Here is a 57,671-nt window from a genome sequence, read left to right on the forward strand (position 1 = left end):
GTGCGGCGCTGACGCGCCGCACCACTCACCAGCCCTGACGGGCTGGTAATAGTTGCCCTAGGCATGTGGTTACTGTTTGTGGTGAGCGTGCCCGGCGCTGACGCGCCGACACGCCCACCACGAGCCTGACGGCTCCGCGTTCACGATGCTGACGCATCGCAAACTCAATCCCCCAACACCCTTATATACAAGCGGACACCATTGCTTATAGCAACAAAGACAGCCAGCAACGGCGAGGGTCAGAGGCTGCGGCCCAGCACCCCAACCACACCCACCACCACTACCCCCAGTCACCAACACCCCAACCCGCCGGCCACACCCACCGCCAAAGAAAAGTGCCCCTCCCCTCCCCCGCAGCAAACACCACACCGCAAAGAAGGGGCCCCAAGCAAACACAACGCCAACCAACTACGCGCAGACCAAACCCCCAATCCCACGCGCAGAGCTGCCCCTGCTCAACAACGACCGACGGTGAATCCCGCGTCTTCGAGCGCCTCCTTGGCCGCGTTGATCTCCCACTGCTTGGCGAGGCGATCGCGGGGAGTACCCGAGGTTGGCAAACAACGCTAGCCCCAACCACCGACAGTCCAAGCCCAAAGAGCCGCCTGGACAGCCCGCACGGGGTCCCTTCTGAGACACGCCAGAAGGGCTCGGTCCGACACGTTCGGACCGAGCCCTTGTGTCCCGCAGCTCTCGCTACAGCCGCTGACCGTGCACCGCGTCGACCACGAACCCCAGCGGCACGTCGGCACCCGCCCTACGTGCTTCCTTTCCGTCGAACAACGAGCGCTCTACCGCACCGATTGTGTGGACCGCGAACTCCCGCCACCAATGCGTCCCCACCGTCAGCGCCGGAATCTCGCTCGCCTGGATCGTCGCCGTGCTGAACGAGACCGTACGCGGCAAGCCAGCGCACAACTGGTCCCGCAACTCCCCCACACTGTGGGCGAAGGCAGCGCTGTCGTTGGTGGCGGCAACGACCACGATCTCGTCGCCACCGAATGTCGCCAGGCACGCGAGCGGCAGGTCAGCAGCCGACAGCCAGCCCCGCGAGATCGTCCCCAGACGCCCCATGAACGCGTTGCCCGCCAGGTGCCCAAAGGACTGGGCATCGACCGCTCTACGGCCCTCTACGTACGACTTGAGGTTGTCCACGTCACCGATCGCCAGGCCGACCCCGACACCGCCCCTGAGCGTCAGGTGAAGGATCGATGGAAGGCAGGCGAAGAAGTCCGGCCACGCGACAAGGCCGGTCGTCGGGTCGTCGCGGGCCTCGCTGCACCAGCCGCCCCGCGTAGCGCCCGGGAACCGGTCGTACCGAACGCAACGGGGCTGGTCGCCGGGCGCACGACCCCGACCCGGGAAGCGACGTGGAAGGTCACGAAATACGGTCAGAGCTCTACCCTGCATGAGGATGTCCTCCGCGCTTTGTGGGGTGGCTAGCCCCGGTGGTTGGTCACTCCCAACCTAGCGCCGAACACCCCCCAAAACAGCCCGAAATCCTCGCCGGGACACCCCGCATGGGGTGCCCCGGCGAGGATCGATCTGCAGCCAGTTGCCGCCAGCAACACAAGCCCTCAGACCAGAGAACAGCAGGGCCTGGCGACCTTCAGCCGGGGCCGGCGTATTTCAGACCGCCGGCCCCGACTCGCGATCGTTTAGCTCAGGAGCCAACGGCCAGCTGGTCCGACCTGGCTGCAGTCAGTGCCGCCATCACCGGCTCAGCGCTGGTCAGAGGCGCAGCCGGGAACGTCCTCGACCACAGCCACCGATGCACGCCGCCCGCGCCTCGCGAGGGCGGTGCCAGCACGGGAGCATCCGGTGTCACCAGCTCGACATCGGGCGCCGGTGTGAACCCAGGCCCGACCGGCGTCGTGCAGAACACCCAGCCTCCGCCTGGGGTCCGCATGACCGGCGGCCAGACCGATGGGCGCTGCTGCTCGAGGCGGCGCATGCCGTACGCCCCGAGTGTCTGGGGAACCCGCCAGACCGCGACAACGGCGCCCGAGGCGATCAGCACATTCGGCGGTACAGGTACGCGCCAGAGTGCCTCGACCTCGCTGGGAGTGTCGATCGGCGCAGGCGTCAGCGGGTGCATGCCCGGCGACGCGCACCAGCGGTCCCCGCAGCTGCAGCGCCACGAGGTACGCCAGCTGGTCGTCTCGGGGTCAGGCACCATCGGCGAGCCGGGCATCACAGCGATCCCGTGGTCGACGTAGGCCTGCGCAGCCGCCAGCAGTCGTGAGCTTCTCTTGAACACGCGAACCAACCTCCTGCCACTCATCATGACGTATACGGCGAGTTCGAACAGCGCCCGTTTCCCGATCCCGGACTGCTCAAGCCGGGATCTGGCTCTCTTCGATCGTCAACTCCAGACCTCCAAGGGGGGTTCAGGTCACCGGGAAGGCACCCGGTGACCTTGCCCCTGCCCCGCCTACCCACCAAACTACCGACCTTCGGCACTTACGGACTCTCGCAATCTCTGGGTCCAGCTTCCAGCCGAGCCACAACCCTCGTCGAGTTCCTTGCGGCGGGCAACAAGGAGAATCCCATCGTCCTGATGCTCACATTCGTGGGTCGACCGTCGCTCTGCTGACACCGGTCGATGGCGATCGCAAGCCGACCGCATCCGTTCCCGACGCAGTCGGGGCGCTTGTCTTGTTCGCGGCACTGCAGGCGGTCTTGTCCGACATCCACCCAATATCCGACCAGCTCGCTCGGCGCGAGGACGATCCCGTCGCGAGGCTTATCCGGGCAAGCCGACCGAAAGGCCGCCGCGCGTCACGTTTCACTCGCTGATGATGGTGGCGAGACGAGAATTGTTGTGTCCAATGTCGGGCCTGCGCGATCTCCGAGTGCCGTTCGGGTCTCGGCGACCGGACGCCTAGAGCCGAGCCCCGGTAACGACGGTGCTTGACAGTGACAGCCCGCCAGCGGGCCGCTGCTCAGCGGGTGTAAGCCGGCTTCATCGCCCTAGCCAAAGCGAGGGCGATGAAGCCGAGGCCCCGCAAATGCGACCACGCTGACGGGGCCCTCGTTCTCGATCCGCTAGGGAGTCCCGATGAACTGCTGGCCAGGTTGCTGGGCCTTGCGATCCTGATCGCAGCGTCAGCCCGCTGTCCGCCGATGCTCGGACCGCTTCGGGCGGGAGCGAAGTTCAGACAGGCCTGGTCGTGGTGGCCTACGGTGTCACCATGCACCGGACGGGAGCGGCCACCCCTGGATTGACCACCGCTGTGCTCGACGGCATCCTGCGGAGCCAGCGCGAGATCGGTGGACCCACTCCGTACTCCTGCACCAACCTTGACGTCGAGCTGCTCACCGCTGCTGACGCCGCACTGGCGACCCGCACTCCGCTCGCGGTTGTGTACTCCCTCGCCACCCCTGCCACCCCGGTCATCCTGGCCGCGGCCGCCATCGTCGCCGCCGTCAGCACCGCCCGCAGCGCACGAGTCCAAGTAGCCGTGGCCGCAACCAAGCTCGGCGCTGCCACCGTCTACAGCGACCTGCGTCTGCGCGACGTCCCGCTCGCCCAGCTCGTCGCGCGCACTCGCGTCACCGCTGACGGCACACCCGGCCTCCCCTCCGCCCGGCTCCGGGCCGCGCCCGGACGCCTGCACCTCACCGGATCGCTGGACCGGCTCGGTGCTCTCCTTGCAGACCTCGACGCCCTCGTCATCGACTCTTCCGCCACCACCCCCGCGGCTCTGAGTTCCTTTCTCACCCGCGCCGTCGACGGCGACCGGCCGCGGCCCGGAGTGCTGTACGTGACCACCAGCCCGATGGACCCGGCCCTCGACGTCGTCCGCGGTGTTGGAGGCCTGGTGTGGGCCTGGGATCCCCCCGCCGCCGCCGCCCTCGCCGACCGCTATCCGGGATCGGCGCCCGCGGCTGCGCCGGGCGTTCCACTTACCACCCCCACGGACCTGCTCGCCTCCGCCGCGGCCGCTCATATCCAAATCAGGGTTCCACCCGCAAACAGTCTCGATGCAGCCCTCTCCCGCCTTTGGCGGGCCCTGGGAGCCCTTGTCGACAGCTATTCTGCGACCAGCCAGGCCGCACGCACGTCGGTCGCCGCGGCGACCCGCTGGGCTTGGCATCTATACCACGTCGGCGCTCTCCTTCCGGTCGCCCCGGACGTCTATGACCGTCACGCCCCAGCCGTGTCCTGGCTGGCAGTCTCGCGCTTGGCCGAGGCACCGGCAACCGCCCGGGCGTTCGCCCGCACCCAGACCGGCATGCCCGCACAGGCTTGGTATCGGGTGGCCGAGGCGTTTATCGACCTCCTCGACGCCGGCCAGGGTCAGGACAAGCTCGGCATGCTCATCGAGTGGGTCACCGGCTGCGTTGCCAGTCAGCAGCCCGCGGCGCTGCTCCTGGGCAACCAGACCGCGATCGCCGCCGTGGCCGCTGCACTCGATGAATCTCCGCTCGTGCCGGACCAGTGGCACCACATTGTCATCTTGGCCCAGCCTCGCGACGCCACACGGATCGCTCTCGCCAAACCGTTGGCCCGGGTCTGCGTACCCGGCACCCTGCCCGCCCGCAGCTCAGGCCTGTGGAATCTTCCACCGGCACCGGAGGTCAGCATCCTGGCGGCCGGCCCCGATCAGGCCGCTCGTGCGGTCGCCGCCATCCGCACCACCCGCACGCGCGCTGGCGAGCTGCGGTGGGAGACCACCTCGCTGACCAGCGAACTCCTCGGCATCACCCCACGCACCGACACCACGGCCCAGGACGCTCTCACCGGGGTCAGCATGAATCAAGATGGCACCTTACGGCCGGTCCCAGACGTCGCCGAGCTTGAGGCATGGAACCCGTTTGACGTCGACATCGTTGCCGAGCTCGCGGACATCGTGACTACATCAGGCGACCTGGAACCGCCTCCACCGGTCCGACGGGACGGCGAGGACACTGTCACCCAGGTTGCCGCCGTCGTCGTCCACGTCCGAGACCTCCACTCACCTCACGGCAGCGCCGCCGGCCGAATGCTGCTGCTGGACCCGGCCGACGTGGTGACCCGGCGCCGCGGCCACCGGGCCGAACGCGTCGCAGCCAAGTCGCTGACCGCAGGAGACGTGCTCGCGCTGGTGGATCGGTCCGCCCGCGCTGACCTGCTAACCTCGGTGATCGCGAAGCTCGCCGAGTCCCCCGCATATGCCACCTTGTCTCTGCTGGTTCAGTTCTGGCACCTCCGGGCCGCCCGGGTCCGGCATCTCGACTTGACCTACAGCGCCATCCTTCGCCGGATGCACGGCACAGCCATCACCTCCCCCGGCACCATCGGCACGTGGGTACGCGGCGAGGTGGACGGACCGCTCGACAAGACCGACGTCGCCCGGTTCGCCGCCGCCGTCGACGATCAGGACCTGGCCGCCCAGGCGAATCAAGTTGGCTGGGCGATGGACACACTGCATAGGGTGCACCGTAAGGTCGGCGCCTGGTTGAGCGCACGGTTGGACGGCGCCGCCCTGGCCCCAGGGGACGCGACGGTCGATGCCGCATTGGACATCGGCATCGCGGACCTCCTCGACGCCGTCTCTTTGCATGAGGTCACGGCCGTTGACGTTGAGCGAACGGTGGTGCCTGTGTCGCTGCTGGGAGTCCTCCTTACCCAGGAGCAGTTGACCGGCGCAGTCTGATCGTGGCCGCCCAGGAGTTAACACTGCCAGGCAACGCATGGACGCTCGGTCACCGTCGCGGTGCGCGCTCCGGGGAGACAACCGCGGTCAAGTGCATGAGCGGGCAGGCTGCGGCCCCGGCGCCGAAGCAACTCCTTGTCTGGGCGTCAACAGGAGGCGGGACCGTGATCCCTCATCGGCAGCTTGCCGGGTGGTGACCGGTGCACTCTGGGGCGGCCAGCAAGAGTGTCGAACGTGGCCGGGCGACGATCAGTTGCCGCTGGCGGTGCAGCGCCACGGTCTGGGTTGTCCCGTAGAGCCGCACAAGCAATCGACTCATTCGGGAGAGGCAACCGACACCGCGCACCGACCTCACGTGCGCCGAGCCTCATTGGGCCTCCACGTTCAGCACCCAGACCCATCAGTACTCGGCCGACCGGCCCGACTGCCAAACCCGAACGGAGGACGCCAACTGGCGCCCTTGGCCGATCATCCGGGCACCGAGTCGCTGCTGAGCGGCCTGCTCCCCGTGCACCAACATCACGCATTGCGGAGTGGCCTCAACCGTCAGGTTCATCAACTCATCGGCGTTCGCATGCGCCCCGAGGTGGTACTGCGCCACCTGGGCGAGCACCTCCACCTCTTCGGGGACGCCGTGGCGGTTCGGCAGCCGGAATCTCCCGCCGCCCTGCTCCCCCAACCGCAGCAACGCCTTGCCGGGCGACTCGCTGTCCTGATAGCCGACCAACATCAACGAGGAGTCCCGGTCCGGCAGTACGCGGCCAGCCCACTCCACCACCGGGCCTTGGGTCATCATCCCCGACGTTGCGATCACCACGCCGCTGCGCAGCCGCAGCCTCTCATCGGTGGTCCGGCCGGGCTGGACCCGCCGCAGGTTCTGCTCGAAGATCCGAATCGGTTTTCCGGTCGGGCCTCGGTGCTTCTCGTAAATGTCGCTGACCGTGCGGGCAAGCCCATCGACGAGGACCTCAACCTCGGGGAGGTGCTCTGCGCAAATCAACGCCACTTCCTGCGCCCTGCCCAACGCGAACGCCGGCACCAGTGCCACCCCGCCACGGTCGACGGTCAATTGCACCTGCCGCACGAAGTCGCCCACGACCCGCGACCGCGGATTGATGGGCTTGCGGTCATCACCGTAGGTCGACTCCAGTAGCAGCAGGTCCGCTCCACGCGCGCTTTCGGGAATGTCGTAGCCGCCGACGGTGAGCTGGCCGGGTCGCGACACGTCCCCGGTGACCACGACCCGCTGCTCGCCGGCGGTCACCACTACTCCGGCGGCCCCGACGATGTGGCCGGCCCGGAACAACTCGAGCGTGAGCGCCCCTACGCGGAACTCGCGGTTGAATGGCACGTCCCGCAACCGGTCCACGGCGTCGTTGACGTCGTTCTGCGAGTACGGCGGCAGCGGGCCGCCGCGCCACCCGTCAGCGTGAGTTTTGCGCTCAAGCACTTTTGCCGAGTCATTCCACATGGTGGCGAGCAGATCGCACGTCGGCAAAGTAGCGAACACCGGCACATGCGGCTGCTTGGCGACCACGACGGGCACCCAACCGCCGTGGTCGTTGTGAGCGTGGGTGACCACGACGGCATCGATGCGCCCCGCGAGGGCTCGTGCGATGCCAGGCGGCGCCATCGACCGCTCGTCGTCGCCAGACGGCCGAGTACCGCAATCGATAAGGATGCGGGTGCCGCCGGCGCTGATGAGGACGCATGATCCACCGACCTCGTCGCCGCCGCCGACAACATCGACGGTGAGGGCAAGCTCGGCGAACGACTCAAGCTGCATTGGCCGCGCGATCGCGTCCAGCAGCGCCGGGAGCCACTCACCCACGCCAGCAATCGCCTCGGCGGGCATCATCCGCCCTAATCTCGCCTGGGCCGCATGCCGCAGGATCAGCTGCTCGACAGGTTCGTGTGCCAGTTCGGAGACCGTGTCGCGAGGCGGCCGCACTACGCCAGCGCCCTCACCAGGGTCGGGGTCACGCACGAGGGCGTCGCGAAGACGCTCCGCCGCTCGGGGCAGGTCAGTGAGCGATAGCCGTAAGGCGTTCAGCTGATGGGTGGTCGTCTCCAGCTGGGCACGTGTCTCCTGAAGGCTGGTGTCCAGGGCGATGTTGCGGTTCAGGGCCTCCTCAAGCTGCCGTTCGGTCTCGGCGCGTTGGTTGCGGGCCCGGTCGCGTTCGCGGCGGGCGTCTTCCAGCAAGCTGCGATCACGTCCGGCGCGCTTAGCGTCCGCGCTGGGGCCGGCCGAGCGGCGTTCAGACCGACGGCGGCGCTTCCGCTCGGTACGCGCCTCTTCCAGCAGCCGCGTGACTCCTTCTGCGGCCTGATCGGCCACCGCCTGGTCGGCGGCGACCAGGCTGACGGCCAAGTGGGCAGCCGCCGCATCGACCGCACCGCTGTCGTCAGTCTCCGGACTGAGCAGCGGGGTCAGGTCGCGGCGCAGCAGTGCGCGCAGTGGTGGCAGTTTGGCCAAACCGGCCAGGGCAACGCGGACGTTGTTGATGCATAGCACCTCTGCGGACGCCGCACCGGCGCGTCTTGAGAGTCTGGTGAACGCCGCGTCCAGGACCGCCGTCAAGGGCGGGCTGAGCACCTCGGCTACCGGGGTCTCTTCCCACGGCCGCTCGCCCACCTCGCTTGTCGAGCCGGCCGAGTCAGGCTCGTGTCCGGCCTTGGCGTGACCGGGGTCGGAGGTGCGAGCGGTGTGGACGCTGCTGGTCACGAGACGGCTCCGGTGCTGTGGACGGCGCGGGTGAGGACGGGTTCGGTGACCATGAAACGGGTTCCCGGCGGGGTGACGAGCATCCCGGCCAACCGGAGAGTGCGTAGAACATCGCCCACGCTCAAGAAGCCGGCGGCCATTACGCGCTGCGTTAACGCGACGTCCTCGGCGACCAGATCGGTCACGACGTCCAGCGTGTCGCCGCCGGCGCTCGTCCACTCGGCCGCGGCGGTGAAAGTCGCCGCGAGCACGCCGGGCACGTCCGCGGCAGCCGGGTCACCCAGGCCACAGGCGGTGGTGAAGGACCGGGCGCCGCTGGGGCTGGCAAGCCACTCGGTGAGGTCGGTTAGACACCGGTCGGCCGAGGTGGGGCCTTTGACGTCGAGAGCGCGTTCGATCAGGATCGGCCAGCCGCCTGTGGCGGCGCCCAGGTCCCGCAGCTCCTCGGGGGTGTGGAAGGGCGCGTCTATCTCCACTGCCCACAGTCGCAAACCGGCGTCGTCGACGCGGGTGAGCTCGACGAGCTGGTCATCGAGCCCGACCCAGGTTGGAGCGGTGTCGGTGGAGACGACCAGCACCAGGGTCATCGGGGCCGTGGCCTGCGCATGCACCCGGCCCTGGGCATCCAGTAGTGCCTGGACCTGCGCTCCGGAGGCGCTACGCAGGTCCATCACCAGCATGCTGGGCTGGGTCAGGCGGCTGGCAGCACCCCGTAGTCCTTCGGGGGTGAGGTTCTGCAACCGCCGCACGTCCAGTCCTTGGGCCCGTCCCTCGGCGGCGACCTGTTCCAGCACGGGTGCGGCTCGCTGCACCGCGAGCGCCTCGGTGCCCAGCACAACTTGGCTGCGGCCGGTCCCGGCTAGCAGCCGGCCGATCTGTCGAGCGGTCAGCGGGGAGCGATGGTTGCTGTGCGGCAGCTTCGCTCGATATGACCCGGCGTCAAGCGACGTGGGCAGAGTGAGCCGATCCTCTGCGTTGAACAGCACCTCGGCCACTTCGTCGGCGGTACCGAGCAGCCGCAGCACATACGGAGTGCGCATGCGGTAGGCACCATTGTCGAGAGTCAGCAGCCCGAGGTCGCAGCATTCAGTGACCAGGCCGCGCAGGTAGTCGATGGGCAGGTCGGCGAACCCGGCCGGCCAGTACTGGCGGCACAGGTCGGCCAGCTCGCTGAGCCGCAGCCCTAGGTCGACGCCGTTCTCATAGGCCGCCAATGCCACAGCGTGCACGATCACTTGGTAGCGATGGTCCAGGTTGAGGGTGAGGATGTACTTCTCCCGGAAATCGTGCGCCAGTTGCTGGTCGTCAAGCACGGTGGCGATGTCGTCGTCGGTGATCTGTTGCGGGGGACCGTCCCCGACCTCCCGGCTGGTCAGGTGCTCGGTCAAGGCGCGGCCGAACAGCTGTAGCAGCGACGGCACCGAGTTCGTCGCCGCCAGGATGCGGGCGATCTGCGAGGTCGGGTCGGCAAAAGTGAAGCCCATGACCGACATCGGCCGGGTGATCAGATCTTGCGCTGCCTGCGGACGCAGCGGACCCACCACGATCGGCTTGCCCATGTGAGCCAGCGGCTGGTTGGACAGCGACTCGAACCGGCTGGTGCGGTGTAGCCCCGCGAATACGAACTTCACCCGCCTCCCCTCGGACTCCATCAGTCGTTTGCAGGCACCGACGTTGGCGAACTTGCCGCCCTTGGCGTCGGCGGTCAGGAAGTTGTCGGCTTCGTCGACGAGAACCAGCAGCGACCGGTGGGTGTCTGCTGCCAGCCAGGCCCGGATCTCCTCGCTAACTGCATCTGCGTCGGGGACCCGGTCGGCGGTGGCGTTAATGACGCCGGCGCGGCGCAGCTCGGAGTCCAGCATTGGCCACAGTGCCTCGGGTCTGTCGTCCGCGCCGACCTGGCGCACGTCGAGCAGCACTGCCCGCTGGGAGGAAACCTTGTTGAACTCACGTTCAGCCGACCGCAGGAGCGCAGACTTGCCCAGTTGCCGGCCGCCGGACATGAAGGAGGGGCCGTTCATGTCGATGACCTGCTGGCGTTCCCCAACGCGGCCGTAGAACATCTCTACCGGCGTGTTCCCGGGCCGGTCCGCGTACGGGCTGTCGGCGGCGAACGGCAAGGTGCAGAACGCGAGTGTGGTGCGCGACGGTTCGGCCTGACAGGCCAGGTAGGCCATCAGCGCGGCGTCGACGACGATCGCGACCGGACGCTTGTGGCCGCGGGCCGCCGCGGCTAAGGCACGCCGCTGGTCGGGGTCGAGAGCGCCTGCCAGGTACAGCACCAGCACGGTGCGGCCCGGGGGCTCTTCCCGAAGCCAGTCGACGAGAGTTGTGGGGCTGGTGTCCTTCCATATCAGCAGCACACGCAGCGAGTTGCCGCCCGGCCCCATGTCGGACCCCAGTGCGGGCGACATGGCCTTCGCGGCACCGTGAACGCCGCGCAGGGACGCGAATTGGCGGCCCGCGAGGCGGTGTTTGTCGAGCTCGAAACCCCCGGAAAGCTCCAAGCCCATCGCCGCGAGGATCGGCTTGAGCATGGTGCCAAGGTCGATGTGAGGCTTCCGATTGGCCAGGTGCAGCCACGCTCCTACTGCCGACCGACCGACCGACAGACTCGCCGCAACGGGACCGGAGGACTCCAGGTGGGCGGCCTGGAATAGCTCGGCCACCGGGGACGTGGGATCCTTGCCGCCGAGGGCAGCGTGCAGGTCGACCAGCAGGGTGGGGTTCGCGGCGGCGATGCGTGGGACGACAGGGAAGAACCGGGCCAGGTGCACGTCATCGGCTCGGGTCTCCGGCAGAGGTGTCCCGGAGGTGAGCAGTTCGAGGAACTCGTCAGCGCCGGAAACGTCGCCACGGTCGTTGACAATCGCAAGGAGGGTTTCGCGGTGCTGCTCGACAAGCGGGTTCTCAGCGGCCTTCTTCTCGATGCGCGCACGGGCTTGCTCGACCAAAGCGAGCTTGTACTCCTCCACGACGTCCCGGATCCGGTCCAGGGCGGCACGGATGGTGCCGAAGTCGCGACGGTGGGAGTCGCGCATCCCTTCAAGCTCGGCCAGCAGGGAGGACCACACCGGTTCGGGCAGGGTCTCGTCGCGGCGCCGGCTGTTCACCTGAACGGTCACGGCGTCGATCTCTCGGGCTACTTGCCCAAGAAGAACCGCCACGTCGGCGTCGCGGCGCGACCGAAGCAGCGGTCCCGTCCGGTCGGGATCCACTTGGATGAGGGCGGCCACGATGACCTCGGTCAGGTCGTGCTCGCCGCGGTCGGCTCGGCGTCCGTACAGGGTCTCGGTGTTCTCTGCTGGCTCCGTTGCCAGGGCAAACGCGGCCTCGCGCAGTTCCTCGCTGTTGGGGTCCGAGCCCGGCGGTAGCAATGTGCCGGGCTCCAAGGTGAGGTCGGTTCCCAGTAGCTCGCCGCGGACCACCCACTCTGGGGTCGGCTCTGGCCCGGTCGGCGGGTGTCCGGTGCAGGTGGCGAAGGTGGCGATGATCATGCTCGTGACGGCTTCTACAGTGGCCGCTTCCAATGCCCCATGGCGCGAGGTGGTGTCGCAGTTGGCGCGCAGGTTGGTCAGCTCCTCGAGGGCGGGTTCGCGAAGCCCGTCGAGAGTGGAACGCAGCTTGTCCAGGGGGCGGGCCGCGCTGGCGGCGCCGTGGATGCGAGCCGATAGCTCGGTGGCGTTGGTTGCCGCGTCGGCCCAGGCACCGGCAACGTCGAGAACCTCCTCCAGGCGGTGCACGATTCGCTGGCGGGCGCCGTAGTCGATACGCCGGTACTTCGCCGTGCGGCCGCGCACCTCCTCGAAGGTGTCATCAACGATGCGGTCCCCCGCGCGGCGAATCTCGAGGATCCGTTGACGCACGTCACCGGCGCGCACATAGTCGTTGGTCACCACCTCGTCCAGCAGGGATCCGAGTACCCCCTCGGGGGTCATCCATTGCTGGTAGACCATGTTGGCGGGGGCGTACTTCACTGCGCGCTGCGACGCCGTTTCGAGCAGTTCGCGGGCCTTCACGGCCAGCCCCTGGGCGGCCTGACCGGCCTCGTGGGCGGCGGAGACGTCGCCCGCGTGCTCCGGCAACGCAATTGCGCCCCCGAGGGAGGCGGTGGCCAGTGCGTACCCGACCTTGGCCAGGTTCGGGGAGCCCTCGACGCATGGGGAGAGCTCAGTCAGAACCGCGGCGGCCCCCGAGATCGGGGCTAGCACAGCAACACGGGCGGCCGACGCCCAGGCAAGTAGCTGACCAACACGGTCCTCGGCTAGAGACTCACGGCTGATCAGGTTTTGGTCTGCCAAGAACGCCGCGGCGAGAGCACCGGTGGCAGATGTGAGCCGAGCCTGGTAAGCCGCCAGTCGACGAGCGGCCGCTCGCGACGGGTGAGTGTGCAGCATACTGGCCAACCCGTACCGCGCCTGGGTGATCAACTGCGCCTCGACCGCTTCCTGGTCGGGGATGAGATCGGCCGTTTCGCCGGCGCCGGCACCGTCGGCCGGTGCCTCAGTTACGGCCGTGTCCCGGACGTGCGAGGCGTTCTGGTCGGTGTCGTTCACCGTAGGGGTACCGGTGTCGCGGATCCGCAGCGAGCCGGCGTCGGCGGAACGAAGGAAGTCGTCGAGTGCGCTGAGATCAAGTGCATCCTCAACGGGGCCAACCGGCGCCGCGCTGGTGGCGTTGGGCATGCTCTCGGGGTCGTCGCTGTCGGGGGCTGCTTCTGCGCAGAGGGTGTCGCCGGCCGATCCGCCAGCATCGCTGACCTCGAGGGCCTCCCCTGGCTCGTCCGAGCCGAGCGCCTCGCTGCCGGTGACGGGCTCGGCCCGAGCGGTCTCCTTGGCGCCGCTGGTCGGTTCGGCGGGTGTACCGGCATACTCGGCGTCGTCGTCAGCAAGGTTGCCGCCGACTGCGGCGGGCGTGTTGCCGGCAGCGGCCGCCGCAGGCTGTGGCGGCGGCTCGGTTCCGAGAGGGTCCGCCGAGTTGTGCAGATCGAGGGTGCCCATGAGTGCGGCCGTGACGACCGGCAGGGCCTGCGAAGGCAACCCGGCCCGTGCGTCAGCGTCGTGCTGGGCGATCTCGGCATACCCCAAGCCGTCCCCGGAGCGGGCGGATTCGGCGGCCCGGGCGAGGAGGGCGAGCGCCGTCAGCGCCTCGGTCGTCTCCTCGTCCAAAGTGCCGGCCAGCGCTTGGCGGGACAGGGCACGGACCGCTGCGATGGCCTCGTGTAGCGGATCGGGACCGGAAACGGCTGCCAGCGAGGCAAGCAATCCGGTGCGGTTGCGGTCTTCGACGAGTGCGAGAACCGCGGCGTCGATGCTCTCGATGCTTGGTTGCACGCTCGCAGCGGTCTGTCTCGCCAGCGAGACCGCGATCCGGTGGGCTGCTTCGGTGAAAGCCAGCAGGTCGGCAACCTCGCTCACCTTGGGGGCTTCGCCGTTGTGGAGAGCGTCTGCGACCCGGTCGGCCAGTTCACCAGCACGTTCCCAGTCCAGAAGATCGACCTCGGCCAAGGCGTCCGCCGTGGCCACCGCTCCCTCCTGGCTCCCTGCGGCGGCGTGGGTCGCGCCGCTCCCGACCGGTTGCTCCGCCTGTGGGGTCAGGTGGACCCCGTCGGCATCTCCGGCGCGCTCGTCGTCGATGGCCGCTGCCTTCATGTTGACGGGCGCGTCGGTGAGAGCGCGGCCATGCCCCGGGTCCGCGCTGTGGTCGTCATGGTCGCGCTGCTCGCACGTCGACCGAGCAGCCGCAATGGCGGTTTCCGTGCGCTCGGCGAGCGATGCGTCCTGGGCTCGGTCGATGACGTTGGAGGGCAAGATCTCCTCAAAGCCCGCGTTCGCCGGTAGCAGATCTGGAATCTTCTTACGTGCCAGTTCATATGCTTCCGCGACCATCGGGTCGGCCTGAGCGAGGAATGCGATTGCAGGCACCCCGATGCCGGCTTCACGGGCGGCGACCGCAATGGCTGCCCGGAACAGCGGCTGTGGGATCACGTTGGAGCAGCGGATCAGACGGTCGACGAACCCCGGATTTTCCTCAAAGACCTCGATGAGGTCGGTCACCTCCCCCCCGGTGACCTTCACCCACTGTTCGCGGGTGAGGCCATTTAGGGTGAAGACGTCCAGCATGGGCAAGAACAGGAACGACAGCAACTGCTGCGATGGACGGGTGCGCAGGACGCCAGCCAGTGCGGCGGCCATGCCTCGGTTCGCCTTCGCGGCTTTGCGCATGCCCAAGGACCGCATCACGTATGACAACGGCCCCAGGGACATGCTGCGGAGCATCTCCAGCAACGCGTCGACGTCTAGCGTCATTACGGCCTTTTCGACGGCAGAGTCCAAGACAGCTTCCAGGTCCTGAGCTACTCCGGGCCACAGGCTCTCCGGTCCGTCCGCTGCCAACTCGGCCGCTTTATCTTCGCTGGCGGCCGTGGCGTCCCCCGCGGGTTGTGTCTGCCTGCTCGTGCTCCGTTTGCTCTTCATGTCATTTTCCGCCCCATAGACCTCTTCCGATGTGTGTAACGGTAGCCCCGGGCCCGACAGATTGTGCCGACACCGACACGCCCCGATGATGAGACGTGGGCCAGGCCATCAACTGATGGCATCACAACGCGGCTCGGTAAGCCGGGCATGGAGGGAGTGGTATCCCCGCGTCGACGCGTTCCGGCAGGGGCTCGCACAACCAAATGACCGTCCGCATCCGAAAGGGACCGGGAAGTACTGGACGGATTGTCGATGCCCTCGTCCTACCATCAGCGGTATCCGCACCTGCTGGTGCATCAACTGAATACCGCTGGGAAATTATCACCCACTTGCTGGGCGCGCGAGGGACTGCCGGACGCGTCTCCGCGGCACCGCCGCACACTTCATCAGTCGAGGAGCAGCCATGACCACAACGACCCCCGGCGTCGCGCCACCCCATACCGGTGCACAGATCCACGACGCCCTGCTCGGGACGCTCGCCCGGCGGATCGTCAACCGCGCAGCCGGGACTGACGTTCCGGTCGGAACTCGACTTGCAAACACTCCCCAGCCCCGGCTGTGGCTAGGCATGCTGGCCTCAGAGCCGAAGCTCATTGCCGAAGCCCAGGCCGGCTACAGCTATGGCGAACGTCTGGTACCACCCGCCCAGGGATTCACTTTCCGGGTCTCCGCGCTGCCCGTCACGCTCGACCTAACCGTCTCTGCCACTGGCTACCTGGCACTCACCCCTACCCTCGCCGAGCAGCGGGCCGCGGTCACCGCCGAAACCGACACCAGCGACAGCAGCCCGGGGACCGGCAACGGCCCGGCGGCGGGTGGTGGGTCCACCCGCGGGCACAAACTGGCGCAGACCTGGTCCAAGATCGCTCTCGAGCCAGTTACCGTCACCGTCACGATCGACGACGCTACCCCGCCGAGCTTCCGTGTAGCCGAAGACGAGCTCAGTGCCGCGTTCCGTGCCGCAATTCGCCCTCCGGCGGGCACCACCCTGTTCCGACCGCGCCGGGCGACGCCTCCTCCGGGGTCGCTACCACGTCTCGACGACCTGGTCGACGAGACCACCTGGTCCCGCTACTGCGCAGCCAATCTCGTCGACGTCACCGACCTGCTCCCGCCGGAGCTGCGCGCCGCAATCGAGATCGAGGTGACCACCGGTGACGACAGCATTGACATCCTCCTCACCGTCGTCAACACCACACCGGCAGCCGACCAGCAGACGTTCGACGGCAGCCACCCCTATAGCCATGAGTTCCTCGACAGCCAAATCTACGAAGTGGCCCTGACCGCGGCCACCGTCAGCCCGCTGCGCAACTACGAGCTGGAGCAGGTCGCCCAGTCCTATCGCTATGACCGCACCGTCCCCGCGCTCGGCCATGGCTGCCCCGTAATCGTCGAGACCGACCCGGGCACCGGCCGCACGCTGCTGCGCACCCAGTTCGCCGCCGAGCAGCAGACCGCCCGGGTCTACCCCCGCGAGACGCTGATCCTGCCCGATCAGCCTGACAGGTCGATCGACACCAGCTTCGCCTCCCTGATCGCCGACCCGGTGGGCATCGTGGAGAAGCTGGTCGTCGCGCACCGCGCCTGGGTCGACCATCACTGGAGCGACTCCGAGCTGGACCGGCTGGCCACCGAACGCGACTGGAACGCCGCCGCCCGCACCGACGCAAAAAAGGACGCGACCCTGGCCCGCAAGGAGGTCGACTGGGTCGCCGCCGGTTTGGAACTACTGAGAACCGATCCGCAGGTGAGGGACGCTTTCGTGCTTGCCAACCGCACCGTCGAGGCCTCCGCCAAGGGCAACTACACCGCCTGGCGGCCGTTCCAGGTGGCCTGGATCGTCGGCTGCATGCCTGGCATGGTCGACCCAGATAGCCACCCGGACGTCGACATCGTCTGGTTCGCCACAGGCGGCGGCAAGTCCGAGGCGTACCTGGGGCTGATGGTTATGACCTTATTCTACGGCCGCCTGACCGGTGTCACCGCCGGCGCCCAGGTATGGGCCCGGTTCCCGCTGCGCCTGCTGGCGCTGCAGCAGGCCGAACGGTTCGCCGCAATCGTGCTCAACGCAGAGGTGCTCCGCCAGAACGATGGGCGAATCTCGTCCGGAGACCCGTTCGGGATCGGCTACTTCGTCGGCGGTGGCAATACCCCCAACAAGCTACAGAGGCCCGACCCGACCAATCCCTACTACCGCGGCCAAGACCCCCGCGACCCTGCCACGGCCACCGCTTGCCGGGTGCTCGAGAACTGCCCGCTGTGCGACCAACGGCTTGAGGTGTCCTTCGACGAACCGTCCTGGACGATGCGGCACATCTGCCGCACGGCCAACTGCAGGGCTGCCGGGGTACTGCCGGTGTGGGGCATCGACGACGACATCTACCGGCACGCGCCCGCGGTCTTGGTCGGCACCGTCGACAAGCTCGCCCAGCTCGGCCAGTCCCGCGAGTTCCAGATCCTACTTGGCCGTGCCCACTCCCGCTGCCTCGCACACGGGTACACCAGCAACCCCGCCTGGTGCGCAGTGTTCGGCTGCCACACGAACCGACAGCCGATTCCGACCGGGTTCGGGCACATACGGCTCGAGATCGCCGACGAGCTTCATCTGCTAGATGAGTCCCTTGGCGCCCTCGACGGCATGTACGAGACCCTGCTGCAGACCATCAGCGAAGACCTCGGGAACCCCCCGATGCAGATCGTTGGCGCCACGGCGACTATCGAGGGGTACGCCAACCAGGTTGACCACCTCTACAAGCGGCCCGCCCGCCGCTTCCCAGTGAACGGGCCGGTCGTCGGCGAGACCTTTTGGGCCACGACCGCTAATGACGACCCCCTGCGCCGCTACCTCGGCGTCCGGCCACGCCAGATCACCATGGTTACTGCCACCAGGGAGGTGGCCCTCAGCCATGCCTACTGGCTGGCCGACCTGCTCGCTAATTCGGTCGCAGTTGCCACGGAATCTGGGCTGGACGGCAACGACCCGCGCGTGTTGGCCGCGGTCAAGGCCGCCGGTGAAGATCTGTACGAGGTGCTGGTCGCCTACTGCCTGCGCAACGAGGACTTGTCCAGTTTCGCGCGCGACGCCTCGGTGCGCGAGCTCCTGGCCAGCCAGGACAACCTCGCCGTGATCAACGGGGATGCGGAACCGGCCGACATCCGCAGCGCAGTCGGCCGGTTGTCCACACCGCCGGTGGACCCGTTGGAGCGGGTCAAGATCATCGCCGCCACCAAGGCGATCGGGCATGGGTTTGACGTGCACCGGCTCGGCGTGATGGCGGTGATGGGCACCCCGACCTCGGCAGCCGAGATCATCCAGGCGTCGGCCCGGGTCGGCCGGAAGCACCCCGGGCTGGTAGTGAACGTGATCAACCCCACGCGGGATCGGGACGCCAGCGTGTTCCGTTACTACGCCGACTGGATCCGGTTCCTGGACCGGCTAGTACACAAGGTGCCGGTGAACCGCGAGTCGCTTCCCGTGCTGAAGCGGGTTCTTTCAGGTGGGCTGATGGCCTGGCTGCTGCAGGTCCACGACCGTGGCTGGCTGACCGGGGCCCCCCGGCGCCGCAGCCTGGCGGACTCGGTGGCGTTCGCCGATGCAGTCACCGCCGGCTACATCGACCGGTCTCTGTTGATCGACAACCTCTCCCGCGGGTTCGGGGTTGATCCGAGGTCGGTGTACCAGCAGATGCACCGGGACGCCGTCGCCGCGTGGGTCGACGACCAACTGGCGGCGCTGCCACTGCGCGCCGAGGCCGGCAAGCGGCTGCCTGACCTGCTGTCGCCGCCAGTGCCGCGGTCGCTGCGTGACGTCGAGGAGCCCATCGTCATCTACGGCGACGTCTGATGCGTTCCGATCCCATCGCAAACCTCGTTTTTCCTTCGTCTGTAAGGAGCTGTCATGGCGATCGATGAACTGCGTCGCACCAACATCTCCGCACTGTGGCGCTACATGCCCGGTCAGCCATACAACTGGGCATCTAAGGCCACCGTCGTGGGTGAGGACCCTCGTCAAGTGTCAACCCTTGACGTGCCCGAGGCGTGGGTGGCGCCGCAACTGCGACGGCTGATTCTCCCGTTCGCCGCGGCCGCCTCTGGCATCCCGGGCAGCGGTCCGGAACTGGAAATTATCGACCGCCACCAGTTCACACTGGTGAAGGCGGAGGATCTGCGTGCAAGCCGGTTCCCGAACACATTCCTATGCCGAGCCTGCAGTAGATTCAGGACGGTACGGTCCGGACAGCCGGCACCGACCTGCGCCACTGCGGCCCACGGCGCCATGGAACAATTCCCGTGGGCCGAGGTACACGAATGCGGCCACCTGGCCGAACTGCGGCCGCCGGCCTGTGGGAACAACTGCCGTGCGCCCATGGAACTGCAGAACACCCGCGACCTCTCCATCGCCCGCTGGTACTGGAAGTGCACCCGATGCAAGACTCGCTCCGACCGGCCGGTCGCAAACTGGTGCACAGGCTGCCGATCTGGCCGGGTGCAGCTGACCCGACTGCCTCAAACGCTTGCGTACTACCCGCAGCAGATCACCGTAATAAACCCACCGACACGCTCCACCTACAACACCACGCTCGCGCACGACCAGGTCCACCCTGCCGCGGTCGCTCAGGCGATGGGGGTGCTGCCCCCTGGCCTGGATGGGCTGCGCGCCGCCGGCGGCAACGGCACCGACGCGGTCGCGGAGGTGCAACGGCTGGCCGCCATACTGGGTTGGACGACCGGCGACCCCGCTTACCAGGCGGCGATGGCCGACGCGCACAAGAAGGCCGGCTCGGCACCCGCGTGGCGGGAGAAGGTTGATGACCTCAACCTGACACCCGAGGCGCTCGACGTGCTCGGCGAGGAGTGCCGGCAACTCTCCCTCGCTCAAGACGCCGCCAGTCTCAACGCGGAGGACCTGCAGGAGACTTCGAAGGGCACTCCGCTGGAGCCGCAGTATGCGGGCTACCGCTCCCTGTTCGCCCGATACGGGCTCATGGACGTGACGCTGCTGCGCCAACTGCCAGTCGCCTACATCGTCGCCGGCTACTCGCGGGTGGCCCCCAAGGCGGAGACAACCAACCGGCGGGGTGCGACGGTGAACGCCAAGTTTCGGTTCTTCAACGGCGGTCGCGACGGCAAGTTCCGGATGTACGGGGTGCGAACCGAGACAGAAGGGCTGCTGTTTCGGCTGGACCCGCTGGCCGTAGTCCGGTGGCTGGTCGACTCCGGCCGCGTCGCCGATCCCGAGGTGACCACCTCAACCGAGGCACAGCAGTGGCTGTTCAAGGTCACCGACCCGATCACCGACCTCTTCAAGCCCCCTGACAACAAGATCAGCGAGGCGCTTCTGGGGCTCGTCCACTCGTTTGCGCATCGGGCGATGAAGGCGCTCGCGGCACGCTGCGGTTTGAATGTGGACTCACTCGCAGAGTTCCTGTTTCCGTCCAACTGCTCGTTCCTCATCTATGCCAACACCCGCAGCGAATTCATCCTCGGCGGCATAGAGCACGTGTTCCGCTACGACCTCGCCGACGCGCTGACCGAGTTGGACGCGGAGTCGCGCTGCGTGTTCGATCCGCCATGCCGCCACCACTTCGGCGGCGCGTGTGCGGCTTGCCTATACGTGTCGGAGGTTGCGTGCATGCGGTTCAACACTGTGCTCAACCGAAACTTGCTGTTCGGATCGGTGCCGCCCGCCGCCGGTGCGCCAACGGGAGATCAGGAGGTGACATGGCGACCGTTCTGGATGCTGTGAGGCCGCTAGCGGGACTGCTGGCGCAGGCCGCCGATCCCTATGGCGCGGTAGGCGAGCTTACCCGGCAGGTCGCTGCTGGCGCCGACGGCGCCAGCCTGACCCAGTCCTTGGCTGACGTGGTGCGGGACAAGGCGTTGGCCGGGCCGACACTCACCTTCGCGGGGGTGCTCGATGACCAAGGTCGTGTGAGCCCGGCGGCGGGAGTGCGGCTGGGGCAGGCACAGCTGTTGGTCGAGGTGGAGGAGGACTCCGGCTGGCAGCTGGTGCTGACGGTTCCATCCTTCCTGCGCCAGCCGCTGGCGGCGCTCGTCGCTAGTCATGGGGATGGGGCTAGGCCGCGGGAGACCGGCCAGGTGCTGGCCGAGGTGGCCGCGTCCGCGCGACGGAGGTTGGTGGTTGCGGCACCGTACCTACACACAGGCTTCGTGGCCGTGCTGGTGCCGACGGTCGAGCGGCTACTCACCGACGGAGGTGAGGTTTTGGTGGTTACCCGAGCGTTGTCGCTACGAGCGCCGCAGCAGTCCAGCGCCAACGTGGACGCGGTCGGGCTGCTGCGGGCCGCGGGAGTACGGAGTGGGCGGGGGGTGACCGTGCGGTCGTGGGAGGACTCGGGGCTGGGCATCCACTTCAAGGTTCTGCTCGCCGATGATGAACGCGCGTACTTGGGGTCAGCGAACTTCACCCCAGGCGGCGCTGGCGGGCACGCCGAAGTCGGGGTGCTGCTCCGCGGCCAGCAAGTGACCCATCTCGCGCGGTGGGTCGACACGGTTGCCAACAGCCTCGCGGAGCGACGGTTGCCCGCCGGCTAGCTGACCTGCCCACCCGCTAGGGAACAGATCGTTGACCTCGATGCGACCATCGACCAGGCGCACAACTCAGAACCAGTCCGCTCAACTGCACCGGGTGGGCTAAGAGCGCTCGTAGGAGTCGGCAGCCAGCCGCGCCCGTCGGACTAGGTGAAGCTTCTCAACGTTGAACTGCCAGTAGCCCGCTGCATTTCGTTCGGCGGGATCCGTTCTTGTGACGCGAGTAGGCGGGCAGTGCTGATGCAAATCACGAGTATCTTCGCCGCGCCGCGGGTGCCGGTGTAGCCAGCAGGCATCGGGTCCGGTCGCGGCCGCGTTTGCGGCCGAGCACCCCGAGCTCGGTTGCGAGCTTTTGGACTTCGAGCCGGTAGACCGGGCGGCGGGACCGGTGCACTGCGGTCAGGTTGCCGTCGGCAATCAGCTTCCGGATGTCGTCTTTCGAGCAGCGCAACAGCCGCGCGGCTTCTTTCAACGTCATCGGGTCGGCGCGATCGCGGTGATGTTCCACGTCGGACAGGCGCAACTGCCGGAAGCTGTGGGGCCCGCCGTAGGTGGGAAGGCGTCCAAGCCTCATCAACCGGCGGAGTCCCTCTGTCGAAGGCGTACCTCGAGGGCTTCGAAGAGCTCGCCGTACCGGACCAACACGGTGCCGGTCCGATCATCCACCCATACAGCGGTCCACTCGACCCCGTCGATCTCGGACCAGTGCGAGTCGCAGGATGGAAGGCACCCGGGCAAGGAGAGCGGCCCGCGGCCGCTGCTCCATTCGAAGCTGCTCGTGCTGGGCGTTACGGCCTACGAGGACGACGAGGAGTTCGCCGGCGACATCATGCGATTCACCCCCACCCGCACCTGGATGGGTTCGGCGAACTGGACCTATGCCGCACGGAAGCATATCGAGTTTGGCCTCTGGTCAACCGATCCAGCGCTCGTCAACCGCAACTACCAAGACCTGCTCGATCTGCTTCGGGTCAGCGAGCCATGCTCGGGCATTGACCATCGGGCCAACGCCCGAACTCGTTCCGGCGACGTGGGACAACGCCGCGTTCTACGAATACTTCACTGAGCAGTACGAGGAGCCATCGGAGGAGGACAACGACTGAGGTGTCCGCCCTTGGCGCTGGTTCGCGCGCCTGATCTCGGCGGAGCCCGCGATGCCCGATGCTGTGGGCAGCATCCGCTTCAGCCCGGCAGGAGAACCAGGATGGTCCGACGCACCGAAATCCAGCTAATCGATGACCTGGACGGCTCCGACATCGCCAGGGGCAAAGGCGAAACGATCCCTTCGCGCTCGATGGCACATCGTACGAGATCGACCTCAAGGCCAAGAATGCGGCGACACTGCGGAAGACTCTTGGGCCGTACATCGCAGCAGCACGGTCTGTGAAGGCCCAGCGATGGCAGGAGGGCAAAGCGAGCTGCCGGCCCGGAGGCCCGCCGGATCAAGGCCTGGGCGCGCGAGAACGGTACGACGCCGCACACTGACTTCGAGCCAGGACATGATCGGCTCAGCGCCCTAACGACGCTTGGCTACCGAGCGGTCGACTGGTGGAGGGCAGACTGTGGTGCGTGGACTGGACACGTGAGGGCCTTGAGAAGGCGGGCTTTGAAGGCTTTGTCCGGTTTGCGGACCTGACGTCGTCCAAGTGCCCGCTGAGCCGGGCGTGTACGTCGTTGTGCGAGACAACGACGCGCCCCGGCATTCCTGGAAATCAGCCCTGCTGGACGATTCAAGGGCAAGGATCCGTCCGTGGGAACGACGGAGCTCGAGGCTGCTTGGGTGGACGGCGCGCGAATCGTCTACATCGGCAAGGCGAGTGCCGGAGCCTCTGGTCGCCGAGGGCTAAAGAAGAGGCTGGACGAGTACCGCCGGCATGGAGCGGGTGAGCCAGTGGGTCATTGGGGCGGCCGATGCATCTGGCAACTTTGTGACAGCGATCAACTGCAGGTTGCTTGGATCGAGACGCCAGCCTCCGAGGCCGAGGACCTGGAATCCGAGCTGATAGCCCGATTCGTGACTGATCACGGCGGGCTCCCCTTCGCCAACCGCAATGCCGGCCGGAGTCGTGATCGCTGAGCGCCTGCAAGCTCGCGTCATCCTCGACCGCCCGGCGCGGCGCGCCCTACGGTGTGGACGTGACCTCGAATCTCCCGGCTCATGACTCGAACATCAGGCTGGCCGCGCTTCTTCGTACCGGACTGGCCCGCGCCGACGCCGAGGGACGGGCACGGGTCCCGCTGAAGCTGTTCTCTCCTGCAGAGCAGGACGAGTTGCAGGCGCTGCTGCACGCATATCTCTGGGATACCGCCGCTCCCCACGCCGACGACTGGCATCGCTCGCCGGGCAACATCATGACCTTGTGGGCGGAGTTGCTCGAGATCGGATCCAGCGCCCGCCACCAACTCATCCCACTGCGAACCGAGCTGGTCAAGGCCTTGACGGACCGCGGCCTGGCCTATCGCACCCATCCGCGCTCCGTGCCCGTCTTGGTACGCGAATACAGCGGTGGCCTCGCCGCCCCGGTGCACCCAGGAGATCCAAGAGAAGCCTCATCCACCATCGCGGTCGGCTCGTGGGGAGCCGGCTTCGGGGAGCCGGCAACGAACCGGGAGGTGGAGCTGGCTGCCGAAGCGGTGGTCACCCGCCATTACGAGCGACGCAGTTGGACCGTCACCCGCGTCGCGCACCTCAACTGTGGATGGGACCTGACCGCGAGCCGGGGCGAGACAGAGAGGCACCTGGAGGTCAAGGGCGTATCCAGCTCGATGCCCTCGATACTCCTCACCCGAAACGAGCTGCGCGCGGCAGAGCGGGACGGCAGCTGGTTGCTCGCGATCGTCACAACGGCACTGACCACTCCGAAGTTGCAGGAGTTCTCCCGGGATGCGGTGATCGCGGCCGCAGACCCAACTGTGTTCCGGGTGAATCTGAATCCCGGGTGATGTCGGCGGCCGCCGTAGGCGCGCACCAGATCGTCGCTTTCTCCTCTGTCAGCCCACCCAGTTCCGAAGAGGACCAGGACCGCCGGAACCGCCAACTTCTGCGGAAGCTGGAGGAGGGTAGCCGCCGTCTTCCGAGCCGTGCTCCCGTCTCGAGCGATCGCGATCAGCACGCGGCGCAGACCAGGGCGATCCTTGATGACCCGCGGTCAGCCCTGCCCCGGCATCCCGTCGGCCCCTGGCTCACAACCAGCTGACCATCGGGCGGCCCGAATGGCGCCCCGCCAAGTGCCGAAACATTTGGCGAGCGCTGGTGGACTATCGCAGAAGCCGAAGGGTTCAGCCAGGACAACCCGGACAGCGTCCTGGGCGTCGCCTCGGTCGACCCGCTCTGCTGATCAGCTTCACCCGCCGGGGTCACGGTTGTCGAACCTCTGCGGCTATTCCCGGCACTCCAACACCCGGCGGTACCACTCAAGGCCGATGAGTTGCATCGGATTCGTTCGCCGATCGTGTCGCTGATGGAGGTGCAAAAGCCGTTGCGGATGGTTGGATCAGATGGTTTGTTGATCGGCAACCAATCACGGGACGGAAGATGACGCTGCCCACCCCTACGCTGCTCACGGCTCGCCTTCGGCTGCGTCCGTTCGATGACGCGGATGCGAACGACCTCTTCGCGATGCACAGCAGCGCGTATGTGTTGCGCTACTGGGATGCACCGCCGTGGAGGGACCGCGAGCGCGCCGGGCGGTTTATCGCGGCTTGCCGGCAGATGGCAGAGGACGGCACCGGGGCGAGGCTGGCCATAGATCGCGTCTCCGACGGAGCGTTCATCGGCTGGTGCAGCCTGAGCCAGTGGAATCCGGACTACCGCAGCGCATCGCTGGGCTACTGCTTCAACGATGCGGCGTGGGGCCACGGCTACGCGACAGAGGCCGCAGGCTCTTTGCTGGCGTGGGCCTTCGACACGCTGGACCTGAATCGCGTTCAGGCTGAGGCCGACACACGCAACGTGGCATCGGCCCGCGTGCTGGAGAAGCTCGGGTTCCTGCGTGAAGGAACGTTGCGGGAAGACTGCGTCGTGAATGGCGAGGTCTCCGACTCGTGGGTCTACGGGCTGATCAGGCGGGAGTGGCGGCTGTCGTCCGAGCCGGTTCCCGCCCGCTGAGTGCTTGCACCCTCGCGAGTACGACGCGCTCAAGCCAGGGACCGTCGGTTCCGTGCCGCCGATGTCTACCCGTCGACACGACGATGTCGTCCGCTCAGTTCAGCACCGATGCGGCGCCGTCGGCCGCCTCCAGGCCGCTCCGCAGGATCCGCTTCGCCTGACCGCAGCCGCGAGTACGCCAGCCAGCCGGCAGCGACGGCGACGGTGGTGGTGCCCCCAATAGCGACCACACCTGCGATGTCAGACGGAGTCCCGGCGGCTGCAGCGAAGTCCTCGGCGTCTACGAGCGCGATGACCTGCGATGGGTCGTCGGGCTTGTAGAGGATCCGCAGTGGGGTCGCGTACCGCGTTCCGGCCGCCGGTGGGTGGCGGCCGTCGGCATTGCCCTCCAGGTCGCCCAGGCTGTTCGACAACGTCGCCACGTGCCGTTCCGTCGCCACGACGAACGTCACCTCGACCTCGTCGATGTAGCCCCCGCCCTTGCCGTACCGGACGGCCACCTCGACCTGGTCGGCAACGGTCGCGACACCGGTATCCAGAAACTCCTGTGCGACGGCTCGTTGGTGGCGGATGTCGAGGAGGGCGACAAGACCGAGCAGCGTCGCCACGAGCGCGAAGGCGCCCAGCACCGAGGCCAAGCGGGGAAAGGCCGACACGGTCTGCCTCTTTCGGTCGACGACAAGCACGTCGCCGACCAGGCTTCCCGGCACACCGTGCTCCGTCCCGCAAGAGCACGACGGACTCACTCGTACTATCCGCCAAACGGGCTCGCCCGTTACAAGGTGAGAACGAGGTCAGGCGATCGGGTCGACATTCCCGCCTGGCCGTCCAGGACCCGCGTCACGTGTCCGACTCCAGCCCAATCGAGTTCATAGCCTAGCGTGTCAGGTGCATATGCATCGGCCGGGTGATCCCGCAGGTGCGACGGCGACTCGACCGCCGCCCGCGCCCGCCACCCAGCAAGCACCTTCGGGGCGACATCGGCGAACAGATCCGCCGGAAGACCGATCGCACGCACCGCGCGCAACTTGCGGATCTCGGTCAGCATCGATTCCAGGCTCACATTGCCCGGCGTCGCCTTCACCAGCGCCAGCACCGACTCATCCACCACGTCCCCGGCGTCGTCAGGTTCGGTGCCGTCCGCAACCAGGTCCTCCAGCCGTGCCGTCGCCGTCGCCGTCGGCGCCAGCCTGCCAGCTATCCGGCACGACAGGGTCACCTCGGCCTGCCGGAGCGCCGACCGCACAATCCGGTCAATGCGGCCAGCGGTCGGCGGCTCGATCCGCTCCGCCCGGCACCGGATCAGGAACTGCTCGCGCACCCGATCATGCTGCCGCTCCGCCTCGCACACCTCCGCCGCCAGCCACGCAGTCAGCTTCTCGGCATCCTCAACCCTGCACTCGTGGAAGCCAAGATGCCGGCGAATCTGCGCCCGGTGGAACTCCACCGTCCGCCCCGCCCAGTCGTACAAGCCGATCTCTGATGCAGGAACCTTCACCTGGTCGGCGACAAACGCCACAGCGGCATCAGGCAACTCCGCCCGGCCGCGCGGGAACAGACCATGCCGGGTGTAGTGCTTCAGCAGCAGGACGAACCCCAACCGAGTCGAGCCACGCTTGCCCGCAACAAGGTCACGCTCGTCATCCAACAGCGTCCAGTGCTCGACCAACTCATCGAGCTCGATCGACCGATCCACGATCGGCGATCCTCTCGGCCCACGAGGTCACCAGCCGTCGTTTGCGGCTGGTGACAGCGTTCTTACCGACACCCCTACACACGACACGGGTGAGCAGACGGCCGGGCGCCCTGGTCGGGTACGCCAGGGTGTCGACTCACGGCCAGCTCCTCGACCGGCAAGTGCGGACGTTGAACGAGGCCGGGTGCATCAAGGTGTTCCGGTCGAGGCTCGGTACGACGAGCGTGTCGCCCGGACATGTGACAGAGGACTTTCTCGTAGGAACACTCGCTCGATTACGAGGGTCTTCCACACCTGTCATCGGTTCCACCGGGCCAGGACTTGAAGATCACGGCCGGGAACCTCGATCCGTCGGCTGCTCGGGGCCTTGGTTCTCGATGGACCTGGCGCGCAACGACCGGAGGAAGGCCGGCGCGAGCTGGGCGGTCCGGTCGAAGGCCTCGGCAAACTCGGCCTTCTTGAACACGCACCAGTTGAAGATCAGCCAGGCAACCCAGCCGATCAGCGCAACAACGCTGATAGCCAGCAGGGCGACCGCGGGGTACCGGTAAGCGGGCATCGCAAGTCCTCGTCCTCCGCAAACCCGACTGCGAGATGAGTCATGCGAAAACTTCCGCTAATCACCTTGATGCTCTGCCCGGTCCCGGAACCGAACAGGCTGCTACTACAGAGGACGGCACCCCCGAGACCACTGGAAGCGGGCCGCTCTGCCCTTACCAGCAGAGCGCTTTCAGGATCACGGCCGTCCTGTTCGGCCAGGTCGCCGCGGTACACCGGATCGTGTGCGGGACCGGCCGCGTGCCGGGACCGTCGGCGTACTCAAGGTCGGACTGGAAGTCACGCACCGGACCAGCAAGGGGTGCTCGACGGGCAGCTCGACCCGCGCCGGGCTCACCGCCCCTCCCCCACGTCGACATCGACGTGGGGGACGTCGTCCGGTCGACGTCCTGCGAATGCAGGTCATCGCGGCCGCGATCCGGGAGCACCAGGTCGTGGTCATCGCCGGTGAGACCGTCCGGCCAGGCCACCTGTGCGCTGGCTGCGGCCGCGGTCATCTACCTCGGTCTGGTAACGGTGGCCGAGAATGGGTTCAGAGGGACGGCGTCGGCCATAGGCTGTCGCGCGTGAGTGAGCCGATGTTCGTGCCGCGGGTGAGGCGAGGCGCGCCTCGCTGGGTACGGTGTGCCGGATTGGTGTGGACGGTCGCGCTTTCGCTGGGCGCCGTGCTGGCTGGGTGTGCGACGCCGCCGGCCGAGCCGTCGGCGACGGTGGTTCCGACGAAGTCGCCGTCGTCGACGGCAGTGGGTGAAGGAGGTGCCGTGGGCCGAGCGCCTGCACGTTTCACGATCGTTCCTGACGACTATCACGTGCCGTACGCCGGAACCGCCGGGGACGGACGCAAGTTCTTCTTGAGCGACGAACTGTTCGATCCAGGATCGGCCTATGTAGGGCTGTTCCTGTGGAAGGCCGACGGCACGTTCGACGAGGTGCGGGTCGACAAGGTTGTTCGTCCCGCAGGGCTTCCTCCGGGTCAGGCAGGTTCGGCCGGCGCGGACGAGCTCGTCGCTGCCCGGTTGGCCGAGCTCGGCGAGTACGTGCTGGAGCCGATCCAGGTGGAGCCGTTCGCCGAGGAGGTCCGGGGTGTGACCTTTGGCTGGGTGGTTCGTCAGGTCGACGGCGAGTACTCCATCAACATCGAGCCGGGGGACTTCATCGCGTATTACGAACCCTGGGACGGGCTCGGGTACGACACGTAGAGGGTCGTTCCGCGCCGCGACACTTGCTGCCGCGCTTCTGGCGCGGCCGCGATCCGGAACGCGGGACCGCACGAGATGCACCACTCCGCGGGAGTGTCGCAGGCCACCTGGCGGGTCGCGCATCTGCCGTCGGAGGACACGCTGAGTCAGCTGCCTGTCTACTGGATTGACCTCTGAGAATCAGGAGCGTGCCTCCCTCGCCGGGTGAGCGAGCCCGATGCGCCCTCCGGCCGAACCTCGCCCACCCCGGCGCGGAGAACGGCACCTTGGTGTAACCGGCCATCGGGTTCCTGTCGCGCCGCTGTCCAGTCGGTGTGACAGAGACCGTCGTCCGGCGCTCAGGGGCGACGATCCGGTGGCGGTGGCCACTGGCACTTGGCCGCCACGCGTTGCCAGACGGTGTGCCGCAGCTCCACGAAGTACGTGTCAAGGTCGGCGGCCGTCTCCACCTCTGCGACCGGCACGGTGACAGTGATCGCTGGGGCGGGAGACGCGCGGCTCCAGAACCTGCGCTTCGGGACCGGCTGGACATCGACAAGCGCATCGAGTTCTGCGGTGCGGTCTCCCAACTCGAGCCACCACCCCTCCCACTCCGCGTCTCGGATGTACCGGTAGTAGCTCCGCAGCCATGCCTCGAACGTCCGGTCGGAGTCGAGGCGGTCCGGCTCAGCGCCGAGAAACAATCCAACCCCTAGGACCGTCAGGTCCTCCTCGGCGTCATCGTGCGGCGCGGTCATGACAACTCCCGTCCTCGGTACGAACCGCTTCAGCGACAACTTGGCCATTCCTGCCCTGGAGGGCAGTCACGGTAGCCGCCATGGTTGATCGCGTAGACGGTAATGAAGTACGACTCCCACACTCTCGCCTTGCGCCATCCACGAACTCCCTTGACCAGCCACTTGCCGACACACTGGGAGCCCGTGCGACGCCGGCATGTGGGGATCTGATCCTTGTACCGCTTGGAGCCGACCGTGGTGATGCCGTACTTCCAGACGTACCAGCGGCCTTTGCTCAGGTACCGGATGATGTACACGTTGTAGATGGCATTCGGGTTCCAGTTCGTCTGGGGGAACGGAATCCCGTAGATCAGGGCAAAGTACCAGGTGTAGAACTCGAACAGTCCCCAGTTCCTGAGCGTGGTGTAGTACCAGGCCCACCATTTGCCGGTGAGGTCGGACAGGTTCATCGGGTCGGTCGGGTAGGCGTACCGGTTCGCACCGCCGCCGATCACCGGATCGACGCTGGTGAACGCACCGGTGACCGGGTTATAGACCCGTACCCCCATCAGGCTCAGACCGGCATCGCCGGACTCGCGCTGGTATCCACCGATCCAGCCGTACCTCGAGGTGCCGGACGTGTTGCCGTACTCGTCGTACTGCTGCCAATCGGTCAGGCCCGTGCCGACCGTCGAGGACCCGGCCAGCGGCACGGTGCTGACAGCATCGCCGTGTGGGTTGAGGATCCGGAGCTTGGCCGACCCGTCCTGGCTGATCGACAGGTCGAGGTCACCGCCCAGCAGGCTGGCGAACCGCTCCGTGGCCGCACCTGTCTCGATCCAAGTCGGATTGTCACTGGAGTCGCTGTAGTGACGGACGGTCTCGGTCCGGCCGGTGCTGGTTTCGACGGTGTCCACGGAACGGCGATTGGCCGCGTCTAGACCGTATGTAGTGGTGACGCCGCCCTGACTGATCGACCGGACCAGGTCGTTGTCGTAGTAGCCGAGACGGATGTCACCACGCTCAGGATGAGGCGCGTCGGCGGCCGGCAAGACGGTGTTGCGACCCAGCGCATCGTAGGTGTAAAGGCTGGTGCCGTTGGCGGCCCGGACGATCCGGTCGGCGGTGTCGTAGAGCCGGATCTGCTCGGTTCCGGCTTCGCTGCAGGCGCCGTCCGGACCGGGACCGGACGTGCTCCGGCCGAGTCTGTTGTCGTTGGCATCGAAGGTGTAGCGCCGGGTCACACAGCCGGGTTGCTTGGCCGGATCGGTGACATCGACTCCTGTCGTGGCGGCAGTGCGGTCACGAACCTCCGCGAGCCGTCCCGCGGCGTCATAGGCATAGGAACGGTCGTACGGCGTGGCGTCACCGGGACCGTCACCGGCAGGTCCGGTAAAGGCGGCGCCTTCCGGTGTCCACTCCCTGGTGACCCGACCGCCCAGGTCGTAGTCCCGTGACCATGACAGCCATGGTCCGTCGGGCTGCGTCTGGCCATCGACGACGACCTGTCCGGTGTAGCTCAGCCCGATCCGTCGCCCGGCGACGTCCAGGTCGGCCTGCTGCGTGATTCCACCGGGCAGCTTCTGGACGACCAAAGCCTCGGCGCCGTCATACGCAGCGGTGGAGGTCCAGGTCGATCCGGCCGACGTCACCTCGACCTTCGTCGGGAGACCGCGCCGCTCGACTCGGCCGAGCGCGTCGGCGCCGTCGTAGCTGTACGTCGTGCCTCCATTCGCGTCGGTCTTCGCCGCGATCCGGCCCGCCGCGTCGTAGCTGGTCGTGGCCGGGGTGTCGGTGCCGGACTGGTAGCTGATCTGCCGGCCCCAGGTGTCGTAGCGGGTGCGTATCGTGGTGATCGTCCCGTCGGCCGACGTCGCCGTGACGTCTTCGGCGAGCCCAGTGGCCGAGTTGTAGGAGGTCGTCTTCGTGCTGACCGGTGTCGACCCGGTCAGCACGGCAACCTGTGTCTGCGTGGACTGCGGGTCGCCGCCGGCCGTATAGGTGCGGGTCGTCGTCCGTGTCACCGACCCCGACGTCTCGGTGACCTCGGCCGGGTCGAGCAGATAGTTGAAGGCGCTCGACGTCGTGGTCGGCAGAGTCGGTGTGGCGCCGATCGACGAGGATGGTGTGCTGGCCGGGTAGGTCTTGCAGTGCAGACCCGCCCAGTAAGGTTTTCCGCCGCACTCCGGATGGTCGGTGCGCGCAGTCCCGGTGTAGTAGACGTACTTGGTAGTCCCGGCGTCGGTCCCGTCACTGCCGGGCTGGCGGGTCTCGATTAGGCGCTCCTCGGCGTCAAACTGCCGGGTGGCAACGAGGTCGCCCGTGCTGATCTGGCTGTTCTGATCCACGTCGATCGCCGACCGTGCAACCAGGCCGGCCGACCAACCAGCCTGATCGCCATAGTCCGTCAGCCGCCGGGCGAGCACAACGTCCTGCCCGGTCCCGGGATCGTGCGCGGACGTGGTCTCCGATGTCAGCTGCCAGTACGGTGCCGACGTGGCGGGATCGATGCCGTTATTCGGTGCGTGCTCGTCGTACTTCCTGTGCACGCGAGGCCGGAGCCATCTGACCGGACCAGCGCCGACCGAGGCCATCCGAGCCGGGCCGAAGGTGTCGACCACGAGCATGCCCGCCGGCGTGACCACCTCGCCGGCGGCGTTGCGTATCTCCTCGTTGTACACGGTCAGCTCGGCCACCTGATCGGCTGAGGCCACCTGACCTGTGCGGAACAACCGCAGCGCCCGTTCGTCGAGCGAGCGGACGACATTTCCCTGCTCGTTGAAGTCCCTCGCACTGAGCTGCCAGTCTCCGGCACCGTAGGCGGCTTCGTTGACTGTGGCGCCACTCGCATCGGTGTACTGCAGGTCCGCGAACTGCCAGTCCGGCTCGGTCGGTGGCCCGGCCAGCGGACGCTCCGGACCGAAGACGGCGAATCCTCGCTCGGCGACCGTTCGCTGGTTCCATGCTCCGACCGCCGTGGCCGACACATCCGGCAACCCCGGACCGGTCAGTGGCACGTCGTAGACGAACGTCGCCAAGGTCGCGGTGCCACCGATGGCGTCACCAGCTGGCCGGTCCCGCTCGACCTTCACCAATTTCGGCTTGTCGTCTGCATCGGAGTAGATGAATCGGAAGGCCTGCTGCCCCGGGGGCTTGACGGCCGTCAGACGCGCCATCGCGTCGTAGCCGTACTCGGTAACCAAGCCGGAACGGGGATCGGTGAAACGCACCAGCCGGCCTGACGAGTCATAGCCGTACGCAGCGACCTGCACCGAAGTCATCCCTGGTCCACCAGGGCGTGCGGGGTCGTAGATCTCCAGCCAGGCACCGGTGAGACGCCCAACCTCACCTCCGGTCGTTCCATATCCGAACCGCAGCGCGCGGCACCCGGCCACAACGTGCCGGCCGGCGAGCAGCTGACACCAGGCGGAGCCGGCGCCAGCAGACGGATCAGCCGGCCAGTCACGTCGTACCCGAAGACCGTGTCACCACCCTGCCCGTCGAGGTCGACCGCGACCGGCCGGAACGAAGCGGCCGCGTCGACGGCCGGTGCCGCCGCGACTTCGAACTTGCTGACTACCCCCGCGGAATCGGTGTGGGCGATAACAGTCGAGGCACCGGTACCCGAGAGCACCAGCTTCTCCTCCCCCTCGAAGCCATCGTCTTCCAAGGCGATCCACTCGCCGACCTCGAACGAGGCCGTCGTGCGGCGCTTCCCGCTCGGCGCCCGCCACACCGAAATAGGGCCGGTACTGTCCGCGAGCACGATGGTGCCATCGACCCGAGAGTTGTCGATGACCTCCAGAGATGCCGCGCCGACATCGTTGCCGCCGAGCTGCGCCGTCCACCCCGGACCGAACAATCCGTTCCCGGTGGCGCCACCGAACGTCGCGTGCGTCCTGGTCAGTGCTAGACGACCGGTGTATCCAGGTACCTCGAAATCGGTCACCTCAGAGCGGAACTCTCCCGTCCAGAGCGCAACCTCACCTGGCCCGGCCGTCGCCGACGGGTAATTGCCGCCGAATGCGTGCGGAACTCGCATCACGTTCGTCTTCGACTCCGACCAGGTGCACTGCGTGGCGTTGCCGTACTCCAGACACACCTGTACATCCAGCAGAACTGGCCGAAGACCGTCTATCTTCGTCGGCTCGACAGCCGGGGTCTCCGGATCGGCATCGACATGGGCATCCTCTACCACGGCGCTCGTGTCCCAACTGCCCCGGACCACCACTCCCCCCGAACCGAGATCATCCACTGTTAGCGGCGCGCTGGCCGGATCCACCGTGTTCCATCCGGCGGACTCGTCGCCAGTTCCGTACCCGGACAACCGCCACCGCATCGAGGCCGTCGGAACCGGCGACTGTCCACGCGGTGGGCCCGAAGCCTCGATCCGGACCTTGTCCGTCGTGGTCACCCTCGGTCGTATCGCCGGGTGCGACAACGTCGCACTACCCCAGCCGAAGCTGTACGAGGTGTCGGGCGAGACCTTGCCGGCTGGTGTTTCCGCCTGCACTGTCATCTGGCGAAGACCAGTGCTGTTCTTGTCGAACGTGATCGTGGCGTTGGCGACGGCGGGGTCGCTCGATGGCTGGATCTTGACCTTCAGGGTGGACGTCGGAGTCGACGTCGTCGTGCCACTCGCGCTCGTTGCCCTGTAGATGGTGCTCGGGACCGTGATCCGGACGTAGCCCGGCGCAGAGTAGCTGGTGCCGGTCGCCGTGATAGTGCACGTCACATCGGCGGTCGGTTTGGTGTCTTGCCAAGAACCGTTGGTGTAGGGCGCGGGACAGTTCACCTCAGGCTTGGCTGGTACCTGGGTACCGGTCCGCAGCCGCGTCTGATAGCTCGTCCACGGGCCATCGACGCGGCCGTCATTGGCCTTCGCCCGGATGTACAGCAACGTGTTGTCCGGCAAGTCCTGGCTCGGGCGGCAGCCAGCCGTGGTCCCCGACGCATACACCGACGACGTACACGTGCCCTTCAGGCTGAACGTCTCGCCTGAGCCAGTGAAGAACTCGAACACGTACTTCACCGTGTTGCCATCCGCATCCGTCGCCTTGGTCCGCACCCACGGCCGCAGGCTCGCCGAGTACATGTACGACGTGCTGTCGCCCGGCGCCGCATACGCGATCGCCTCGGTCGTCTCCGCCGTGGCCGGCGGGTTCGGCGGCCGATTCCACGTCAAGGAGATGTACGGATCAGCCGGGCCCTCGGTGGAGTAGAACCGCTTCCAGGCGTTCGCATCTGCCTCGTTCGCCGCCTTCAACGCGACACCCGCGGTCGGGTAGGTGACGCCCGCCCAGAACTGGGCCAGCCCGGTCATCGGGATGTAGACCCGGTCCGCCGCACAAGCAGCCGAGAAGCCCTTCGCCGCCGACACCGAGCCCCACACCTGGATGCTGGTCGTCGGCTGCGCGGCCCACCGGGTCTCCGGGGTCGCCGGGTTCGCCGAGTGCAGATTCACCTGCGTCGGCGTACACGTGGTCGATCCGTACTGCATCAGCGACAGGTGGGCGGCGATGACGTCCTTGCCGATGAACGGCGCAGTCGGGAAGTTCAGGAACGACCGCTCCGTTGTCGTCCCGTTCTTGCCGACCCGCAGATCCACCGTCGACGACAAGTCATTGGTCCAACCGGACTGCACGAAGGTGTCGAAACTCGACATCACCGGCATGTTCGCGTAGGTCGGGTCCACGGTCAGCGGAAAGACACGCGCCGGGTCCAGGACGAACTGCGGGTCCGGGGCGATCACCAGGGTCGCCGTGCCCGGCACCACGTCCTCCACCCTCACATTCACGATCGCCTTGTTCACCGGGTCCTTCGTGGCCGGGTCGGCGACCGAGTCCCACATATAGGCCACCGGGATCCGCGACCGAACCACGTTCTTCGCGTCGACGAACTCGATCGTGCCGTCCTCGAGTTGCCGCGCCGTCAATTCCTTGGTGCGCAGCGGGATCCGCCACACCGGCGCTGTCGCCGGTCGCTGTTTGATGATGAAGTCGGTTTCGAACCCTGACCGGCGCGCATCCAGCGTCAGGTCGACACCTGGCTGGATATCGGCGTAGGTCGCCTTCGTCCCGTCGATGGTCGGTTCTGGCAGCTTCCACGGCGCCAGCCACTCCACCTGACGACCCGTGCCTGCCGTCGCCGAGGCAAACACCTGGCCGGTGGCGACGTTCCGCTTGCCGAGTTGCAGCCCCAGTTGGTGGCCGCGCGGCGCGACCGTGCCGTCCGTGCCCTTCTGCAACGTGAGGTCGACTGCTCGCCACGCACCCGAGGCAGTCTTAAAGCGAATTGGTGCGGCGTGTGCCTCCGTGGTCATCAAACCTGATGGCTCGGCCCACGTGGTCGACGTCTCGGTGCGCAGAGCTTCGACCTCGACCCGGGAGCCCTGCGCCCGGGCCGTCACCACCGCTGACACCAGATCCGGCCGCGAAGCGACCTTCGCCACCGGCGACATCGGATCCGCCGCCGGAACAGCCTCCGCTGTTCGGTTGGCTTCCAGAGCCGGCGCGAGCAGCGCGAGCGACATGACGGCCGCGATGATCCGCGGGAACTTCTGCACGCGTGCACGCTGCGAACGATCCAGGACAGACATCGGCGACTCCCCCACCTAACGCCGGCCCAGGACAGGCACCGGTGACTAGGCGGGTCACCCAGCTGGCCAGCGCTCGCTACATCGCCAATCCGCAGCGCCGCGTTACAGGACTGCAACAACCTGCAACTCCACACGCAGCCATTGACAATCGACCCGCCGATGGCCAAGGACTGCACGCCTGCCAACGAAGTCCGCAATCCGACCTCAGCCGGACCCGCTACCAGCGACTGGCCGCAGTTGGTGAGCAGGAACTGTCCGGCTGACACACCTACCGCTCAGCACAAGCCACCGCAGGCATCCGACGGACCGCAGCGTGACCGTGGGTTTGAATTCCCACTGCTGCGGGTCGATAAGTAGAACTGGCGGCACCGATCAGCGCGACACGGTCGACGTCCCACCGCTCTCAGCCGTACGTACAAAAACTCGTAGGCCTCGGGGCGACGTTAGCTATCCGGCCGGTGCAGGCTGCCGGTCAGCGGGTGGCGAAACGCTGCTTGTTGTACCAAAGCATCGAGAAGTTCTCGGAACTCGTGTCACATGGTGGCCGGCGCGGCGGCCCATGAACTAAGTGAGGGGCAAGGGGCTCGTGATGGGACTTACGCCGTACGCGGTGGCGCTCTGCGCGTGTGTGCTGTTCGGGCTGGTCCTCGTCGGCCTCGCCACGTGCGTCGCGCTGTTCGTCGGGGACTCCGGTCGCCGCAGTGATGCAATTCGAGTCTTACGGATCCTGATCTGCAGCACCGGAGGCAGCGGGATAGTGGCTGCGCTGCTTCAGCTGCACGACGCAGGGCTGCTGTGATGTCGCCCGGCCGACGGAGTCCCTGCTCACCGTCCTTCGTCTGCAGACCTGGTGAGTGTCTGCTACCGCTGAGCCTCCTCAGTCATGCAGTCCCTGTGGACGAACAGCAGGGACTCGTTTGGCTTTTTCGTGCGGAGGTTAACGATGGTCCAGGTGGCGGGGTCTTCTCCGACTGAGTGTTTGCAGATATCGCAGCGCACCTTCGCTGCCCACTTCAGAATCGTCCTGCCGACCAGGAAGAGACCCATCACAGCAGGGATTCCGATCCACCAGTGCTGGAGGATCCAGACACCCAGAGCTACCAGGGCACCGAACCACAGGAGTATGCCGATCCCCCAGGCCATGACAAGGATCCACCACACGCCGACGACGCCATACCCGACGTGCTTGAACACGTTGAGAACGCCGGCGCCTGGCCGCCACCAGGTCCGTAGCGGTACCGCCCTGAGCTTCGACGCAACTATGTAGAAGACGACCCCCGCGCTGATCGCGCCCAGTGTCACCAGCAAATCGGGCAGATTCATGCCGCTCTCCCTCGCTACGTCCATCGGCGCCGGCCCAGACGCGCTACGGACCCGCTGGTGATGGGCAGGCCGGGCTACTACGCGCCTCCGGTGCCGCTGAGAGCCTTGAGGGCCATGTCGATCAGCCCCAGCACGACCTTCTTCCCCACGGTGGGAGCGGCGTCTTTGACGCCGGCGTAGATCTTGTCGACCAGTTGGCGCAGGCGGCCCCAGCGGAACAGAGGCACTTCGCGCAGTGCCTGGAGCGGGTGTGGTCGCAGAACCCGCCCGTGCTGCAGATCAGCTCCCGGCCGACGTACACCGAACTCGGCCGCCGGCGGGGCCGGCACTGCGTCGTGGTCCGGGTCACCGTGTACGACCGGGCTCTCACGGGCGGCATGGTGTGGATCGAGGAACCGGCCGGATTCCGGCACGGGGTGGAGACCGGAATCGTCGGCCTGAGTATCGGTCCGACGCACGGCATGGCGGGCAACGTCGCACTGCTCCCGAAGGTCGACCGGCGCCGCGAGTTCGAGATCGGGATTTGGGTGGCTTCCCCTGCCGAGGTCTCCGGCATGCGGCTGGAGCTGGCGCTGAGGCTGGAGACGCCGGACAACGCGTGGCCGGCGGTACTTCAGGTGCAGCTCCCGACGTACCGGCCGGTGCTCCCAGGGACCGAGATGTACGGAGAGATTGGCCGGCCTGGAGGACGACCGGTCGAGAGCGTCAGGGATGAGGGCCGGTATGTCGAGGTGGTTCGCAACCCCGAGACTGCCGCGCAGGCTGCAGCTCTCCGCCGGAGCAAGCCCTCCCCCGCGGCGGCGGCCGCCGCGACGGTCCGGATGAAGCCGCTGCCCCCAGCACCTACCGATCCGCCAGAACGAGAACAGGACGCGTACCGGCCGAAGCACCGGAAGGAGGTTCGGCCGCGCGGGCTGTGGCAGCGGCTGCTGGGTCGGTCAGATGGCAGCTGAGTGTTGGACCCGGTCGGCGGAACTCGAAGGTACGGAAGATCGTCTGTCGCGCGACATCACCGTTGGCTGTTAGGCCGTCGGCGTCTGGGCCGGGCTCGAAGGCGTCTCCCTCGCCAGGACGTCGAGGAGTTGTTCGACAGCTGTCCTGACCTGGCCTTCGTCGGGGTGCCTGTCGACGATCTCCTCCAAGAACTGGATGCACATCGCGGTTTGGACCGCTCGGGCCTGTTCCGACGAGCCGAAGACCGTCCGCTCGAGGATTTCCCCGACGAGGCTCTGCACCTCGGACGGATCGCGACCTCCGGCCAATCGCTCCGTGAACACCTTCTCGACGATCAGTTCCTCGAGCAGGCGAGTCGTCTCGCCGTAGTCGTGACGCTCCAACCGACCAGCCGCGGGCGAGATCGGATAGTCGGGCAGATAGCCCAGTTCGCGAGCGCGCGCGAGCCAACGGCTGGCCGTCACCTCGCTGACGCCCCATCGGTCCTTGATCACCTGTCGCGGGGCTCGATCGGTCAGTTCCGCGTCGATGCAGAACCAGGCGACCTGCATGAAGTGCTCGGCCGGCCAGGATCGGCCTGACTTGACCGTCTGGATGCGGGCTTGGAGGACCAGGTCGTCGACCTGGTTGCTCCACTTCGCCCGGAGTGCGCTCTTGACCCTGCCGAGGATGGTTCCTGTCGGGGCGCGGCGCACGGTGTCTCGGGTAATCGGCGTGGGGTTGTCTTCGTCCCGCGGCGCGATCATCAGTCTGGTGATCGCCGGCTTCCCCTGCACCATTCGCCCTTGGACTTGGTAGATCCACGGGCCCGGGATGTCGGAGTAGGTGACGTCAACGTCCACGTCGCCGTTCGCGAACCCACGCACCCACCCCGAGGCAGCCTCCCCGGGGACCGACAAGACCGCAGTCGGTTCTTCTTCAGACATAGTGATAACCCCCCATCCATGTTGTTGATCCAAAAGTCTAGGTTTCGAAGGCTCGAGGCGGAAGGCTTGGACACACAACACGCTGGATCGCTCGAAGTCGCGGCACGTCGCGTGGGCCTCGAGGAGGTTCGGTATGTAGGAGGGCGGTCCCTGTTGCACCAGGAGACCGCCCCAGCGAACCACCACATCCGGAAGCAAACCAGGAAGGAGTAGTTCAACTATGAGCGTAGGGACAACCAGCGGGGGCGAGCCACCGGACCGGCACAACCAGTTCGTGCTGATCCTCGTGGTGACGGTGATCGCGTTCGCTGCGGTCGTCGTACTCGCTCTCGGCGGGCAGGCCATTGCGGCCGGGGTGATCAGCACCGTGTGGGCCGCGACCTGCGGTCTGCTCGTGTTCTGGAAGCCTCTGAGCTAGGCGCCCGCGACTGAACGAGGTGGCCCATTCGGTGCGGGCAGGTCCCACCTGCCCGCACCTGCCGTACGCCGGGCCCGAAGCGGCTCCGAGTTCAGGGCGGCCGTCCGCGCACCCGTTGGCCGAAACTGACCGCGCCGAGGCCGCCATTCAGAGCAGGTTTGAGTCGAGGTGCTGGCTCTGGGAGTACAGCAGGTGGTAGCAGTTGCGGAAGTCGGTGACGGCTAGGCCGCCGGGCTGCAGCCATTGGTCTGCGACAATCCGCCATCCATCTGGTCCAGCGGTGTCGTCGCAGTACCGGGACACCTCGCCAGCGAGCGTTTCGGCGACCTCGGTGTAGCGGGCAGGTCCGGTGACCCAGCGGGTGAAAACCTCGGCGAGCTCGGCCCGTACGTCGGGGTCGACCCGTTTCGACGGCCCCGCTGCCCGGCGGGCCGCGATGTCGTCGCGCAGACCGCTCGCTCGGGATGGTTTGGCGAGGTTCAGGCCGTTCCCGAACAGAATCAGCTGGATCAGCGCCTCCGACTCCAGCTCGATCGCGGCCGCCAAGGCCAGAATCGCCTCGCTCGAGGAGGCGATCACCCGGCGGATCGACACCCGCGGCGACCAGTTCCGCATGCAGGTCGCCGGCACCTGGCACACCGACCGCGGCACAGCCGCCGCCGCCCTCACCAGCCAGCTCGCCGACGTACTGAACGCGCCGCCCGGCCACCGGCCGCCGCAGCCCATCGGCACCCTCGGCGGGTTCGAACTCACCGCCGAGCGCAGCTACCGCGACAGCTCGCCGTACGCGATCATCCGCCTCACCGGCGCACCGACCAGGCCCGTCGACATCACACTCAACGAGACACACACGTCGGCCCCGGGCTCGTCGTTCGCATCGAGAACATGCTCCGCGCACTCGATCGGCAGCTCACCGAAGAACGCGACCGCGTCGAAGAGCTCACCACCGAAATCGACCGCGCCCACGAACAGCTTGGGCAACCGTTCAAACACCGCGACGCCCTGCACCAGGCATACGCCGCCCGGAAAGAGATCAACGACCAGATCGCAGCCCAAGCTGACCCGACTCCCCCACCCCCGGCCGCCGCGGACCCGGATATCGCAGACTCGCTCGCTCTGCTCGCCAGCACCAACCCCGGTGAACCGCCACCGGACAACCCGGCGACGACAGTGACTGTCCGCCCGGAGATCGCCACGTCAACTAATCGTGACAACACCCCAGGGCTCGACTGACGCCTGGGACCCCCAGCGGTTTGTGCACACTGATGTCTTGATGGACGAGCTGCTGACCATGGATGAGGCCGGAACCCGGCTCGGGGTGACGAAGATGACGGTGCATCGGCTGGTGGCCGCCGGCATCCTCACCCGCGCCGATGACACGCGCTGGAAGAACCGGCAGGTGCTCCGATCCAGTGTGGAACGGGTCGCCCTGGAGTGGAGCCGGCGTCTCACCATCGCGGCCGCGGCCGCGATGCTCGGGGTCAGCGTGGACAAGGTCCGAGAACTCGCTCGTACCGGCGTACTCCCCCGGCACCGGTACGGCCCGGGACCGATCGCGATCGACGACGTACAGCACCTGATCGACACCGATGCACTGACTGACCCGGTCCACCGCGGCCGGGTCCCGCTCGCCGCGGCCGCCGAGAAGCTCGGCGACGACCGGGCGCGCCGGCTCGTACGGTCCGGGCGGATCCCGGCGGTGAAGGATGCTCGCGGGCGCTGGTGGCTGCGGCCGGAACACCTCGACCAATACATCAATGCTCGAGCCATGGAGCAGCGGAACCGTCAGTACCAGGCGGAGGGTGACCGTTGATTCCCCGGTGCCCCGGTACAGACCGCGTCGGCCGGCGCGGATGATCAGGAGGCCGGGAGTGGCTCCAGCAGGTGCGGACCGTTGTTGCGCACGCTGTTGACCGCGGTAGACACGGCGTAGATCTCCAGGCTTTCGTCGAGCGGCGGGGCCATCAGCTGCGTGATGTGGTCGACGTCGTTGTTGCGGGGATCAAGCCATTCGTCCCAATTGTCCCGGGTGATCGCCATCGGCATCCGGTCGTGGATCCGCCCGACCGAGTCGGTCGCGGTAGTGGTGATGATCGTGTACGTCGGGACAAGCCGGTCGGGATCGCCCTCCGGCTTCGACTTGTCCGTCCACACCTCGTACAGCCCGGCCAAGGCGAGGGTGGTGTGACCATCGGCCGGCCGCAGCGCGAAAGGCTGCTTCAGCGGTTTGCCGGTCTTCTCGCTGATCTGATCGGTCTCCAGCCACTCGTAGAACGCGTCGACCGCGATCAGCGCCCTGCGCGACTTGAACGCCGTACGGAAGCTGGGCTTCTCGTGAACCGTCTCGGCGCGAGCGTTCACGAGTTTGCTGCCGATCTTGAGGTCCTTCGCCCAAAACGGCACCAGCATGTTGACCGGACTACGAACCGCGCCGCGCACCCGGCGCATCATCTACTGCCGGCGTGGATCCTGTGAGTCTGCGGGAAGCCTGCCTGCGGCTATGGTCGGCGAGTACAGCCACCGCCGGACTGATCCGCACGGCGCAGATGGCAGGTACGAAGACGCCAGCGTTCCGCGGACGTGCCGACACATGTGTCAGTGCACATTGTGCGCTGATCAGGGCGAGGGGATCCGTCACCCCTCAAGCGCGCTCACCGTGAGTCTGTAACGGTGAGTGCCGGGTACGCGATGTAGCAGTTGATGCGCGCCCGGTAAGGGGCCGGTGGTCACGTCATTGTGCGTCACGCGCTACATGCGCGGCGATCAGAACCGGTGCCCGTGGGGGGACACGACATGCCTGGTGCAAGATTCGCACGTATTCGTCAATTGCTGGGCCGTTGTGGCAGTCATGTCGCAGTGCTGGTTTCGGTGGCGCTGATAGCGGCGGCGTTGGAGGGGTCGGGGGTTCCGGCGGTGGCGGACGCGAAACCGAGTTCACCGCCTGCCGCGAATCCTGCACTCAACCGTCAGCCCGCTGTCGCGCCGCCGGACTCGCCGTCACTGCAGGTGATCCAGGTGCGCAGTAAGCGGCTGGTGAAGGCGCAGGGTACGGTGCAACGAGCTCGTGTTGATGCGTCAGCTCTTCGGCCCGCGCAGGGTTCTGCCCGTGGCCATCAACCGAGCCGTGGCAGCGTGCGCCCGACTGTATCTGCGGCGAGCGAGGGAAGCAGCGTTACCGTCTACCCGGTGCCGACGGCGAACAGCGGCCCGCAGGCAGTCGCGGTGACCGCGGATGGTGCGGCCTGGTTCACCGAGACGTCGGCCAAGAAGATCGGACGCGTGGCGGCTGACGGCTCGTTCACCGAGTATCCGCTGCCGAGTTCGTTGAGTCCGTCGGGTATCACCGTCGGCGCCGACGGGAATGTGTGGTTCGCAGCCGGTTACCGGGCGGTCGGCCGGATCACCTCTTCGGGCTCGGTGACGACCTTCCCGACAAGCAACTTCACCAATCCGCGGATGATGACCCTCGGTGCGGACGGCAATGTGTGGTTCAGCGAGCCCGGCTCGTTCGGCAACCGAATTGGCCGAGTGACGCCCAACGGCACGGTGACCGAGTTCGCGATCAACACGACAACCTCGAACACGCCGCAGGCGATCACCGCCGGCCCGGACGGCGCGCTGTGGTTCGTCGAGCCAGGCACGTACCGCATCGGTCGCATGACCACGAGTGGGGCCGTCACCGAGTACCAAATGCCATCGAACAGCAGTCTCAGCGGGATCACGACCGGCCCGGACGGCCGGATCTGGTTCACGACCGGGAATCCGACCGCGATCGGCGCGATGGATATCAACGGCAACTACACGCTGTATCAGTACTCAGGCGGATATGTCCCCAAGAGCATCGCCCAAGACGGTTCCGGCGCGCTGGTGTTCACCGCGACCTGGGCGATCGGCCGGATCACCACCGACGGCGTCGTGTCCTTCACGCCTTCACCGTCCTCGTTGTCCGGGGCGGCGGGTATCGACACCGCGCCGGACGGCACCGTGTGGTTCACGGACTACAACAACAACAAGATCGGCATGCTGACGCCCGGGCCAGCGCAGTTCCCTCCGGGAGTGCCGACGGGCCAGACCTTCGGCTGCGGCGCATGCAACTCCGCCGACGCAGCGCGCCCCCAAGCGTTCCGCGGAGACCCGGTGAACACCGCGACCGGGGCGTTGAGCGAAACCACGACCGACGCGCAACTGGCCGGTCCGGGCGTGCGGTTCAACTTCACCCGCGCCTACACCTCGCTGGACACGACACCGGGGCCGCTCGGCCCGGGCTGGACGCACCCCTACCTCGCCGGTCTGTCGTTCGACGGCAGCGGCAATCCGACGTTCCGTGCCGAGGACGGGCAGCAGGCTCGCTTTACCAAGAACCCAGATGGGTCGTTCTCCGGTGATCCCGGGGTGCACTCGACGTTGACCACCGTGCCCGGCGGCTATCAAGTCGTGGCCCGACACGGGCGGAAGCTGAGCTTCAACAGCACTGGCCGGCTCACGGCGATGAAAGACCGGACCGGCACTGGCCTGACGTTCGGCTATACCGGGACGCTGCTCACCTCGGTCACCGACGCAGCCGGCCGCGTCGTCACGCTGGCCTACGACCCCGGTTCGTCGCTGCTGACGTCATTGACGCTGCCCGGCGGGCGCAGCGTGTCCTACGGCTACACCTCCGGCCGGTTGAGCTCCGTCACCGGCACCCGCGGCGGCGTCACCAGCTACGGCTACGATACCGCCGGGTGGCTGACCACGGTCACCGACCCGGCCGGGCACCTGATCACCCAGAACACCTACGACCCGGCCACCGGCCGGGTCACCGCGCAGATCGACGCGAACGGCAAGACGACCACGTTCGCGTGGAACAACACGACCCAGACGGCGGTCACGACCGATCCCAACGGCGGTGCCTGGACTGATGTGTACGCCGGGAACGTGCTGATCAAGCAGGTTGACCCGCTGGGCGGCATCGCCTACTACACCTACGACACGAACCTGAACGTCACCCGGGTCACCGACCCTGGCGGGCACCGCTGGACGATGACCTACGACGCGGTGGGCAACCTGCTCACCCGTGTGGCCCCGGAGCCGCTGTACTACCGGCAGAGCTGGACCTACAACGCGTTCAACCAGGTCCTCAGCGCCACCGACGGCCGCGGCAACACCACTACCAGCGCCTACGACACCAACGGGCTGCGCACCTCGACGACGGACCCGGCCGGGGACACCACGAGCTACACGCACCGGCCCAACGGGCAGCCGGCCAGCATGACCGATCCGCTGGGCCACACCACCAGCTACGGCTACGACACCGCGCTGAACCTCAGCACGATCACCATCCCCACGGGCGGCATCACAAGCTTCGGCTACGACGCCGCCGGCCGCCGCACGACGATGGTCGACCCCCGCGGCAACATCCCGGGCGGCGACCCGGCCACGTACACCACCCACTACGCCTACGACCCGGCCGACCACCCCACCACGATCACCGACGCGCTCGGCCACGCCACCACCTATACCTACGACGCCAACGGGCGCCGCACTGGCGTGATCGATGCCCGTGGCAAGACCACCACCCTCGCCTACGACCCGGCCGGTCACCTCACCAGCAGCACCGACTCGCTCGGCCACACCACCACCGACACCTACGACCCCGTGGGCAACCGCGCCAGCAGTACCGACGCCGAGGGGCACACCACCAGCTACGGCTACGACGCGGCCAGCCGGCACACGTCAACCACCCGCCCCGACGGCACCGTCTTGTCCTACGGCTACAACCCGCTCGGCCACCAGATCAGCTACACCGACGGGGCCGGACACACCACCGGCTACGTCAACGACGCGCTCGGCCGGCAAACCTCCACCACCGACCCACTCGGCCGACTCACCGCCACCACCTACGACCCCAACGGCAACGCCACCAGCCGGACCAGCCCGGACAAACTGACCACCGGCCACAGCTACGACCCGGCCAACCGCCAGACCTCGAGCAACTACTCCGACGGCACCACCCACGCCGTCAACTACACCTACGACGACGCCGGCCAGCGCCTCACGATGACCGATGCCACCGGCACCACCAGCTACAGCTACGACACGGCCGGCCGCCTGACCGGCACAACCACCGGCAACGGGCAGGCAGTCGGGTACACCTACGACGCCGCCGGCCAGATCACCGGCCTCACCTACCCCAACGGCCAAACCGTCAACCGCACCTACGACGCCGCGGGTCGGCTCACCGGCGTCACCGACTGGAACAACCACACGACAACCATCGGCTACGACACCGTCAACAACCCCACCACCCAGACCTATCCCAACGGCGTCACCACCAGCAGCACCTACGACGACACCAGCCGCCCCATCAACATCACTCACACCGACCCCACCGGCACCACCCTCGCTGGGTTCGCCTACACCCGCGGCAACAACAGCGAACTCACCGCCACCACCACGACCGGAATCACCGCCCCCGCCGAGAACTACACCTACAGTCCGCTGCACCAACTCACCGGCGTCAACACCACCACCTACGGCTACGACAACGCCGACAACCCCACCATCCTCGGCAACATCAGCCTCACCAGCGACAACGCCCACCAACTCACCCAATCCAGCGGCAGTGGGACTGTAACCACCTACGCCTACAACGGGCGCGGCGATCGAATCAGCACTACCACCAGCGGCGCCATCACCCGCTACGGCTACGACCAGGGCAACCGCCTCAGCGCCTTCACACCACCGACCGGCGGCGCGACGAACTACGCCTACAACGGCGACGGATACCGCACCGCCAAGACCACCGGGTCTACGACCACGACGTACACCTGGGACCCCACCTCCGGATCCGTCGCCGACCTGCTCAGCGACGGAACCCACAGTTACATCTACGGGCCTGGGAACCGGCCGCTCGCACAGATCGACAGCGCTGGCAACACGACCTATCTACACGGCGACCAAATCGGCTCCACCCGGCTACTCACCGATGACACAGGACACACCGTCGGCAGCTACACCTACGACGCGTACGGAAAGACCACCAGCCACACCGGAAACACCACCACACCACTCCAATACACCGGCCAATACCAAGACGTGGAAACCGGCCTCTACTATCTGCGTGCCAGATACTATGATCCGGAGACAGTGCAGTTCATCACTCGCGATCCAATCGAACAGCTGACCCGGGCTCCATATGGCTACGTAGATGGCGACCCCCTGAACGCCGTAGATCCGACCGGCCTTTGCTGGTCCCCAATCCAATTTGTCTGCGACGCCGTGAGCTCAATTAGAGCGCCCGACTACATCACCGTCGACGCTGGCGGCGTTATACCGATACTCGGCCCTCTCGGGGCCGGTCCTGCCCTATCAGTAACTGTCACCCGCCACGGTCAAACGTATGTGGCGCCCGGGTTGACTTTAGGAATCGAGGGGGCGTCGGCAGCTGTCCGCGCTGGGTGGATCAATCAGCAAACAACGCCTACCGCCGAAGAGTGTGACGCCTTCCTTCAAGGCTCCGCGGCAAATGTTCAAAGCTACGCCCCAGTGATCGGGCCTGCTGGTCCCGCGGTCGCGGAGACATGGAGCAACGGCAACGGCTTCGCTACCGAGAACTTTGCCAGTGAGTATGGACTCGGATTCGGGGCAGGCCATAACCTAGCATTCACGCCGTCATACGCGTTCCAGCTCGCCGACCATCCTTTGCATTGGTAGCTCAATTATGATTTATCTGACAACAGATCAAATATTGCCAGGATTGATTATCGGTTCTGTATTCGTCGCGATTTCGTGGCTGGGATTGACCGATCGTTATGTGAATCGAGTCGTTGACAGCTTCATAGAACATGGTCGAGCAACGGATCTCGATCGGCAGCTTCACGCACGACGGCTTCGAACGGTGGCCATTGCGGGTATGGCGATGGGCCTATTTGTATTCGGCTACAGCCTCGCCAACCTGCTGTCCGGCTGACGCCGGTCGTTCGTGGGGTCGTTGCATCAGGGCCACTACTCGAGCACGAGTACTTGGGTCGCTCGAGCGCTCAGGCGTCGAGGTCCCCGGCGTTCAGAACAGCAGCGCCGGGGGGCCCAGATCCGTCCAGGACTGCTCGTCGGCTTGCCCCCGCCTCACATGTGCCTCAAAGTGACCGCAATCGCCGCGATCCGGTCGTTCTACGCTTCGTCAGCGAAACCGCCTGCTCGCGACAGCGTCCGCCGGACAAGCGGGTGGTCTGCACTCAGGACTCACCTGATCTGCGGAGACAGGGACAAGTTCGGTAAAAACCCCCACCGGAACAACCGCAACTCCCGCACCGGGTCCTCATCGGCCGCGTCGCTGGCCGCTCGGGCGATCACGACGGGCGCCTTCTTGGTCGGGGCGACGTTGTAGTCGGGTCCTTTCAGCTCGTCGGCGTTCTTGTCGTCGACGACGAACTGCTCGAGCAGGTTCGCTCGGTTGGATGTTGACGCGTATCGACCGCACATGTGTGCCAGCCTGCCACGCCGCACCGACCGTCGGCGGCAGCGGTGAGCCGGTGCACGGCTCCCAGACATGTCCGGCCCTCCGCGGGGAACCTGCTCGCCAGGGCAGCGCCGGCCCGCGGTCCGGCGCAGTCTCAGGTCCCCGGGCGTTGAGACGCCAGCGCCGGGGACCGCCTGACCCCTGGACGGCCCGGCAGAGGACGATCAGCTCAGCCGTCGCCCTCACCAGGAAGGGTCGGAAGGACCTCCGGCGCGCAACTCCGCTCGGAGCGCTGGGGTAGGCGATATCCAACCGTGCAGAATTCTCCCGTCGGTGTGTAGTGCGGTGCGGCTCAGGCCCGATCGAAGCACCTAGCAACGTAATCCGTCGCTCGTTGCCACGTGCTCCCGTCTTGGCTACCACTGCCCAACGCAAACCGCAGAAGGCCAGCCGCCGGATCTGCGGCGGTCCTCTTCAGTTCGATGACCTCGTATGCCGTGATGTCTGGCCCGTTCAGGGCGTCCCGTACCGCGGGGAGCACTGAGAGCGCCAGATTGTCCAGATCCTTGCCCTGCTCTGGAGGAACCACGAGTAAGACCACCTTCAGCGGTACACGCAGCGGTGCAAGTATCGGGAACCGGTCAACCATCGCATCCACGTCCTTGCGAACTGCAGCCTTGAACTGGCGCCCTTCACCCCTGGCGCGCGGCAGCCCCGGCAGCGGTATCGAGAGCGGGCCGGAGAGCAGCATCTCCCTGCGGTTCGCCGCTGTCTGGTCCAGCGCTGTGTAGATGTCAGTAAATGCCGGGGTGCCCGCGTAAGGGCGTGAGGGTGCGCCCACCCCGGCAATCCAATGTGGTGCTCCGGCGAGCACGCGCGTCAGCAGGCCTCCTGCGCTAACCAGCAACTCCTCCTGGTGTCGCGCGTGCTCAAATGTCGCGAGCCATCGGTCTATCTCGTGCCAACCTGCTGGATTCGCATCCGACCTGGCAGGTCGAAGGTCGAAGGTCGGCCGGGGGGTTAGGGGCCAGGAGTACTCGGAGTCGTCAGACAGCGACGTGGTCATCAACTCGTCCGCCACGGTGTCCACGAGCGCCAGGTCTGCTGCGACATCCCGTAGCGGGCGAGCGCAGATCGTTGTGTGGCCAGGTCCGACCGAAGCGTCTGCCGCTCTCCAAAGCCGCACGTAAAGGAGCTTGACTTGCCGATCGTCCTTGTAGAGCACATGCCGTCGAGGTGCCCCGGTCTCGGGCGACACAGCACCGAGCACGTCGAGGAGATGTTTGGCCAACTTGTGCAGACCTGGCGATTGCGGCCGGCTCACCCAGAAAGCGACGTCGACCGCGACTGGCCCCATCAGCGGATACTGATTGACTGCACGCAACTGATCCAGCAGGTCACGCTGTGCCTTGGCTGACCGGGCGCGGCTGCCGCTGCCGCCCTTCTGCTCAGGTTCACTCTCAATGCGCAAATAGCGGGTCCGCAGCCCACGCGAGCGCCAGCCGATCTCACGACCCGCTGCGCTGCTCCAGAAACGATCAACCATCGCTCTCCCCAAGCCGCCCTGGCTCAGAATAGATGCGGAAGGCGACCACCACGCCGACGTCATTCAACGGTTGCTGCGATGTCCCTGGTCACCTCAATGTCGGAAGGTCCTCCGGTTGGAGGTCCGCGCGTAACGCTGGGGGTAGGCGTTATCTGAACTATGCGGTATTCCACGCCGGGCGTCCTCCTGTGCACGATCTAACTGGGTTGTGGATGATGAGAGCGTGCGCGCGTACCTGTCCGACTTGCCCAGATGGGTGGAAGCAGCCCTGGCCGGCGTTCCGTTCGGCATCGCAATGGGCTTGTTCGCCAAGCTTGATGGCGCGGGTTGGCTCGGAGCTGGTTTCGTGGCGTCCAGCGGTATCCCGTTCGGTCTGATGATGGCGTGGTGGGGTCCTCGATGGCGGGGTGAACTCGAGCGGGCGGAGGCCGACGTCCCGCCTGACAAGTTGCAGGTGGCGCGCCGGGCAGCGTCGCGCGGTCCGGTGCCGGAAGACCCGGAGGTTCGGGCGGCCGCGGTCCGAATCGCTTCGGCCGAGCTGACCCAAGCCCTGCGGAACCGCAAGTTCATGCTGCTGTTTGGCGGTGTGGTCTTAATCGCGGTCGTGGGAGCTGCTGCGGAGGGCTCGTTGTGGGCGCTGCTGTACGCGTTCGTGGCCGCAGTGGTGCTGTATTTCCACTGGTACCGGCCTCGGCAGCTTCGACGTCGCATCGAGCTACTCGGCGCGGCCGAAACCGGCAGAGTAGAGCCCTAGCCCTCAAACCTGGCCGCTCGCTCGAAGAAGTAGGAGCATCTGCTGATTCGAGTTCTGCTCGGTTTACCGGCTGAATGTTCTCATCGGAGTTCGGCCTGGTGAGGCGATGCGCTCAGCCACGACGGCGGCGTCACGGTCTCGGGCGGTACGCCGTACCCGGACCGCAACACAGCGCTGACGCTCAGCTGCTGACCTTGCCGTACGGCGGCCGGTTCGCCGGCGCCAGCGAGATGCCCTCAGCCTGTGCCTTCGCCCGGATCGCGTCCTCGCTGCGGCCGAGCTTGATGCTCATCACGCCGGTCGGGGTGTTGCCGTCGGCAAGTTCCCGCAACCTCGCCACATCCTCGGCGGTCCAGTCCTCGCCGTTGTGGCGGCCAGTGGTCGTGTCGGCCATCGGATCTTCCTCCCGTTCGTCGATGGTTGCCCACGGCCCCGGTACCCCGACGTACTGACGCAGACACGCGCCGCGACCGGCGTTGCGCCGCCGGTACGGCCCGCATTGTGGATCACGTGAATGTCGACGCGGCGGTGGTCGAGCTGTACGGGCTGGCGCCCGAACAGTTCACCTCCGCCCGCAACGAGCTCGCCCGGGCCGCACCCGACCAGGTCAACGACCTCACCGAGCTCGGAGAGGAGCTGCGACAAGCGCAGCTGTCCGGCGACGGGGCACGGCTTCGCCAGCTGACCCCGCGCCGCCACAGCCTGGTCCAGCAGTTGGTCAAGACCGCCCGGGCGCTGGCCCGTGAGCAGGGCCGCCCGGTGAGCCAGCAGATCGCGCAGCGGCTGACCGAGACGCTCGACGCCGCTGTGGTCGACCCCGGCGCCGCCCAGCTGCTGCGGTCCGGGCAGCTGACCAGCGCGCTGCGCCACGTCGGGTTCGGCGTCGTCGACGAGACCGGCGGGTTCGCAGAGCTCGCCACGGCACGGCAAACCCGCCGCGGCGCTTCGACCGTCGATGACACGCTGCACAAGCGGCGGGCCGAACTCCAGTCCCGCGCGCAGGAAGCCGAAGACGACTACGCCGCAGCCGAGGCCGAACGAGGCCCGGCCGAAGCGCAACTGGACGCACACGAACACCAGATCGCAGACCTGCAGCCAGCATCGAACGCCTCGCCGAGGAGCTCGAGCAAGCCCGCCAGGCGTTGCGAGACGCCAACCGCCGTACCAGAGCCCTCCAGGTCGACCGGCCCGCACAACCCGCAACGCGACGATCGCGCAGCGCCGACGCGACGCGAACCAGCAGAGACTCACCAACCTCGACAACTGACCTCCGCCGCCGCCTGACTGTGACAGCATCTCGACCGGATGATCCCGCGGGAGGTACAGACACGGATGAGGCTCGGTGACGTCGACGGCCACGGCCGCCACGGGATGCTCGAAGAGACCGACGACGGCCTGGTGTGTCATGAGTGCGGACGCGCGTTCCCCAACCTCGGTCTGCACGCCTGGCGGGGACACGGGATGACGGCCGCGCAGTACCGCGAGAAGCACGGTCTGCAACGGCGGCGCGGACTCGTCAGCAGCGAGCTGCGCACCCGGATCCGGACCAACGCCACAGCCCGCATGGCCACGCCCGCCGGCCAGGCTTTCGCCGCCGCGCGGGATCCCCAACGAGCCCAAGACGCCCGGCTCACCCAATCGCTGGGCTGGCGCGCCGCAGCACACGCAACCAGCAAGACAGCGCGAACCGGCCTCGGCCGTCTCGGCACCGAGGTGACGTGCCAAAACCCCGCCTGCGGGGCGGTCTTCTGTCCCCTGGCCTCGGCTCGGAAGCGCCGGTTCTGCACCCGCAGTTGCGCCAGCGTCTACAACCGCAACGTCAGTCGAGCGGGTTCGGGTGGCAGTTCTGCCCCGGCCGCCACACCCACGTGAGGCCAGACATCGGGCGCTCGTACGTCAGCGCCCATCCCGCCGGATGGTCGGCCGAGCGGCCCATCCGCTGCGCGGCGCGGATGCAGTCGAGGAAGTCCTCCTCGTAGTAGGCCCACCGGTCGTGTGGACCGCCCTGCAGCCGGATGATCGGCCCCCGATCGGTTGCCATCAGAACTGCTCCGCCTGGCGCAACTCAGACTGCGGAATCCACATGAACTTGCCATCCGGTCCACGGACCCGGCCGACCCAGGTTCCCTGCTCCTGAACCCACGCGTCCAAGAAGCCGGCCGGCTGCCACGCCTTCTCCACCGGCTTGGGTGGGTCGACCCGCCGAACCTTGTCCGGTGACCGCGGACCGTATACGTCGTACTGCAGCTCGAGGTCCGCCGCCAACCGGTGCGCGGCATCCTCGGACAACCCGGATCCACGGTTGCCGTTCGCAGCGTTGTCCCACACCGACCAGTCGGCGTCGCCGGACCCGCTGCGCACGTTGAACCGTCCCACCATGACTTCAGCATGCCATACATTCGAAAGCATGTTCCCATGAACTTTGGGGCTGATTTGTGGCAGGGCGGGTCCGCGAAGGGGTGCGTTGTTCGGGCACAGGCACGTCGGGCTCCGGATACTCGCGCAGGAACGACGCCAGCGCCGCCGGAAACACTCGATGCATGGCCGAACCCCACCGCTTCGAACTCTTCGTGTACGTCTACGCGGTCGAAGCCACCGTCGAAACCTTCCGCGCCGCCGGCTACCCAGTCCTCCAAGAACCCCCACCATGCCCTGGGGCGAACGCCAGGCCTACATTTCCGACCCCGATAACAACCCAGTAGCCCTCGCCACCCCGATCTGACCCCTCACGGCGCGGACGGCGCGCCGCGGGAGCTGAGGTACCTGATCGGGCGAATCAGGGCCCGGTAGAAGGGCCGTACCACTCGTCCGGGGAGAAGACCGTGGCGCTCCTCTTCCCAGACCCTGCCCCGGGGATGGCTGCGGATCAGCGGACCTTCGGTGATTGCCGGGGCGGCGGTCAGCAGTTCGACGCCGGCAAGGTGTTTGACGTTGAAGTAGCCGTACTGGCTGGGGCTGACCAGGCGGACCGGTGCTCCGTGGTCGCTGTCGAGCGGGCGGCCGTTGAGATTCAGAGCGATGAGTACGTCGTCGGCCAGGACGTCTTCGATCGTCGGCGCGGCTTCATGCCCGTCGAGTCCGCGACACCCGATATGCGAGATCGACGCTCCCGGGCGAAGTACCGGTTCGAGGTGAGCTCGGTAGAACGTCTCGAATGAGACGCCTTCCCAGAGCAGATCGGTCGCTGACCAGCCGGCCACGCAGTGGAAGTCGGCCCGGATCTCCTTGCGTGGCAGGGACGAGAGCGCGGCGAGCGGAAAGATCGAACTCTTCGCTCACCGCCCCGCATACTTCGATCAACGGATCAACCGGAACAGCCGGCGCAGGCCGCGAAAGGTGCGTCCCGAACCGCGGAAACCCCCTCAACCCGACGCTGCCCCGGAGGAAGTCCGCTGCCTTGTCCCATGGCCGAATCATCTCCCGCCCCACCCACCCGGACATCCCCCACCAGAGTGAGCCACCTCCCTCGCAGGAGTGGTCCGCCGGCGCATCCGGGCAGGGCTACTTGAAGACTTCGGTGGGTGGGGTGGTGGCCGCATTGGGAGTTGTGCCGGGAAGGCCGGACTACCTCGCCGTCAGCCGGGATCTTCGATAAGCGCCGATCGGACCGACCGCAGCCCTGACGGTGCGCCGTGCCGGCTTCACCCTTCCACTTCGCGACGGGTCCTCGTACCATCAGGCCGGGGGTGGGGAACTTGTCTAGACCAAAATCGAAACTATTGGCTCTCGTCGCGATCGCCGCTGGGCTCGCCTGTGCTTCAGCGGCCAACGCTGCCGGGTCTGTCACCGACGACCGTGGTCGCAGCATGCAGGGGGCGCAAGCAGACCCGACGCCGGCGGATCCGAATTTCGCGCCATACCCAGGATGTGCTGAGCTGCTGCGCACAAAGCCTGGCGGCTGCGATCCAGATCAACCCGTCCGGCTCGATGTCACCGGGGAAGCTGACGCGCAGGCGCGGGTTGGCCGGGTCCAGGCCGCGTTGGACAAGGTGCGCCTCCTCGATGGCGGCCTCATGTGGGAGTCGGCCCGCAAGGTGTTGGTGGTCCAGCTCGTCGGGCCCGTCGACGGGTCATCGCCAGCGGTAGAGCAGGCCAAGTCGTTGGCCCGCGCGGCAGGCAACGGCCTCACACTCGAATTCCGGTCGGTGAAGTATTCGCGAGCGGAGCTCGAACAATTGAGTGATCGGCTGTTCCCGACCCAAAAGCAGTGGGCGGCCGGTCTGACCGAGGCCGCCGGCTTGTGGGACCCCGAGAAGAACCGCGTGGTGTTCCTCGTGCGCAACGACAAAGGTGACACCCAGGCGTGGGCGGACCGCATCAAGGCCCTGAACGATGACAGGATCGTCTTCCAGCCGTACACACCGGCACCCGACCAACCGGCCGACGGGATCGTGAAGACCCAGTCTCGCCTCCACGACGTTCCAGGAGCCTGGAGCGGGGGCGCTTGGCTCAGCCGCGCCGACGTGACCGCGACGACCACCAATGCGCTGTGCACGTCCGGCTTCAACTGGGAGCAGTGGGGCACCGGCATCGAATACGGCAGCACCGCTAATCACTGCAACGCAGGCGGTGGTGACGTCGTCTATTGGTATAACGACAAGAGACCCCTCGGCGTCTGGGAAACCGGCGAGTCGGGTAACATCCCTGTTCCCTACAGCGAGGCCGCGGATACGACGTTGCTCCGGGGCTTCTATTCCAGTTACGAGTTTCATCCTTCGGTTTTCGTAGGAGACCAGGCCACAAGTACCTACCGGTTTGTGCGAGGCGTAGCCGCGCCAGCAGTGGGACAGACCGTAGCTCTCAGCGGGGCCAAGAGCGGGCTCGTCGTCTCAACCATCAGGAGCACGAAGTTTTGGGATGAAGGGACAGACGCCTATTCCGTCCTGATGTGGACAAGTACCTGCGCGACTGGCGACTCGGGCGCGCCCTGGCTGACCACGATGGGTCCCAACCAGGCCTACCCCGGCGACGTCATTGCCCACGGTCAGCATCGCGGCAAAGTCAGCTCGGGACCGTACGCGGGTGGGTGCATCTGGGTACCGGTCACCTACATCAGCAGCAAGGTGCAGGCCTCGCTGCTCTTGCCCTAGCGGGGCTCAGAGCGGCGACGCCGAGCGTCAAGTGCCCGGACGTTCGTCGGCCGCAGACTCCCGATCCTGCTCGCTTCTCGAGGTTGTTAGCACGCGCTCGATGATCGGCCGCTCAGAGACAGCCCTGGAGATGATCCAATGAACCGCGACGCGAAGCAGAGCCCCGATGCTGCGATGCCCGGTCTGACTGTTCAACGTAAAGCCCCTACCGTGGCCTTACAGGCCGGGTTGAACGGAACCCTCGAGATTGGCACATCAACAAACTGCCTGGTAGTCCGTAGCCCCATGGGCACTGGCGCCGGCACCAACCGCCTCGTCGACATCGATGTGGCCTGGCCTCCAGGCTGGAGTGTCGCACTCCGTGACGGCACACCCGCCCTGATTGACGCAACAGGACAGCTGGCCTGCCGGCTCGGCGACGAGATAACAGTCGGCGGAGGCTTCGTAGACATAGCCCGGATCGGCGTCGTCTCGTGCACAGGCCAGGAGCGGATATTCCAGGCATCCGAGCTCACACGCGTTTGAGCGTTCCCTTGTCGACGAGCATGCCCCCGTCACCCTGACCAACACTGCTGATGAACCCAGAGCCAGTGATCCAATCCTCGATCGCCCAAGGCGGACCGGAATACCGCACATTTCGAATATGCACCGGTTGCCAGTCCACCACTTCTGCCCGAGCGCGACCAGCGGTTGAAGGTCGACCGGGTCGTCGTGGTGTGGCCGCCGTTTGGCCGGCGGCGGGATCGCGGGTGACCCCGACGCCGCGCGGCAGGCAGCTGTAAGCGCGACAAGGCTGCACAGCCAGCTATCTCAACGGCTATACGCGGCGGCTATCGGTGGCGGGTTAGGGACATGATCTGGCCGGCCTGCGGCCGCGGGAGTGTGCCGACTTTCGTCGGCGCTGTAAGAGCTTGTTTTCTCCCCCTCCTGGCACTCCATCCTGACCCGACACGCCCTCCGCGCAACCGCCCACCTCCGGCGGCTCCTGCGGGGTTTCAGCGGTTGCACTCCAGTCGCTTACGGGTCCGCAGTTCCGTCGCCAGGAGGTGGCGGAAAACAGTCGGCCAACCCAAGGACCAACGGCCCGCCACCTGGCAGAGGTGGAGCACATCCCCATGGGAGAACGAGCAGTCTTCCGCATCTACAGCGACGACCACGCCGGAGCCTTCTACGCCCAATGGGCCTCACCACAGTTCAAACTGCCCGCCATCGCCCGGTGGATCGAGGCCTGCCGCTGGCGAGGCCAGGCCCCCAGCGCACAGAACTACTGGGACCACGCCCAAGCCGACACCATCGGCGACCACTTCACCGAGTCCTACCCCGTCGACGACCTCGACCCCGGTGACCTCAGCTACCGCTACGAACTGCGCAGCATCACGACAGACCAAGGCTGGGCCGCTGAACTCACCGTCTGGGCCCGCGGCTTCCAGACCATGGCTGGATTCGACGAGATCCGCCGGATCCACGTCGGAAGCGAGTTCACCGCACCGATCCACCAGTTCGCGTGTGAAGGCCTGACCGATCTGGTCAACAACGCCGCCCCAGACGGCCCATGGGCCGCCGCGATCCCAAGCTGGCGCCACCAGGCAGCGATGCACGCCAGCTACGCCGCCTTCAACCCCTACCTCATCGATCAGCACAGCTGACACCGAGAAACGGGTCGGCCTCGCTCGAATCGAGGCCGACCCGCCTCCAACCCTGCCAGCCGTGATGCGACCTCAGGGCATCGACCCCTTCAGCCGCAGCTGACGCGTGCTGGTCGCTCACCCCGATCACCGCAGCCCCGCAAACACCCACACCCGGACTACAACCACACCTTCGGCGCACCGCCGTACGCCCGCGACCCGGGAGGACCACCGATGCCCGCCAAACCCAAACGCCCTACCCGCGAAGAAATCCACCGAGCTCACGCCCGTCCCTCCACGATCGACTGCCCCACCTGCCAACAAC

The 57,671-nt window shown here is 66.9% G+C and carries 43 protein-coding genes and 1 pseudogene; 20 read left to right on the forward strand and 24 right to left on the reverse strand.

Translation table 11 applies throughout. The annotated features are described in order from the left end of the window. Nucleotides 1–696: 696 nt before the first annotated feature. A complete protein-coding gene (locus AB0F43_RS30910) occupies nucleotides 697–1,410 on the reverse strand; it encodes a GGDEF domain-containing protein (protein WP_360484743.1) in 714 nt (237 codons plus the stop codon). Between the two features lie 253 nt (nucleotides 1,411–1,663). Further along, on the reverse strand, nucleotides 1,664–2,260 hold the full coding sequence (locus AB0F43_RS30915) for a bifunctional DNA primase/polymerase (protein ID WP_360484746.1): 597 nt from the start codon (nucleotides 2,258–2,260) through the stop codon (nucleotides 1,664–1,666). A 934-nt stretch (nucleotides 2,261–3,194) separates the two neighbouring features. On the opposite strand from AB0F43_RS30915, the gene AB0F43_RS30920 reads away from it, so the two are divergent. After that, complete coding sequence (locus tag AB0F43_RS30920) at nucleotides 3,195–5,642, forward strand: hypothetical protein (RefSeq protein WP_360484749.1); 2,448 nt, start codon at nucleotides 3,195–3,197, stop codon at nucleotides 5,640–5,642. A 400-nt stretch (nucleotides 5,643–6,042) separates the two neighbouring features. Here the strand turns inward: AB0F43_RS30920 and AB0F43_RS30925 are convergent, their stop codons facing one another. Together AB0F43_RS30925 and AB0F43_RS30930 are read right to left on the reverse strand one after the other, a co-directional pair. Continuing rightward, on the reverse strand, nucleotides 6,043–8,367 hold the full coding sequence (locus AB0F43_RS30925) for an MBL fold metallo-hydrolase (RefSeq protein ID WP_360484752.1): 2,325 nt from the start codon (nucleotides 8,365–8,367) through the stop codon (nucleotides 6,043–6,045). Continuing rightward, nucleotides 8,364–14,843 carry a hypothetical protein gene (locus AB0F43_RS30930; RefSeq protein WP_360484755.1) on the reverse strand — a complete coding sequence of 2,160 codons (6,480 nt, stop codon included), beginning with the start codon at nucleotides 14,841–14,843 and terminating at the stop codon, nucleotides 8,364–8,366. The genes AB0F43_RS30925 and AB0F43_RS30930 overlap by 4 nt, the downstream gene beginning before the upstream one ends. Nucleotides 14,844–15,246: 403 nt before the next feature. Here AB0F43_RS30930 and AB0F43_RS30935 point away from each other — a divergent pair, with 403 nt between their 5' ends. From AB0F43_RS30935 to AB0F43_RS30945, 3 genes are read left to right on the forward strand one after another with little or no spacing between them, the layout of a single operon-like run. Continuing rightward, nucleotides 15,247–18,687 (forward strand): hypothetical protein, encoded by a 3,441-nt coding sequence (locus tag AB0F43_RS30935; RefSeq protein ID WP_360484758.1) that lies wholly within the window; start codon nucleotides 15,247–15,249, stop codon nucleotides 18,685–18,687. 54 nt (nucleotides 18,688–18,741) lie between these two features. Beyond that, on the forward strand, nucleotides 18,742–20,589 hold the full coding sequence (locus AB0F43_RS30940) for a hypothetical protein (RefSeq protein WP_360484761.1): 1,848 nt from the start codon (nucleotides 18,742–18,744) through the stop codon (nucleotides 20,587–20,589). After that, nucleotides 20,565–21,398: a phospholipase D-like domain-containing protein gene (locus tag AB0F43_RS30945; protein ID WP_360484764.1), complete on the forward strand. Its 834-nt coding sequence runs from the start codon at nucleotides 20,565–20,567 to the stop codon at nucleotides 21,396–21,398. Before AB0F43_RS30940 ends, AB0F43_RS30945 begins: the two co-directional genes overlap by 25 nt. Nucleotides 21,399–21,642: 244 nt before the next feature. On the opposite strand, the gene AB0F43_RS30950 is transcribed toward AB0F43_RS30945, so the two are convergent. Then, on the reverse strand, nucleotides 21,643–21,918 hold the full coding sequence (locus AB0F43_RS30950; RefSeq protein ID WP_360484766.1) for an excisionase family DNA-binding protein: 276 nt from the start codon (nucleotides 21,916–21,918) through the stop codon (nucleotides 21,643–21,645). Between the two features lie 770 nt (nucleotides 21,919–22,688). Here AB0F43_RS30950 and AB0F43_RS30955 point away from each other — a divergent pair. From AB0F43_RS30955 to AB0F43_RS30970, 4 genes and pseudogenes are all read left to right on the forward strand, one after another. Next, a pseudogene (locus AB0F43_RS30955) lies at nucleotides 22,689–22,880 on the forward strand (histone-like nucleoid-structuring protein Lsr2); the annotation flags it as partial. Nucleotides 22,881–23,145: 265 nt separating this feature from the next. After that, nucleotides 23,146–23,472 (forward strand): hypothetical protein, encoded by a 327-nt coding sequence (locus AB0F43_RS30960; protein WP_360484769.1) that lies wholly within the window; start codon nucleotides 23,146–23,148, stop codon nucleotides 23,470–23,472. Nucleotides 23,473–23,531: 59 nt separating this feature from the next. After that, nucleotides 23,532–24,338 carry a DUF3883 domain-containing protein gene (locus AB0F43_RS30965; RefSeq protein ID WP_360484772.1) on the forward strand — a complete coding sequence of 269 codons (807 nt, stop codon included), beginning with the start codon at nucleotides 23,532–23,534 and terminating at the stop codon, nucleotides 24,336–24,338. A 592-nt stretch (nucleotides 24,339–24,930) separates the two neighbouring features. Continuing rightward, nucleotides 24,931–25,503 carry a GNAT family N-acetyltransferase gene (locus tag AB0F43_RS30970; RefSeq protein WP_360484775.1) on the forward strand — a complete coding sequence of 191 codons (573 nt, stop codon included), beginning with the start codon at nucleotides 24,931–24,933 and terminating at the stop codon, nucleotides 25,501–25,503. 65 nt (nucleotides 25,504–25,568) lie between these two features. Here the strand turns inward: AB0F43_RS30970 and AB0F43_RS30975 are convergent, their stop codons facing one another. The 4 genes from AB0F43_RS30975 to AB0F43_RS30990 form a co-directional block, all read right to left on the reverse strand. Next, the gene (locus AB0F43_RS30975) at nucleotides 25,569–26,213 is read right to left on the reverse strand and encodes a hypothetical protein (RefSeq protein ID WP_360484778.1); all 645 of its coding nucleotides are present in this window, start codon (nucleotides 26,211–26,213) and stop codon (nucleotides 25,569–25,571) included. Between the two features lie 65 nt (nucleotides 26,214–26,278). Beyond that, nucleotides 26,279–27,199 (reverse strand): DUF4158 domain-containing protein, encoded by a 921-nt coding sequence (locus AB0F43_RS30980; protein ID WP_360484781.1) that lies wholly within the window; start codon nucleotides 27,197–27,199, stop codon nucleotides 26,279–26,281. Nucleotides 27,200–27,527: 328 nt separating this feature from the next. Next, nucleotides 27,528–27,758 (reverse strand): hypothetical protein, encoded by a 231-nt coding sequence (locus AB0F43_RS30985; protein ID WP_360484784.1) that lies wholly within the window; start codon nucleotides 27,756–27,758, stop codon nucleotides 27,528–27,530. A gap of 154 nt (nucleotides 27,759–27,912) precedes the next feature. Beyond that, a complete protein-coding gene (locus tag AB0F43_RS30990) occupies nucleotides 27,913–28,254 on the reverse strand; it encodes a hypothetical protein (RefSeq protein WP_360484787.1) in 342 nt (113 codons plus the stop codon). Between the two features lie 69 nt (nucleotides 28,255–28,323). On the opposite strand from AB0F43_RS30990, the gene AB0F43_RS30995 reads away from it, so the two are divergent. Then, nucleotides 28,324–28,956, forward strand: coding sequence for a hypothetical protein (locus tag AB0F43_RS30995; RefSeq protein ID WP_360484790.1), 633 nt, complete (start codon nucleotides 28,324–28,326; stop codon nucleotides 28,954–28,956). Nucleotides 28,957–29,294: 338 nt separating this feature from the next. Here AB0F43_RS30995 and AB0F43_RS31000 read toward each other — a convergent pair whose 3' ends face one another. The 3 genes from AB0F43_RS31000 to AB0F43_RS31010 are packed head-to-tail and all read right to left on the reverse strand — an operon-like array spanning nucleotide 29,295 to nucleotide 36,270. After that, nucleotides 29,295–29,693, reverse strand: a complete 399-nt coding sequence (locus tag AB0F43_RS31000; protein ID WP_360484793.1) for a hypothetical protein — start codon at nucleotides 29,691–29,693, stop codon at nucleotides 29,295–29,297. Between the two features lie 29 nt (nucleotides 29,694–29,722). Further along, on the reverse strand, nucleotides 29,723–32,953 hold the full coding sequence (locus tag AB0F43_RS31005; RefSeq protein ID WP_360484796.1) for an RHS repeat-associated core domain-containing protein: 3,231 nt from the start codon (nucleotides 32,951–32,953) through the stop codon (nucleotides 29,723–29,725). Continuing rightward, nucleotides 32,950–36,270: a DNRLRE domain-containing protein gene (locus AB0F43_RS31010; RefSeq protein ID WP_360484799.1), complete on the reverse strand. Its 3,321-nt coding sequence runs from the start codon at nucleotides 36,268–36,270 to the stop codon at nucleotides 32,950–32,952. The genes AB0F43_RS31005 and AB0F43_RS31010 overlap by 4 nt, the downstream gene beginning before the upstream one ends. 589 nt (nucleotides 36,271–36,859) lie before the next feature. On the opposite strand from AB0F43_RS31010, the gene AB0F43_RS31015 reads away from it, so the two are divergent. Further along, a complete protein-coding gene (locus AB0F43_RS31015) occupies nucleotides 36,860–37,069 on the forward strand; it encodes a hypothetical protein (RefSeq protein WP_360484802.1) in 210 nt (69 codons plus the stop codon). A 62-nt stretch (nucleotides 37,070–37,131) separates the two neighbouring features. Here the strand turns inward: AB0F43_RS31015 and AB0F43_RS31020 are convergent, their stop codons facing one another. Both AB0F43_RS31020 and AB0F43_RS31025 read right to left on the reverse strand, forming a co-directional pair. Then, a complete protein-coding gene (locus tag AB0F43_RS31020) occupies nucleotides 37,132–37,593 on the reverse strand; it encodes a hypothetical protein (RefSeq protein ID WP_360484805.1) in 462 nt (153 codons plus the stop codon). 77 nt (nucleotides 37,594–37,670) lie between these two features. After that, nucleotides 37,671–37,820, reverse strand: a complete 150-nt coding sequence (locus tag AB0F43_RS31025) for a hypothetical protein (protein ID WP_360484808.1) — start codon at nucleotides 37,818–37,820, stop codon at nucleotides 37,671–37,673. 42 nt (nucleotides 37,821–37,862) lie between these two features. On the opposite strand from AB0F43_RS31025, the gene AB0F43_RS31030 reads away from it, so the two are divergent. Further along, a complete protein-coding gene (locus tag AB0F43_RS31030; protein WP_360484811.1) occupies nucleotides 37,863–38,546 on the forward strand; it encodes a hypothetical protein in 684 nt (227 codons plus the stop codon). 69 nt (nucleotides 38,547–38,615) lie between these two features. Here AB0F43_RS31030 and AB0F43_RS31035 read toward each other — a convergent pair whose 3' ends face one another. Next, entirely contained in the window at nucleotides 38,616–39,473 is an 858-nt protein-coding gene (locus tag AB0F43_RS31035; RefSeq protein WP_360484814.1) for a hypothetical protein, read from the reverse strand. Nucleotides 39,474–39,693: 220 nt separating this feature from the next. On the opposite strand from AB0F43_RS31035, the gene AB0F43_RS31040 reads away from it, so the two are divergent. Further along, nucleotides 39,694–39,891 carry a hypothetical protein gene (locus tag AB0F43_RS31040; RefSeq protein WP_360484816.1) on the forward strand — a complete coding sequence of 66 codons (198 nt, stop codon included), beginning with the start codon at nucleotides 39,694–39,696 and terminating at the stop codon, nucleotides 39,889–39,891. Nucleotides 39,892–40,038: 147 nt separating this feature from the next. Here the strand turns inward: AB0F43_RS31040 and AB0F43_RS31045 are convergent, their stop codons facing one another. Further along, nucleotides 40,039–40,644, reverse strand: coding sequence for a hypothetical protein (locus AB0F43_RS31045; protein ID WP_360484818.1), 606 nt, complete (start codon nucleotides 40,642–40,644; stop codon nucleotides 40,039–40,041). A 12-nt stretch (nucleotides 40,645–40,656) separates the two neighbouring features. Beyond that, nucleotides 40,657–40,884 carry a hypothetical protein gene (locus AB0F43_RS31050; protein WP_360484821.1) on the reverse strand — a complete coding sequence of 76 codons (228 nt, stop codon included), beginning with the start codon at nucleotides 40,882–40,884 and terminating at the stop codon, nucleotides 40,657–40,659. Nucleotides 40,885–41,161: 277 nt separating this feature from the next. Here AB0F43_RS31050 and AB0F43_RS31055 point away from each other — a divergent pair, with 277 nt between their 5' ends. Beyond that, entirely contained in the window at nucleotides 41,162–41,704 is a 543-nt protein-coding gene (locus AB0F43_RS31055) for a helix-turn-helix domain-containing protein (RefSeq protein ID WP_360484824.1), read from the forward strand. 44 nt (nucleotides 41,705–41,748) lie between these two features. On the opposite strand, the gene AB0F43_RS31060 is transcribed toward AB0F43_RS31055, so the two are convergent. Next, entirely contained in the window at nucleotides 41,749–42,300 is a 552-nt protein-coding gene (locus AB0F43_RS31060; RefSeq protein ID WP_360484827.1) for an SOS response-associated peptidase, read from the reverse strand. Between the two features lie 777 nt (nucleotides 42,301–43,077). Here AB0F43_RS31060 and AB0F43_RS31065 point away from each other — a divergent pair. Further along, complete coding sequence (locus AB0F43_RS31065; RefSeq protein ID WP_360484830.1) at nucleotides 43,078–47,586, forward strand: RHS repeat-associated core domain-containing protein; 4,509 nt, start codon at nucleotides 43,078–43,080, stop codon at nucleotides 47,584–47,586. Between the two features lie 7 nt (nucleotides 47,587–47,593). After that, entirely contained in the window at nucleotides 47,594–47,842 is a 249-nt protein-coding gene (locus tag AB0F43_RS31070; protein WP_360484833.1) for a hypothetical protein, read from the forward strand. A 272-nt stretch (nucleotides 47,843–48,114) separates the two neighbouring features. Here AB0F43_RS31070 and AB0F43_RS31075 read toward each other — a convergent pair whose 3' ends face one another. Then, nucleotides 48,115–48,354, reverse strand: coding sequence for an SOS response-associated peptidase family protein (locus AB0F43_RS31075; protein WP_360484836.1), 240 nt, complete (start codon nucleotides 48,352–48,354; stop codon nucleotides 48,115–48,117). Between the two features lie 329 nt (nucleotides 48,355–48,683). After that, nucleotides 48,684–49,877 (reverse strand): hypothetical protein, encoded by a 1,194-nt coding sequence (locus AB0F43_RS31080; RefSeq protein ID WP_360484839.1) that lies wholly within the window; start codon nucleotides 49,875–49,877, stop codon nucleotides 48,684–48,686. 223 nt (nucleotides 49,878–50,100) lie between these two features. On the opposite strand from AB0F43_RS31080, the gene AB0F43_RS31085 reads away from it, so the two are divergent. Next, a complete protein-coding gene (locus AB0F43_RS31085) occupies nucleotides 50,101–50,631 on the forward strand; it encodes a hypothetical protein (protein ID WP_360484842.1) in 531 nt (176 codons plus the stop codon). Nucleotides 50,632–50,812: 181 nt separating this feature from the next. On the opposite strand, the gene AB0F43_RS31090 is transcribed toward AB0F43_RS31085, so the two are convergent. Further along, nucleotides 50,813–51,025 (reverse strand): hypothetical protein, encoded by a 213-nt coding sequence (locus tag AB0F43_RS31090; protein WP_360484845.1) that lies wholly within the window; start codon nucleotides 51,023–51,025, stop codon nucleotides 50,813–50,815. Between the two features lie 107 nt (nucleotides 51,026–51,132). Here AB0F43_RS31090 and AB0F43_RS31095 point away from each other — a divergent pair, with 107 nt between their 5' ends. Together AB0F43_RS31095 and AB0F43_RS31100 are read left to right on the forward strand one after the other, a co-directional pair. Then, nucleotides 51,133–51,915, forward strand: a complete 783-nt coding sequence (locus AB0F43_RS31095) for a hypothetical protein (protein WP_360484848.1) — start codon at nucleotides 51,133–51,135, stop codon at nucleotides 51,913–51,915. Nucleotides 51,916–51,963: 48 nt separating this feature from the next. Next, nucleotides 51,964–52,503, forward strand: coding sequence for a MucR family transcriptional regulator (locus AB0F43_RS31100; RefSeq protein ID WP_360484851.1), 540 nt, complete (start codon nucleotides 51,964–51,966; stop codon nucleotides 52,501–52,503). On the opposite strand, the gene AB0F43_RS31105 is transcribed toward AB0F43_RS31100, so the two are convergent. The 3 genes from AB0F43_RS31105 to AB0F43_RS31115 all read right to left on the reverse strand — a co-directional run bounded on the left by AB0F43_RS31105 (nucleotide 52,451) and on the right by AB0F43_RS31115 (nucleotide 53,831). Further along, nucleotides 52,451–52,672: a hypothetical protein gene (locus tag AB0F43_RS31105; RefSeq protein WP_360484854.1), complete on the reverse strand. Its 222-nt coding sequence runs from the start codon at nucleotides 52,670–52,672 to the stop codon at nucleotides 52,451–52,453. The genes AB0F43_RS31100 and AB0F43_RS31105 overlap by 53 nt on opposite strands. Continuing rightward, nucleotides 52,672–53,010 carry a hypothetical protein gene (locus AB0F43_RS31110; protein ID WP_360484857.1) on the reverse strand — a complete coding sequence of 113 codons (339 nt, stop codon included), beginning with the start codon at nucleotides 53,008–53,010 and terminating at the stop codon, nucleotides 52,672–52,674. Before AB0F43_RS31110 ends, AB0F43_RS31105 begins: the two co-directional genes overlap by 1 nt. A gap of 347 nt (nucleotides 53,011–53,357) precedes the next feature. Next, nucleotides 53,358–53,831, reverse strand: coding sequence for a molybdopterin-dependent oxidoreductase (locus AB0F43_RS31115; RefSeq protein WP_360484860.1), 474 nt, complete (start codon nucleotides 53,829–53,831; stop codon nucleotides 53,358–53,360). A 495-nt stretch (nucleotides 53,832–54,326) separates the two neighbouring features. Here AB0F43_RS31115 and AB0F43_RS31120 point away from each other — a divergent pair, with 495 nt between their 5' ends. Continuing rightward, nucleotides 54,327–55,721 (forward strand): hypothetical protein, encoded by a 1,395-nt coding sequence (locus tag AB0F43_RS31120; protein WP_360484862.1) that lies wholly within the window; start codon nucleotides 54,327–54,329, stop codon nucleotides 55,719–55,721. A 1,115-nt stretch (nucleotides 55,722–56,836) separates the two neighbouring features. After that, on the forward strand, nucleotides 56,837–57,367 hold the full coding sequence (locus tag AB0F43_RS31125; RefSeq protein ID WP_360484865.1) for a hypothetical protein: 531 nt from the start codon (nucleotides 56,837–56,839) through the stop codon (nucleotides 57,365–57,367). The last annotated feature ends 304 nt before the right edge of the window (nucleotides 57,368–57,671 follow it).

Origin of the sequence: Kribbella sp. NPDC023972 (assembly GCF_040639075.1) — a bacterium.
Lineage (GTDB): Bacteria > Actinomycetota > Actinomycetes > Propionibacteriales > Kribbellaceae > Kribbella.

Coding starts and splice junctions, on each gene's coding strand:
- AB0F43_RS30910 (WP_360484743.1), bottom strand. CDS start 1,410: ATGCAGGGTAGAGCTCTGACCGTATTTCGTGACCTTCCACGTCGCTTC.
- AB0F43_RS30920 (WP_360484749.1), top strand. CDS start 3,195: ATGCACCGGACGGGAGCGGCCACCCCTGGATTGACCACCGCTGTGCTC.
- AB0F43_RS30930 (WP_360484755.1), bottom strand. CDS start 14,843: ATGAAGAGCAAACGGAGCACGAGCAGGCAGACACAACCCGCGGGGGAC.
- AB0F43_RS30935 (WP_360484758.1), top strand. CDS start 15,247: ATGACCACAACGACCCCCGGCGTCGCGCCACCCCATACCGGTGCACAG.
- AB0F43_RS30940 (WP_360484761.1), top strand. CDS start 18,742: ATGGCGATCGATGAACTGCGTCGCACCAACATCTCCGCACTGTGGCGC.
- AB0F43_RS30945 (WP_360484764.1), top strand. CDS start 20,565: ATGGCGACCGTTCTGGATGCTGTGAGGCCGCTAGCGGGACTGCTGGCG.
- AB0F43_RS30970 (WP_360484775.1), top strand. CDS start 24,931: ATGACGCTGCCCACCCCTACGCTGCTCACGGCTCGCCTTCGGCTGCGT.
- AB0F43_RS30985 (WP_360484784.1), bottom strand. CDS start 27,758: ATGCCCGCTTACCGGTACCCCGCGGTCGCCCTGCTGGCTATCAGCGTT.
- AB0F43_RS30990 (WP_360484787.1), bottom strand. CDS start 28,254: ATGACCGCGGCCGCAGCCAGCGCACAGGTGGCCTGGCCGGACGGTCTC.
- AB0F43_RS31000 (WP_360484793.1), bottom strand. CDS start 29,693: ATGACCGCGCCGCACGATGACGCCGAGGAGGACCTGACGGTCCTAGGG.
- AB0F43_RS31005 (WP_360484796.1), bottom strand. CDS start 32,953: ATGACTTCGGTGCAGGTCGCTGCGTACGGCTATGACTCGTCAGGCCGG.
- AB0F43_RS31010 (WP_360484799.1), bottom strand. CDS start 36,270: ATGTCTGTCCTGGATCGTTCGCAGCGTGCACGCGTGCAGAAGTTCCCG.
- AB0F43_RS31015 (WP_360484802.1), top strand. CDS start 36,860: ATGGGACTTACGCCGTACGCGGTGGCGCTCTGCGCGTGTGTGCTGTTC.
- AB0F43_RS31020 (WP_360484805.1), bottom strand. CDS start 37,593: ATGAATCTGCCCGATTTGCTGGTGACACTGGGCGCGATCAGCGCGGGG.
- AB0F43_RS31035 (WP_360484814.1), bottom strand. CDS start 39,473: ATGTCTGAAGAAGAACCGACTGCGGTCTTGTCGGTCCCCGGGGAGGCT.
- AB0F43_RS31040 (WP_360484816.1), top strand. CDS start 39,694: ATGAGCGTAGGGACAACCAGCGGGGGCGAGCCACCGGACCGGCACAAC.
- AB0F43_RS31060 (WP_360484827.1), bottom strand. CDS start 42,300: ATGCTGGTGCCGTTTTGGGCGAAGGACCTCAAGATCGGCAGCAAACTC.
- AB0F43_RS31070 (WP_360484833.1), top strand. CDS start 47,594: ATGATTTATCTGACAACAGATCAAATATTGCCAGGATTGATTATCGGT.
- AB0F43_RS31075 (WP_360484836.1), bottom strand. CDS start 48,354: ATGTGCGGTCGATACGCGTCAACATCCAACCGAGCGAACCTGCTCGAG.
- AB0F43_RS31080 (WP_360484839.1), bottom strand. CDS start 49,877: ATGGTTGATCGTTTCTGGAGCAGCGCAGCGGGTCGTGAGATCGGCTGG.
- AB0F43_RS31090 (WP_360484845.1), bottom strand. CDS start 51,025: ATGGCCGACACGACCACTGGCCGCCACAACGGCGAGGACTGGACCGCC.
- AB0F43_RS31100 (WP_360484851.1), top strand. CDS start 51,964: ATGAGGCTCGGTGACGTCGACGGCCACGGCCGCCACGGGATGCTCGAA.
- AB0F43_RS31105 (WP_360484854.1), bottom strand. CDS start 52,672: ATGGCAACCGATCGGGGGCCGATCATCCGGCTGCAGGGCGGTCCACAC.
- AB0F43_RS31110 (WP_360484857.1), bottom strand. CDS start 53,010: ATGGTGGGACGGTTCAACGTGCGCAGCGGGTCCGGCGACGCCGACTGG.
- AB0F43_RS31125 (WP_360484865.1), top strand. CDS start 56,837: ATGGGAGAACGAGCAGTCTTCCGCATCTACAGCGACGACCACGCCGGA.